The 55,062-nt window shown below is 68.8% G+C and carries 57 protein-coding genes (2 of these 57 running past the window's edge); 23 read left to right on the top strand and 34 right to left on the bottom strand.

The genetic code is table 11. The annotated features are described in order from the left end of the window. The 3 genes in view from CEG14_RS19210 to cysS are tightly spaced (at most 36 nt apart) and all read right to left on the bottom strand, a layout consistent with a single transcriptional unit that may run on beyond the window. Window positions 1-410, bottom strand: partial view of an acetyl-CoA carboxylase carboxyltransferase subunit alpha gene (locus CEG14_RS19210; protein ID WP_094827988.1) — the start only. Its footprint begins 556 nt before the window's first position; only the first 410 of its 966 coding nucleotides appear in the window; its start codon is at window positions 408-410; its stop codon lies off the left edge, out of view. Between the two features lie 36 nt (window positions 411-446). Then, complete coding sequence (locus tag CEG14_RS19215; protein WP_094828288.1) at window positions 447-1,091, bottom strand: DNA-3-methyladenine glycosylase family protein; 645 nt, start codon at window positions 1,089-1,091, stop codon at window positions 447-449. Window positions 1,092-1,108: 17 nt separating this feature from the next. Further along, window positions 1,109-2,566, bottom strand: coding sequence for a cysteine--tRNA ligase (gene cysS / locus CEG14_RS19220; RefSeq protein WP_094827989.1), 1,458 nt, complete (start codon window positions 2,564-2,566; stop codon window positions 1,109-1,111). Window positions 2,567-3,323: 757 nt separating this feature from the next. On the opposite strand from cysS, the gene CEG14_RS19225 reads away from it, so the two are divergent. Genes CEG14_RS19225 through CEG14_RS19235 form a run of 3 tightly spaced genes read left to right on the top strand, consistent with a single transcriptional unit; the run spans window position 3,324 to window position 5,339 of the window. Then, on the top strand, window positions 3,324-3,932 hold the full coding sequence (locus tag CEG14_RS19225; RefSeq protein WP_255032454.1) for a hypothetical protein: 609 nt from the start codon (window positions 3,324-3,326) through the stop codon (window positions 3,930-3,932). Beyond that, window positions 3,929-4,573 (top strand): peptidylprolyl isomerase, encoded by a 645-nt coding sequence (locus CEG14_RS19230; protein WP_176461531.1) that lies wholly within the window; start codon window positions 3,929-3,931, stop codon window positions 4,571-4,573. The genes CEG14_RS19225 and CEG14_RS19230 overlap by 4 nt, the downstream gene beginning before the upstream one ends. Beyond that, a complete protein-coding gene (locus CEG14_RS19235; protein ID WP_094827992.1) occupies window positions 4,566-5,339 on the top strand; it encodes a UDP-2,3-diacylglucosamine diphosphatase in 774 nt (257 codons plus the stop codon). Before CEG14_RS19230 ends, CEG14_RS19235 begins: the two co-directional genes overlap by 8 nt. A 75-nt stretch (window positions 5,340-5,414) precedes the next feature. Here the strand turns inward: CEG14_RS19235 and CEG14_RS19240 are convergent, their stop codons facing one another. From CEG14_RS19240 to CEG14_RS19285, 10 genes are all read right to left on the bottom strand, one after another. After that, the gene (locus tag CEG14_RS19240; protein ID WP_094827993.1) at window positions 5,415-6,350 is read right to left on the bottom strand and encodes a LysR family transcriptional regulator; all 936 of its coding nucleotides are present in this window, start codon (window positions 6,348-6,350) and stop codon (window positions 5,415-5,417) included. A gap of 68 nt (window positions 6,351-6,418) precedes the next feature. Next, window positions 6,419-7,156 carry an amino acid ABC transporter ATP-binding protein gene (locus CEG14_RS19245; protein WP_094827994.1) on the bottom strand — a complete coding sequence of 246 codons (738 nt, stop codon included), beginning with the start codon at window positions 7,154-7,156 and terminating at the stop codon, window positions 6,419-6,421. Window positions 7,157-7,175: 19 nt separating this feature from the next. Further along, window positions 7,176-7,868, bottom strand: a complete 693-nt coding sequence (locus tag CEG14_RS19250) for an amino acid ABC transporter permease (RefSeq protein ID WP_094827995.1) — start codon at window positions 7,866-7,868, stop codon at window positions 7,176-7,178. Next, window positions 7,861-8,550 carry an amino acid ABC transporter permease gene (locus tag CEG14_RS19255; protein ID WP_094827996.1) on the bottom strand — a complete coding sequence of 230 codons (690 nt, stop codon included), beginning with the start codon at window positions 8,548-8,550 and terminating at the stop codon, window positions 7,861-7,863. The genes CEG14_RS19250 and CEG14_RS19255 overlap by 8 nt, the downstream gene beginning before the upstream one ends. Window positions 8,551-8,626: 76 nt before the next feature. After that, window positions 8,627-9,442, bottom strand: coding sequence for an ABC transporter substrate-binding protein (locus tag CEG14_RS19260; RefSeq protein WP_094827997.1), 816 nt, complete (start codon window positions 9,440-9,442; stop codon window positions 8,627-8,629). Window positions 9,443-9,504: 62 nt separating this feature from the next. Further along, window positions 9,505-10,707, bottom strand: a complete 1,203-nt coding sequence (locus CEG14_RS19265) for an aminotransferase class I/II-fold pyridoxal phosphate-dependent enzyme (RefSeq protein WP_094827998.1) — start codon at window positions 10,705-10,707, stop codon at window positions 9,505-9,507. Further along, window positions 10,704-11,384 (bottom strand): RraA family protein, encoded by a 681-nt coding sequence (locus CEG14_RS19270; RefSeq protein WP_094827999.1) that lies wholly within the window; start codon window positions 11,382-11,384, stop codon window positions 10,704-10,706. Before CEG14_RS19270 ends, CEG14_RS19265 begins: the two co-directional genes overlap by 4 nt. Before the next feature lie 134 nt (window positions 11,385-11,518). Further along, window positions 11,519-12,385, bottom strand: a complete 867-nt coding sequence (locus tag CEG14_RS19275; protein ID WP_094828000.1) for an undecaprenyl-diphosphate phosphatase — start codon at window positions 12,383-12,385, stop codon at window positions 11,519-11,521. A 17-nt stretch (window positions 12,386-12,402) separates the two neighbouring features. Next, complete coding sequence (locus CEG14_RS19280) at window positions 12,403-13,986, bottom strand: TerC family protein (RefSeq protein ID WP_094828001.1); 1,584 nt, start codon at window positions 13,984-13,986, stop codon at window positions 12,403-12,405. Between the two features lie 280 nt (window positions 13,987-14,266). Next, complete coding sequence (locus CEG14_RS19285) at window positions 14,267-15,046, bottom strand: inositol monophosphatase family protein (RefSeq protein ID WP_094828002.1); 780 nt, start codon at window positions 15,044-15,046, stop codon at window positions 14,267-14,269. Window positions 15,047-15,289: 243 nt separating this feature from the next. On the opposite strand from CEG14_RS19285, the gene CEG14_RS19290 reads away from it, so the two are divergent. After that, on the top strand, window positions 15,290-16,081 hold the full coding sequence (locus tag CEG14_RS19290; RefSeq protein WP_094828003.1) for an RNA methyltransferase: 792 nt from the start codon (window positions 15,290-15,292) through the stop codon (window positions 16,079-16,081). A gap of 49 nt (window positions 16,082-16,130) precedes the next feature. On the opposite strand, the gene CEG14_RS19295 is transcribed toward CEG14_RS19290, so the two are convergent. Then, complete coding sequence (locus CEG14_RS19295) at window positions 16,131-17,126, bottom strand: Bug family tripartite tricarboxylate transporter substrate binding protein (RefSeq protein WP_094828004.1); 996 nt, start codon at window positions 17,124-17,126, stop codon at window positions 16,131-16,133. 160 nt (window positions 17,127-17,286) lie between these two features. Here CEG14_RS19295 and CEG14_RS19300 point away from each other — a divergent pair, with 160 nt between their 5' ends. Then, window positions 17,287-18,048, top strand: a complete 762-nt coding sequence (locus CEG14_RS19300) for an IclR family transcriptional regulator (protein WP_094828005.1) — start codon at window positions 17,287-17,289, stop codon at window positions 18,046-18,048. Between the two features lie 105 nt (window positions 18,049-18,153). Here the strand turns inward: CEG14_RS19300 and CEG14_RS19305 are convergent, their stop codons facing one another. The 8 genes from CEG14_RS19305 to CEG14_RS19340 all read right to left on the bottom strand — a co-directional run bounded on the left by CEG14_RS19305 (window position 18,154) and on the right by CEG14_RS19340 (window position 27,453). Beyond that, a complete protein-coding gene (locus tag CEG14_RS19305; RefSeq protein ID WP_094828006.1) occupies window positions 18,154-18,960 on the bottom strand; it encodes an aspartate dehydrogenase in 807 nt (268 codons plus the stop codon). Between the two features lie 55 nt (window positions 18,961-19,015). Then, window positions 19,016-20,044 carry a LysR substrate-binding domain-containing protein gene (locus CEG14_RS19310; protein WP_094828007.1) on the bottom strand — a complete coding sequence of 343 codons (1,029 nt, stop codon included), beginning with the start codon at window positions 20,042-20,044 and terminating at the stop codon, window positions 19,016-19,018. A 19-nt stretch (window positions 20,045-20,063) separates the two neighbouring features. Next, window positions 20,064-21,041 carry a Bug family tripartite tricarboxylate transporter substrate binding protein gene (locus tag CEG14_RS19315; protein ID WP_094828008.1) on the bottom strand — a complete coding sequence of 326 codons (978 nt, stop codon included), beginning with the start codon at window positions 21,039-21,041 and terminating at the stop codon, window positions 20,064-20,066. A gap of 395 nt (window positions 21,042-21,436) precedes the next feature. Next, entirely contained in the window at window positions 21,437-22,288 is an 852-nt protein-coding gene (locus tag CEG14_RS19320; protein ID WP_094828009.1) for a mechanosensitive ion channel family protein, read from the bottom strand. Window positions 22,289-22,424: 136 nt separating this feature from the next. Further along, window positions 22,425-23,525, bottom strand: a complete 1,101-nt coding sequence (locus CEG14_RS19325) for a DUF1513 domain-containing protein (protein WP_094828289.1) — start codon at window positions 23,523-23,525, stop codon at window positions 22,425-22,427. Next, window positions 23,515-24,588 carry an imelysin family protein gene (locus tag CEG14_RS19330; protein WP_094828010.1) on the bottom strand — a complete coding sequence of 358 codons (1,074 nt, stop codon included), beginning with the start codon at window positions 24,586-24,588 and terminating at the stop codon, window positions 23,515-23,517. Before CEG14_RS19330 ends, CEG14_RS19325 begins: the two co-directional genes overlap by 11 nt. 37 nt (window positions 24,589-24,625) lie before the next feature. Further along, window positions 24,626-25,978 carry a di-heme oxidoreductase family protein gene (locus CEG14_RS19335; protein WP_373454217.1) on the bottom strand — a complete coding sequence of 451 codons (1,353 nt, stop codon included), beginning with the start codon at window positions 25,976-25,978 and terminating at the stop codon, window positions 24,626-24,628. Between the two features lie 164 nt (window positions 25,979-26,142). Continuing rightward, a complete protein-coding gene (locus tag CEG14_RS19340) occupies window positions 26,143-27,453 on the bottom strand; it encodes an imelysin family protein (protein WP_094828012.1) in 1,311 nt (436 codons plus the stop codon). Window positions 27,454-27,800: 347 nt separating this feature from the next. Between CEG14_RS19340 and CEG14_RS19345 the strand changes: the two genes are divergently transcribed. The 6 genes from CEG14_RS19345 to CEG14_RS19370 are packed head-to-tail and all read left to right on the top strand — an operon-like array spanning window position 27,801 to window position 32,763. Beyond that, a complete protein-coding gene (locus tag CEG14_RS19345) occupies window positions 27,801-28,805 on the top strand; it encodes an ABC transporter substrate-binding protein (protein WP_094828013.1) in 1,005 nt (334 codons plus the stop codon). Between the two features lie 5 nt (window positions 28,806-28,810). Next, window positions 28,811-29,611: an ABC transporter permease gene (locus CEG14_RS19350; RefSeq protein ID WP_094828014.1), complete on the top strand. Its 801-nt coding sequence runs from the start codon at window positions 28,811-28,813 to the stop codon at window positions 29,609-29,611. Window positions 29,612-29,613: 2 nt separating this feature from the next. Beyond that, window positions 29,614-30,432 carry an ABC transporter ATP-binding protein gene (locus tag CEG14_RS19355; RefSeq protein ID WP_094828015.1) on the top strand — a complete coding sequence of 273 codons (819 nt, stop codon included), beginning with the start codon at window positions 29,614-29,616 and terminating at the stop codon, window positions 30,430-30,432. Between the two features lie 19 nt (window positions 30,433-30,451). Then, window positions 30,452-30,634 carry a DUF4089 domain-containing protein gene (locus tag CEG14_RS19360; protein ID WP_094828016.1) on the top strand — a complete coding sequence of 61 codons (183 nt, stop codon included), beginning with the start codon at window positions 30,452-30,454 and terminating at the stop codon, window positions 30,632-30,634. Next, entirely contained in the window at window positions 30,631-32,019 is a 1,389-nt protein-coding gene (locus CEG14_RS19365) for an AtzE family amidohydrolase (protein WP_094828017.1), read from the top strand. The genes CEG14_RS19360 and CEG14_RS19365 overlap by 4 nt, the downstream gene beginning before the upstream one ends. 18 nt (window positions 32,020-32,037) lie before the next feature. After that, the gene (locus tag CEG14_RS19370; protein ID WP_094828018.1) at window positions 32,038-32,763 is read left to right on the top strand and encodes a GntR family transcriptional regulator; all 726 of its coding nucleotides are present in this window, start codon (window positions 32,038-32,040) and stop codon (window positions 32,761-32,763) included. 5 nt (window positions 32,764-32,768) lie between these two features. Here CEG14_RS19370 and CEG14_RS19375 read toward each other — a convergent pair whose 3' ends face one another. Further along, window positions 32,769-33,344: an antibiotic biosynthesis monooxygenase gene (locus CEG14_RS19375; RefSeq protein ID WP_094828019.1), complete on the bottom strand. Its 576-nt coding sequence runs from the start codon at window positions 33,342-33,344 to the stop codon at window positions 32,769-32,771. A 224-nt stretch (window positions 33,345-33,568) separates the two neighbouring features. On the opposite strand from CEG14_RS19375, the gene hpxZ reads away from it, so the two are divergent. Both hpxZ and CEG14_RS19385 read left to right on the top strand, forming a co-directional pair. Continuing rightward, window positions 33,569-33,943 (top strand): oxalurate catabolism protein HpxZ, encoded by a 375-nt coding sequence (gene hpxZ / locus CEG14_RS19380; protein WP_094828290.1) that lies wholly within the window; start codon window positions 33,569-33,571, stop codon window positions 33,941-33,943. 75 nt (window positions 33,944-34,018) lie between these two features. Next, window positions 34,019-34,573: an NADPH-dependent FMN reductase gene (locus tag CEG14_RS19385; RefSeq protein WP_094828020.1), complete on the top strand. Its 555-nt coding sequence runs from the start codon at window positions 34,019-34,021 to the stop codon at window positions 34,571-34,573. Window positions 34,574-35,820: 1,247 nt separating this feature from the next. On the opposite strand, the gene CEG14_RS19390 is transcribed toward CEG14_RS19385, so the two are convergent. Both CEG14_RS19390 and CEG14_RS19395 read right to left on the bottom strand, forming a co-directional pair. Further along, window positions 35,821-36,042 carry a dodecin gene (locus CEG14_RS19390; RefSeq protein ID WP_094828021.1) on the bottom strand — a complete coding sequence of 74 codons (222 nt, stop codon included), beginning with the start codon at window positions 36,040-36,042 and terminating at the stop codon, window positions 35,821-35,823. A 144-nt stretch (window positions 36,043-36,186) separates the two neighbouring features. Continuing rightward, window positions 36,187-37,095: a LysR family transcriptional regulator gene (locus CEG14_RS19395; protein WP_094828022.1), complete on the bottom strand. Its 909-nt coding sequence runs from the start codon at window positions 37,093-37,095 to the stop codon at window positions 36,187-36,189. A 103-nt stretch (window positions 37,096-37,198) separates the two neighbouring features. Here CEG14_RS19395 and CEG14_RS19400 point away from each other — a divergent pair, with 103 nt between their 5' ends. Next, window positions 37,199-38,218 (top strand): zinc-binding alcohol dehydrogenase family protein, encoded by a 1,020-nt coding sequence (locus CEG14_RS19400; protein WP_094828023.1) that lies wholly within the window; start codon window positions 37,199-37,201, stop codon window positions 38,216-38,218. Between the two features lie 117 nt (window positions 38,219-38,335). Here the strand turns inward: CEG14_RS19400 and CEG14_RS19405 are convergent, their stop codons facing one another. The 3 genes from CEG14_RS19405 to CEG14_RS19415 form a co-directional block, all read right to left on the bottom strand. Further along, complete coding sequence (locus CEG14_RS19405; protein WP_094828024.1) at window positions 38,336-38,752, bottom strand: carboxymuconolactone decarboxylase family protein; 417 nt, start codon at window positions 38,750-38,752, stop codon at window positions 38,336-38,338. After that, window positions 38,706-39,155, bottom strand: coding sequence for a MerR family transcriptional regulator (locus CEG14_RS19410; protein ID WP_094828025.1), 450 nt, complete (start codon window positions 39,153-39,155; stop codon window positions 38,706-38,708). Before CEG14_RS19410 ends, CEG14_RS19405 begins: the two co-directional genes overlap by 47 nt. A 132-nt stretch (window positions 39,156-39,287) precedes the next feature. Further along, window positions 39,288-39,548, bottom strand: coding sequence for a hypothetical protein (locus tag CEG14_RS19415; protein WP_094828026.1), 261 nt, complete (start codon window positions 39,546-39,548; stop codon window positions 39,288-39,290). Between the two features lie 232 nt (window positions 39,549-39,780). Here CEG14_RS19415 and mutS point away from each other — a divergent pair, with 232 nt between their 5' ends. Then, complete coding sequence (mutS, locus tag CEG14_RS19420) at window positions 39,781-42,414, top strand: DNA mismatch repair protein MutS (protein WP_441299865.1); 2,634 nt, start codon at window positions 39,781-39,783, stop codon at window positions 42,412-42,414. Beyond that, on the top strand, window positions 42,411-43,598 hold the full coding sequence (locus tag CEG14_RS19425) for a cupin domain-containing protein (RefSeq protein WP_094828028.1): 1,188 nt from the start codon (window positions 42,411-42,413) through the stop codon (window positions 43,596-43,598). Before mutS ends, CEG14_RS19425 begins: the two co-directional genes overlap by 4 nt. A gap of 1,085 nt (window positions 43,599-44,683) precedes the next feature. On the opposite strand, the gene bamC is transcribed toward CEG14_RS19425, so the two are convergent. The 4 genes from bamC to CEG14_RS19450 form a co-directional block, all read right to left on the bottom strand. Next, window positions 44,684-45,802, bottom strand: a complete 1,119-nt coding sequence (gene bamC / locus CEG14_RS19435; RefSeq protein WP_179280642.1) for an outer membrane protein assembly factor BamC — start codon at window positions 45,800-45,802, stop codon at window positions 44,684-44,686. Window positions 45,803-45,816: 14 nt separating this feature from the next. Further along, the gene (dapA, locus tag CEG14_RS19440) at window positions 45,817-46,722 is read right to left on the bottom strand and encodes a 4-hydroxy-tetrahydrodipicolinate synthase (protein WP_094828031.1); all 906 of its coding nucleotides are present in this window, start codon (window positions 46,720-46,722) and stop codon (window positions 45,817-45,819) included. Window positions 46,723-46,810: 88 nt separating this feature from the next. After that, on the bottom strand, window positions 46,811-47,458 hold the full coding sequence (locus CEG14_RS19445) for a site-2 protease family protein (protein ID WP_094828032.1): 648 nt from the start codon (window positions 47,456-47,458) through the stop codon (window positions 46,811-46,813). Window positions 47,459-47,545: 87 nt separating this feature from the next. Beyond that, window positions 47,546-48,172, bottom strand: coding sequence for an L-threonylcarbamoyladenylate synthase (locus CEG14_RS19450; protein ID WP_094828033.1), 627 nt, complete (start codon window positions 48,170-48,172; stop codon window positions 47,546-47,548). A 61-nt stretch (window positions 48,173-48,233) separates the two neighbouring features. On the opposite strand from CEG14_RS19450, the gene ypfJ reads away from it, so the two are divergent. The 3 genes from ypfJ (at window position 48,234) to CEG14_RS19465 (ending at window position 50,536) form a co-directional block, all read left to right on the top strand. Continuing rightward, entirely contained in the window at window positions 48,234-49,082 is an 849-nt protein-coding gene (gene ypfJ, locus CEG14_RS19455) for a KPN_02809 family neutral zinc metallopeptidase (RefSeq protein WP_176461533.1), read from the top strand. 156 nt (window positions 49,083-49,238) lie between these two features. Beyond that, window positions 49,239-49,775 (top strand): hypothetical protein, encoded by a 537-nt coding sequence (locus CEG14_RS19460; protein ID WP_094828034.1) that lies wholly within the window; start codon window positions 49,239-49,241, stop codon window positions 49,773-49,775. Beyond that, entirely contained in the window at window positions 49,772-50,536 is a 765-nt protein-coding gene (locus CEG14_RS19465; protein ID WP_094828035.1) for a DUF1828 domain-containing protein, read from the top strand. The genes CEG14_RS19460 and CEG14_RS19465 overlap by 4 nt, the downstream gene beginning before the upstream one ends. 78 nt (window positions 50,537-50,614) lie before the next feature. On the opposite strand, the gene CEG14_RS19470 is transcribed toward CEG14_RS19465, so the two are convergent. Next, window positions 50,615-50,914 carry a hypothetical protein gene (locus CEG14_RS19470; RefSeq protein ID WP_094828036.1) on the bottom strand — a complete coding sequence of 100 codons (300 nt, stop codon included), beginning with the start codon at window positions 50,912-50,914 and terminating at the stop codon, window positions 50,615-50,617. A 125-nt stretch (window positions 50,915-51,039) separates the two neighbouring features. Then, window positions 51,040-51,738 carry an N-acetyltransferase gene (locus tag CEG14_RS19475; protein WP_306437039.1) on the bottom strand — a complete coding sequence of 233 codons (699 nt, stop codon included), beginning with the start codon at window positions 51,736-51,738 and terminating at the stop codon, window positions 51,040-51,042. Between the two features lie 430 nt (window positions 51,739-52,168). Between CEG14_RS19475 and CEG14_RS19480 the strand changes: the two genes are divergently transcribed. The 4 genes from CEG14_RS19480 to CEG14_RS19495 all read left to right on the top strand — a co-directional run. Next, entirely contained in the window at window positions 52,169-52,987 is an 819-nt protein-coding gene (locus CEG14_RS19480) for a MetQ/NlpA family ABC transporter substrate-binding protein (RefSeq protein WP_094828037.1), read from the top strand. 14 nt (window positions 52,988-53,001) lie between these two features. Beyond that, on the top strand, window positions 53,002-54,102 hold the full coding sequence (locus tag CEG14_RS19485) for a methionine ABC transporter ATP-binding protein (protein WP_094828038.1): 1,101 nt from the start codon (window positions 53,002-53,004) through the stop codon (window positions 54,100-54,102). Continuing rightward, window positions 54,083-54,739, top strand: coding sequence for a methionine ABC transporter permease (locus CEG14_RS19490; RefSeq protein ID WP_094828039.1), 657 nt, complete (start codon window positions 54,083-54,085; stop codon window positions 54,737-54,739). Before CEG14_RS19485 ends, CEG14_RS19490 begins: the two co-directional genes overlap by 20 nt. A 169-nt stretch (window positions 54,740-54,908) precedes the next feature. Continuing rightward, window positions 54,909-55,062 carry the 5' portion of a hypothetical protein gene (locus tag CEG14_RS19495; protein ID WP_094828040.1) on the top strand. 83 nt of this gene lie beyond the right edge of the window, so the window shows 154 of its 237 coding nt (coding positions 1-154); the start codon lies at window positions 54,909-54,911; its stop codon lies beyond the right edge, outside the window.

A 55,062-nucleotide genomic window follows, 5' to 3' on the forward strand; every position in this document is an offset into this window, starting at 1 on the left:
TAGCCCTCGGGACGCGGCATGCCGAAGTTGCGCGCGGCGCGCTCCTTGGTGTCGCGGCCCTTCTGGTGGCCGATGACCATGCAGGGCTGGCCGTTGAAGCGGGCCAGGCCGCCCACGATGGACTGGTCATCGGCGTACATGCGGTCGCCGTGCAGTTCGTGGAAGTCGGTGAACATCTCGCGCACGTAGTCGAGCGTGTACGGCCGCTGCGGGTGGCGCGCCACGAGGGCGGTCTGCCACGGCGTGAGCTTGCCGTAGATTTCCTTGGCGAGTGCCTGGCTTTTCTGCTGCAGACGGCCGATCTCGTCGGAGATGTCCACAGCGGAGTCGGCCTGCACGTAGCGCAGCTGCTCGATCTTGTTTTCAAGCTCGGCGAGCGGTTGTTCGAATTCCAGGAAAGTATTGCGCATGAAGTGTGGTTCCGTTGATGGGCGAGGCGCTGCGGATCAGTACTGGACCGGGGTCGGTTCCAGACTGCGCCACAGATACCAGGTCGCCACGGTACGCCAGGGCTGCCACGCCAACGAGACCTCACGGGCCTCGAAGCGCGAAACCGGCTCGCCGCTGAAATAGTGTAACGAGATTGCCTTGAGCAACCCAAGATCGTCCAGCGGCAGGATGTCCGGCCGCTGCAGATTGAAAATCAAAAACATCTCCGCCGTCCAGCGTCCGATGCCGCGGATCGCGACCAGCTCGGAAATGACGGCTTCGTCGTCCATCGTGGCCCAGCGCTCGGGATGCACCTTGCGCTGGCCGAAATGTTCCGCCAGATCCTGCACGTACTCGGCCTTGCGCTGCGACAGGCCGGCGGCGCGCAGGTTGGCCACGCCGGCCTTGAGCACGGTGGCGGGCGTGGGCCGCTTTCCGACGGTGTCGATGAAGCGGTTCCAGAGCGCCTCGGCGGCCTTGGTCGAGATCTGCTGGCCCACGATCGCGCGCGCCAGCGTCACGAACGGGGTGCCGCGCGACGACAGCCAGGTGTCGGCGTGCTGGGGAATGATCTTCTTGAGAATGCGGTCGCGGCGCATCAGGTGCGCGACGGCCTCCTCCCAGTAATCGGGCTTGACGAGTTCGAGTTCGGGGCTGGACATAAAGACGGGCTCGGCGATCAGGCGCGACGCCATTGGGTGACGCCACCCGGCTTGTCGTCGAGTTCGATGCCGGCGGCGCGCAGCTCGGCGCGGATCGCGTCGGCACGGGCGAAGTCGCGTCCCTGCTTGGCCTGGGCGCGTTCGGCGATCAGCGCCTCGACGCGTTCGGCAGCGAGCGCATCCGACGCGCCGCCCTGCTCGATCGCCGTGGCGGAATAGCGCGTGGGCGACTGGAAGTAGGCCACCGGATCCTGCTGCAGCAGGCCCATCAGCGCGGCGAGCGCCTTGAGCTGGCCCGCGGCGCGGGCGTCGCCGGCGCGGTTGGCCTGGCTGGCGAGCTCGAACAGGGCCGCGACCGCGCCCGAGCTGTTGAAGTCGTCGTCCATCGCGGCCTTGAAGGCCTGCGCCTGCGGCTCGTTCCAGTCGATGCCGGCGGCATCGGCCGCCACGTTCTGCAGCGTCTGGTAGAGCCGGTCGAGCGCGTTCTGCGCGTCGACCAGGTTGTCGGGCGTGTAGTTCTGCGGGCTGCGATAGTGGTTGCGCACGATGAAGAAGCGCAGCATCTCGGCTTCGCGCGGGTTGACGCGGTAGTCGGCCTCGGCATCGCCGGGCTGGCCGGCGGCGATGGTCTGGCGGATGGTGCGGAAGTTGCCCAGCGACTTCGACATCTTGTCGGAATCGACCATCAGCGGGCCGCAGTGCATCCAGACGTTGGCGAGCTGGCCGCCGAAGGCGCCTTCGGTCTGGGCGATCTCGTTCTCGTGGTGCGGGAATTTCAGGTCGGGGCCGCCGCCGTGGATGTCGAGCGGCAGGCCGAGCAGGCTCTTGCTCATGGCCGAGCACTCGATGTGCCAGCCCGGGCGGCCCATGCCGTAGGGCGACTCCCATTTGGTCTCGGGCGGCTCGTCGGCCTTGGCCGACTTCCACAGCACGAAGTCGAGCGGGTCGCGCTTGGCCGAGCCCACCGCGACGCGTTCGCCGGCGCGCAGGTCGTCGAGCGTCTTGCCCGACAGCTTGCCGTAGCCCGGGAAGCCGCGCACCGCGTAGTTCACGTCGCCGTCGTCGGCCTGGTAGGCCAGGCCGTTTTTCTCGAGCTGGCCGATGATGTCGAGCATCTCGCCCACGTATTGCGTGGCGCGCGGCTCGCGATCGGGCGTCTGCACGTTGAGCGCGCGCTCGTCGGCGTGCATCGCATCGATGTAGAACTCGGTCACGTCGCCGATGCGCCGGTTGGTCTCGACCGCGCGGCGGATGATCTTGTCGTCGATGTCGGTGATGTTGCGCACGTAGTCGACCTGGTAGCCGCTGGCGCGCAGCCAGCGCTGGATCAGGTCGAACGAGATCAGCATGCGGGCATGGCCCAGATGGCAGTAGTCGTAGACGGTCATGCCGCACACGTACATGCGCACCTGCCCGGCATGCACCGGCTTGAAGGGTTCCTTGGTACGCGACAGTGTGTTGTAGATATGCAGCATGACGATAGGGAAGCGGGTCGTGGAAATCGGCGGGGCCGACGAAGGCAACGGGAGGCGACGGCGCGGGGCATCCCCCGCAAGCCCCTGGGCCGCATCGGGGCGGCGCGCGGGGCGCTAGTGCCGGACAGGCCGGCCTGGCGGGCGACAACAACAGCGCGCGGCGACCAGGCCTCGAGCCGGCGCGCGCCGCACGGACAGGACCGACGGCGACGCCCGCAGGCCACGCGCGGCGCGATGCGCCGTCTGCGCGGCCACGGCGAGTGGCTCAATCCAATGCGATCCCATCATCGTGATCCTGTTGTTGCTGAATTTCCGTGCCTGCGGGAAATGCGCCCGCGGGCCACGGCCCTGTTACCTGTGCTGCCGACGCGGCGTCCGCGGCGGGCCGGGCCCGCGCCAGGCGCATCGATACTCGTGGCCGCGGCGGCCGGCGTGGCGACGACGCGGCGCGCCCGCAGCGACGTCACTGCCATGCCCTGCCTGCACTGCCACCAGCCATGCGGCATGCCGTATTGCCCGCGCCCCTGCCCTCGAAAGACCCCGCGGCCACCCATGAAACCGCCCATCGGGCAGACCGTCCGGCGCATCCGAGGCTAAAATGGCGGTCGTCAAGTATAACAAGCGGCCCGCCGGCGCGTGCAGTCCGGTCGCGCGCCCACCTTTTACGGATGCCCTCGTGACTTCCACGCGTCTTTGCATCACCGTGCTCGCCAGCGTCCTGGCCCTGCTGCCGGCCTCGGCCAGCCTGGCCCAGTCGATGGGCGGGGGCACCAGTTTCGACCGCAATCCCATGAACAGCCGCACCAAGCTCGACCCGATCCCGCCCGAAGGCGGCTGGGACGGCCTGGCCCGGCTGCTCGAGGCCGCCAAGCCCGGCGTCGACACCCGCCTCGACCCCTCCCCCTCGCAGATCACCGACCACATCGAGGGCCTGCTCAACAAGGGCAAGAACGAGGCCGCGCTCGAGATGATCGAGGCGCGCCTGGCCGAGAGCAAGAGCCGCCGCGGCGGCACCGACGTGCAGCTGATGTTCCAGCACGCGCGCGCCCTGCACGCCCTGGACCGCGACAACGAGGCGATCGACATTTACACCGAGATGACCACGCGCTTTCCGGAACTGCCGGAGCCGTGGAACAATCTGGCGGCGATCCGCGCCGACCGGGGCGAGCTCGACCTCGCGCAACAGGCGTTGCAGATGTCGCTGCGCGCCGATCCCAATTACGCCGCCGCACGGGCCAACCTGGCCGACGTGCAGCTGCTGATCGCACTGCGCACCTATCGCCAGGAAGCCGCCCGCGGCGTGCCCGGCATGGCGCAGCGCGCCAAAGAAATCGAGACCGTGATCAAGGAAAAGCAGAGCCGATGAACACCCGATACTCTCCGCTTAAACTGCTGCGCCTGACGGCGTGCACGTTCCTGCTGGCAGCCACGCTGCCCGCAGGCGCGCTGGCCCAATCCGCTGGCACCCCCTCCACCACCTCTAAAGGCAATACATCCATGAGCACCACTCCCCGCGTCAAGCTGCACACCAACCAAGGCGACCTGGTGATCACGCTCGATGCCGAAAAGGCCCCCAAGACCGTCGAAAACTTCCTGGGTTACGTGAAGGACGGCTTCTACAACGGCACCGTGTTCCATCGCGTGATCGACGGCTTCATGATCCAGGGCGGCGGCTTCGAAGCCGGCCTCAAGCAGAAGCCCACCAAGAGCCCGATCGAGAACGAGGCCAACAACGGCCTGAAGAACGACAAGTACACCGTGGCGATGGCCCGCACCAGCGACCCGCACTCGGCCACCGCCCAGTTCTTCATCAACGTCGGCGACAACGACTTCCTGAACTTCACCGCGCCCACGCCGAACGGCTGGGGCTATGCCGTGTTCGGCAAGGTCACCGAAGGCACCGACGTGGTCGACAAGATCAAGGGCGTGAAGACCGGCAACAACGGCTTCCACCAGAACGTGCCCAAGGAAGACGTGATCATCGAAAAGGCCGAGATCATTGAATAAGCTCGAGTTTGCGGGCCCGGTCTGGCTCGCGTCCGACCTGCACCTGGGGCCGGCCACGCCGGCCACTTCCGAGGCCTTCCGTGCGTTTCTCGACGCCGCGGCCGAGGAAGCGGCCGCGCTGCTGCTGCCGGGCGACATCTTCGACGCCTGGATCGGCGACGACGTCATCGCCGCGGCGCCGCCCTGGCTGGCCGAGGTGCTGCAGGCCGTGGCGCGCACGGCGGCGCGCATCCCCGTCTATCTGGGCCGCGGCAACCGCGACTTCCTGATGGGCGAGATGCTCGCCAACCGGGTCGGCGCGAAGATGCTGCCCGAGCCGGCGCTGCTGCAGACCGACTTCGGCACGATCCTGCTCACGCACGGCGATGAGTTCTGTACGGACGATGCGCCCTACCAGCAGTTCCGCGCCATGGTGCGCGATCCGCGCTGGCAGGCCGAGTTTCTCGGCAAGACCATCCCCGAGCGGCTGGCGCTGGCGCAGCAGGCCCGGGGCGAGAGCCAGGCGGCCAACCAGAGCAAGTCCATGGAGATCATGGACGTCAACGCGCAGGCCATCGAGACGGCGTTCCGCGACAGCGGCGTTCGTGTGATGGTGCACGGCCACACCCACCGGCCGGCGCGCCACGTGCTCGAGGTGGACGGCAAAAAGCGCGAGCGCTGGGTGCTGCCCGACTGGGATTGCGATCACGCCACCCCGCCGCGCGGCGGCTGGCTGGTGATCGACGCCGACGGCCTGACGTTCTTCGAACTCGGCGACGAGGACTGATCCGTCACGCCACGTCGGCAATGCGAAGGCCACCCTCGGGTGGCCTTTGCTTTGCCGCGGCGACCCGCGCGCGCCTCAGCCCTCGCCCGCCGCCGGCGGCAGCATGGGCAGGAAGGCGCCCTCGCGCTCGAAATCGCAGGCCTCGCGCGCGATGTCGATCACGGTGCGCACGACCGGACTGATCACGCTCTTCTTGAAGACCGCGTAGTAATTGATGGTGGGCAGGTCCGGTTGCACGCGCAACCGGCAGAGCGCGCCACGCGCCACCAGCGGCGCGAAGTACGAGCCCGGCAGGTAGCTGATGCCCAGGCCCAGCATGGTGAGCTGCGCCATCATGGCCAGGCTGTTGCAGGTCAGCACCCGCTTGACCGACAGCCCCTGCTGCGCGAACCAGGCATCGTAGAGATGCGACAGCGCCGAGTTGGACGGCTGGCTGATGACCGGGAACGGCCCCAGTTCGTGCGGCGTCAGGTCGCGGCGGTGATCCAGCGGCAGGCTGGGGCTGGCCATCCACACATTGACCACCGAACCCAGCGGCACGCAATCGTATTCGTAGCTCCAGAACGGGCCGGGCATGATGGCCAGGTCGAGCTCGTCGCGCTCCAGGCGCTGGTAGAGCGTGATGCCGCCGTCGATCTCGGGCAGCAGCTGCACCTTGGGGTAGCGCTGGTCGAGCAGGCTGATCATGCTGGCCAGCGAGGTGAGCGCCACCAGCTCGGTGACGCCCAGGCGCACGCTGCCCTCGAAGCGCGCCGCGTCGGCCATGTCGAGCACGATGCGGCTGTTGAGCTCCAGCATTTCACGTGCGCGCTCGAACAGCTTGCGGCCATGCTGGGTGAGCAGCAGCGACTTGGCGCGGCGCTCGAACAGCGGCGCCCCCGCGAACCCCTCGAGCTCCCCGACCCGCTTGGCGACCGCCGACTGGGTGGTGTGCAGCTTGCGCGACGAGGCGCTGAAGCTGCCCAGGGTGGCGCTCCAGTAGAACGCCTCGAGTTGCTTCAGGGTATACATGGCCGAATGGGAGGACGGGCGGGCGGAAAGCCCAACCTTACCACCGCCCTCCGGGCCGGGGGCGCCGTTCATGCGGGGTGGTGCGCGATGATGTCGGCCAGGAATCGTTGCGCGCGCGGATGCTTCGGCGTGCGGAAGAATTCCTCGGGCGGCGCCATTTCGAGGATCTGGCCGGCATCCATGAAGATCACGCGGTCGCTGACGTCGCGCGCGAAGCCCATTTCGTGGGTCACGCAGACCATGGTCATGCCGTCGCGCGCCAGCGACTTCATCACCTGCAGCACCTCGCCCACCATCTCGGGGTCGAGCGCGCTGGTGGGCTCGTCGAACAGCATGATGGGCGGCTTGAGCGCCAGCGCGCGGGCGATCGCCACGCGCTGCTGCTGGCCGCCCGAGAGCGAGCCCGGATAGGCGTCGATCTTGTGCCCCATGCCGACACGCTCGAGCAGCTGGCGCGCGAGCTGCTGCGCCTCGGCGCGCGGCATCTTCAGGATCTGCACCGGCGCGTACGTCACGTTGTCCAGCACGCTCATGTGCGGAAACAGATTGAACTGCTGGAACACGAAGCCGATGCCCCGGCGCAGGTGATTGATGTTCACGTCCTTGGCATGGATGTCCTTGCCGTCGATCAGGATGCGGCCATCGGTGATGCCCTCCAGCCGGTTGATGGTGCGGATCAGCGTGGACTTGCCGGACCCCGACGGGCCGCACACCACCAGCACCTCGCCGCGGGCGACGTCCAGGTCGACGTTGGTCAGCACCTGGTGGGTGCCGTAATGCTTGTTGACGCGTTCGAGCTTGATCATGATGCGATTCCCTTTGCCGTCACGCCGGCATGGCGCGGGTGCGGCGGACCCACTGGTCCAGCCAGGCGACGCTGCGGCTCAGGCTGAAACACACGAGGAAGTAAATGATGGCCAGGATGCCGAACACCTGCAGCGGCTGGGTCAGCACCAGGTTGTTGACCTGGTTGGCGGCGAAGGTGAGCTCGTTGACGCTGATCACGTAGCCCAGCGAGGTTTCCTTGATGGTGGAGACGAACTGGCTGGTCATGCTGGGCAGCACGTTGAACAGCGCCTGCGGCAGCACCACCTTGCGCATGGTGGTCCAGTAGCCCACGCCGAGCGAACGCGAGGCCTCGATCTGGCCCTTCGGGATCGCCTCGATGCCGGAGCGGATCACCTCGGAGAGATAGGCGCTCTCGTAGATCACCAGCGCGCAGATCAGCGTCCAGAAGCCGCTGACCGCCTCGCCGGTGAGCTTGGGCACCGCGAAGTAGGCCCAGAAGATCAGCATCAGCAGCGGCATGCCGCGCACCACGTTGACCAGGGCGCGCGAGCTCAGCGCGATCCAGCGGAAGGGGCTCACGCGCGCGATGGCGATGAGCAGCGCCAGCGGCAGCGACAGCGCCAGGCCGAGCGCGGCCAGGATCAGGGTCAGGGCCAGTCCGCCCAAGGGGCCGTTGGGGTATTGCCCCACCAGCAGCATGGGCCAGTATTCACGCAGGATATCAAGCACGGCGGCCTCCCTGCCCCAGGCTGTAGCGCGCATAGATGCGCGAACCGATGAACATCAACAGGAACGAGCCGAACAGGTACATCAGCGTCGCCAGGCCGAAGGTCGCGAACGTGCGGTAGGTTTCGTTCTCGATCTCGCGCGCCTGGTAGGTGAGCTCGATCACGCCGATGGCCATGGCCACGCTGGTGTTCTTGAACAGCAGCAGCGCGCGGCCCACCAGCGGCGGGATGGAGATGCGCAGCGCCTGCGGCACGATCACGTGGCGCATGCATTGCAGGTAGGAGGAGCCGAGCGCGCGCGCCGCCTCGAACTGCGTGAACGGGATGGCGCGCAGCCCGCTGCGGATGTCTTCGGCGATGTAGGCGGCGGAGCCCAGCCCGAGCGCGATCGCGGCGAGCGAGAGCTCGGCGTTGTGCTGGTAGAGCCAGGTGCGAAAGCCTTCGGGCAGCAGCTCGGGCATGCCAAAATACCAGAACAGCACCTGCACCAGCAGCGGCACGTTGCGGTGGTATTCGACGTAGGCGTCGACCAGCCAGCGGCACGGCGCCAGGTTGGTGGTGCGGATCACCACCAGCAGCACGGCCAGCGTGAACGCGATCACCCAGGCAATGAGAAAGAGCTGCACGGTGGTCAGCATGCCGCTGGCCATCTGATGCAGGTAAACGGTGTCTAGCGAGAACAAGGGTAGTACTCCGACAAACGGCGCGGCGCCCGCCGGGCGGGCGCCGTGAAGGCCGGGGCCGGGCCCCGGCCCGACCTCAGCCCGCGATGGGCGCGATCTTGAACGAGCGCTGCAGCTTGTACTGCGTGTCGGCGCCGAACCACTTCTCGAACAGCTTGGCCGCCTCGCCCGAGGTCTCGGCCTGGTCGAGGATCTGGTTCACCGCATCGATGAAGCGCGTCTCCGACTTGCGCATGCCCAGGCCCCACGATTCGTCGAACACCGACTTCTCGAGGATGGTCACCGGCGCGGTGGGCGGGCTTTGCAGCTGCAGGCGCACCAGCACCAGTTCGGAGGCGAACTGCGCGTCGACCTTCTTCTGCTGGAGCGCCAGGTAGGCGGCCGAGCTGTCGGTGTAGCCGATCACCTGCGACTTGCTCAGGATGCGCTTGATCTCGCGCTCCGAGCTCGAGCCCTTGGTGGCGGCGACGCGGCGGCCATCGACGGCGGCGGCGTCGGCCAGGCCGGAATCCTTGCGCACCATCAGCTTCTGCGGGCTGACGTAGTAGGCGCGGCTGAAGGCGATCTGTTCGGCGCGCTCGGGCGAATAGCCCAGGTTGGCGGCCAGGATGTCGACCCGGGCTTCGTTGAGCTCGGGCACGCGGGCGGCCACCGACAGCAGCTTGTAGCTGACCTTCACGCCGAGCTTGTCGGCCACCAGCTTGCACATGTCGACGTCGTAGCCCACCACGGTGCGGGTCGCCGCGTCCTGGAAGCTGAACGGCTGCGACGTGCCGAGCGTGCCGCAGATGAGTTCGCCGCGCTTCTTGACGTCGTCGAGCTGGTCGGCGTGCACCGTGCCGGCCAGTGCGAACAGGCCCATCGCGAAGGCTGCCAGCAGATTGCGTTTCATGGAATTCCCCTTGTCTGGTTGTGGAAGGTGCGACGGCCGCGCGGGCCGCCGCGCAGGTCGCTTCAGTTCAACTTCTCGCAGGCGGCGCGGATGGCCGCGCAGCCCTGTTCGATGTCCGCCAGCGAGGCGGCGAACGACAGCCGGAACGTGCCGGGCACGCCATAGGGCGTGCCGTCGATCACGGCCACGCCGGCCTCGCGCAGCAGGTAGTGCACGAAGTCGGTGTCGGTCTCGATCCGCTTGCCGTCGGCGGTGCGCTTGCCCAGCACGCCGTTGCAGTCCGGGAACACGTAGAACGCGCCCTCGGGCACCACCACCTTCAGGCCGGGCGCGCCGGTGAGCGCGGCCACCGCCGCGTCGCGGCGCGACTTGAAGATGCCGGCGAACTCGGCCACGCAGTCCTGCGGGCCCGCCAGCGCTTCGAGCGCGGCGGCCTGGCTGATCGAGCTGGCGCCCGAGGTGCTCTGCGACTGCAGGATGGCCATCGCCTTGATGAGCTCGTCCGGACCCGCGCCGTAGCCGATGCGCCAGCCGGTCATGGCATAGGCCTTGGACACGCCGTTGACCACCAGCGTGCGGCTGGCGAGCCCGGGCGCGATCTGCAGCGGGTGCACGGTCGGCGTGTCGGTGAAGTTCAGGCGGGCGTAGATGTCGTCCGTCATGAGCCACACGTGCGGGTGGCGCGCCAGCACCTCGGTGAGGCCGCGCCAGTCGTCGGCGGTGTAGATCGCGCCGGTGGGATTGCTCGGGGCGTTGAGCATCAGCCACTTGGTGCGCGGCGTGATGGCGGCCTCGAGCGCGGCGGGCGTCAGCTTGTACTGGGTCTCGGGCGTGGTGGCCACGGCCACCGGCACGCCGCCGTTGACCAGCACCATGTCCGGGTACGACACCCAATACGGCGCCGGGATGATGACCTCGTCACCGTCGTTGAGGGTCGCGGCCAGGCCGTTGTAGAGCACCTGCTTGGCGCCCGTGCCCACGATGATGCGCGACTCGGGATAGTCGACCCCGGTCTCTTCGAGCAGGCGCGCGCGCACCGCGCGGCGCAGCGCCAGGGTGCCCTGCGCGGGCGGGTACTTGGTCTGGCCCTGGCGCATCGCGGCCGCGGCGGCGTCGCAGATGTGCGCGGGGGTCGAGAAGTCGGGCTCGCCCACGGTCAGGTCGATGATGCGGCGGCCCTCTTCGCGCAGCTGCGCGACGATGGCGCGCGTCGCCACGCTGGGCGACAGCTTGATGCGCTTGATCTTTTCGGCGATGAAACTCACTTGGCGCCTCCGGTCTTTTCGGCGATGGTGCGATCGACCCAGGGCTTGGTGTAGGTGCCGGCGCGCAGCTTTTCCTTGGTCAGCTGCTCGTCGCTTTCCTTCTTGCGGGCGGCGGCCAGCACGTCGGCGGCCAGCGCCAGCGGCACCGCCACCACGCCGTCGGCATCGCCGATGATGACGTCGCCGGCGCAGATCACCTGGCCGCCGATGCTCACCGGCACGTTGATTTCGCCGGGGCCGTCCTTGTAGGGGCCCTTGTGCGACACGCCGCGCGCGAAGCAGCCGAAGTCGCCCTGCTGGAACACGTCGAGGTCGCGCACCGCGCCGTCGATCACGAAGGCCACGATGCCGCGCGACTGGGCGTCCATCGCCATCAGCTCGCCGACCAGCGCGTTGGTGAGCTGGCCCGCGCCGTCGACCACGATCACGTCGCCGGGGCCGGCGAGCGCGATCGCCTTGTGGATCATCAGGTTGTCGCCCGGACGGGTCTTGACCGTGACCGCGCGCCCGACGATGCGGGCGGCGTTGCGGTGCAGGGCGTCGAGGCCCTGGGCGCCGTAGAGGCGGCCCATGCAGTCACTGATCTGGGCCGTGCCGATGTCGGCAAAGCCGGCCACGATGTCGTCGGCGACGCGCGACTCGGGCTGGGGAAGAATTCGAAAACCGAAGGAGCTCATGGAAGGGAACACATGCCGGGTGGGAACAGGCATGCATTACAAGCCCGCAGGCTGCCTTCCTCAAAACGATATAAATTCGGGGCGATCCACGAATTTTTTTCGTGGATCGCCCCGCTCAGGGTATTCCCTTATTCTTAGGCCTTGGTCAGCAGCCACACCGCGACGACGATGCCGAGCGCGATCCGGTACCACGCGAAGCCGCGATAGGTGTGGTTGGCGACGAAGCGCAGCACCGCCCGCACCACCAGCAGCGCGCTCAGGAAGGCCGCGACGAATCCCATGGCGATGCCGGAGAGGTCGTGGCTGGTGAGCACGTCGAAGTTGCGATACAGGTCGTACACGGCCGCGCCCAGCATGGTGGGCATGGCCAGGAAGAACGAGAACTCGGTCGCAGTCTTGCGCTGGATGCCGGCGATCATGCCGCCGATGATGGTGGCGCCCGAGCGCGAGGTGCCGGGGATCATGGCCAGACATTGCGCCACGCCCACGCCCAGCGCCTGCTTCCAGCTGATCTGCTCGAGCGTGTGCGCGGTGGCGCGTTCATCCGAGGCGGTGTCGTCGGAGGCGCCCGGCCGGTCGCCCGGGGTGTGGTGGGTGCGGCGCTCCACGTACAGCATGATGAGGCCGCCCAGCACCAGCGTGACCGCCACCACGCCGGGGTGATAGAACACCGACTTGATGGTCTTGATGAAGATCGCGCCGATCACCGCCGCCGGCAGGAAGGCCAGCAGCAGGTTGCGGGTGAACAGCACCTCCTGGCGCACCCCGGTCAGGGTGCCGTGGATCAACTGCCACAGCCGCGCGCGGAAGATCCACATCACGGCCAGGATCGCGCCGAGCTGGATCACGACCTCGAACACCTTGCCGGTGCCCGATTCGAAATTGATCAGGTCGCCGATCAGGATCAGGTGGCCCGTGGAGGACACCGGAATGAATTCGGTCAGCCCCTCGATGATGCCGAGGAAAAATGCCTTGATGAGATACAGGGTGCTTTCGGTCATGGATCAGTGGGTTGGGATCAATCTTGATCGGTGGTGTCGGAGTCTTCGACCGGGCCGAGATAGTGGCGTTCCACCTTCACCGAGGCGATGCGGCGGCCGTCCATCTGCAGCACCTCGAAGCGGAAGCGGTAGTAGTGGGTCTCGAATTCGCAGACGTCGCCGGGCTTGGGCAGGTGGCCGAAGCGGCCGAGCAGGTAGCCGGCCAGCGTGGAGTAATCCTGCGACTCGTCGATCAGGCCTTCGGTGTCGAGCACCTGCTCGACGTGGCGCAGGTCGGCGGCGCCATCGATCTGCCAGACGTCGTCGCCCACGGCGAGAATGTCGGGCAGCTCGTCTTCATCGGGGAACTCGCCGGCGATCGCCTCGAACACGTCGATCGGCGTGACCAGCCCTTCGATCGCGCCGAACTCATCGGCCACCAGCACCAGCTGGCCGCGCGAGCGCTTGAGGGTGTCCATCAGGCGCAGGATGCCGATCGACTCGTGCACGATGATCGGATCGCGCAGGCGATTGCGGCGGATGCGGCCCTCGGTGATGAGGTCGGCGACCAGGTCCTTGGCGCGGCCGATGCCCAGCACCTCGTCGAGCGAGCCGCGGCACACCGGGAAGAAGCTGTGGGGCGCGCTCATCAGCTGCTGCTTTATCTGCTCGGGATCGTCGTCGATGTTGACCCACGACAGGTCGGTGCGCGGCGTCATGATGGAGCGGATCGAGCGCTCGGCCAGTGTCAGCACGCCGCTCACCATGTTGCGCTCCTCCACGCCGAAGGCCGGCATGGCGGGCGCGTTGGCGCTGGGTTCGGAGGGTTCTTCGCTCTGCGGGCGCTTGCCCAGCATGCGCAGCACGGCCACGGCGGTGCGGTCGCGCATGGGGCGGCGCGCATCGAACTTGAGCACGTTGCGGCGCGCGATCTGGTTGAGCGCCTCGATCATCACCGAGAAGCCGATGGCCGCGTACAGGTAGCCCTTGGGCACCTTGAAGCCGAACGCCTCGGCCACCAGCGAGAAGCCGATCATCAGCAGGAAGCACAGGCACAGCACCACCACGGTGGGGTGGGCGTTGACGAAGCGCGTGAGCGGCTTGGAGGCGGCCAGCATGATGCCGATGGCGATCACGACGGCCACCATCATGATGGCGAGGTGGTCGACCATGCCGACGGCGGTGATCACCGAGTCGAGCGAGAACACGGCGTCGAGCACCACGATCTGCGTGACCGTGACCCAGAAGCTGGGATAGGAGCGCGACCCGCCCTGCTCTTCGCCATGGCCGCCGTCGATGCGCTCGTGCAGCTCCATCGTGCCCTTGAAGAGCAGGAAGAAGCCGCCGATGCCGAGGATCAGGTCGCGGCCGGAGAAGGCGAACGGGCCCACCGAGAAGAGCGGCTCGGTCAGGGTGACCAGCCAGGACATGACGGAGAGCAGACCCAGTCTCATCACGAGGGCCAGCGACAGGCCCACGATGCGCGCGCGGTCACGCTGCGAGGGAGGCAGCTTGTCCGCCAGGATGGCGATGAAGATGAGGTTGTCGATCCCGAGGACGATTTCAAGGACGACAAGGGTAAGCAGGCCGACCCACGCAGCGGGGTCCAGCAGCCACTCCATCAGGTGCTCCAACAGTTACAAGACCGGTAATCGTACATGGAATCCCGGTGACACGCCGGTGACAAACCTTTGCCGAACGAGGCGCGGCGCGCCTCGGGCACAGGCAGGTCCCGGCAGGAAAATGGCCCCGGACGATAGCCGCGCGCGCCTGACGCCGGCATGAAAGCGGGCCGGATCGAACGGCGGGGTCCGGAGCACGCGGCGCAAGATCCGCGCCCGCGGCCGCAACGAAAAACCGGCCTTGCGGCCGGCTTCGGATCGCGCTTGCGGGCGGTGCCGCTCAGGCGGCGTCGCGCGGCTGCAGCGAGGTCAGCATCTGGGTGAAGACCTTGGGCGTGCCGGCCAGGACGTTGCCCGAATCGAGCCAGCCCTGTTCGCCGTCGAAGTCGGCCACCAGGCCGCCGGCCTCGAGCACCAACAGGCTGCCGGCGGCGAGGTCCCAGGGCTTGAGCTTGACGCCGCAGAAGCCGTCGAGGCGGCCGCTGGCGACGTAGGCCAGGTCGAGCACCGTCGAGCCCATGCGGCGCACGCCGGCGCAGCCGTCGGCCATGTCGCGGAAGCGATCCGACTTGGCGTCGGCGCCATTGGGCCAGTGGGCGCCCAGCAGCGCGTCGTGGTAGCGGATGCGGCCCGAGACGCGCACGCGGCGGTCGTTCAGGAAGGTGCCGCTGCCCCGGCTGGCGGTGAAGAGCTCGTTGCGGGCCGGATCGTAGACCACCGCCTGGGTGACCTGGCCGCGCTGGGTCAGGGCGATCGACACGGCGTAGTTGGGCAGGCCGTGGATGTAGTTGGTGGTGCCGTCGAGCGGATCGATGATCCACTGGAACTCGGCCTGGTCGGGGCCCTGCAGGCCGTATTCCTCGCCCAGCACGGCGTGGTCGGGATACGCGGTGCGCAGCACTTCGACAATGGCCTCTTCCGAGGCGCGATCCACTTCCGTGACATAATCGCGCGGCCCCTTGCGGGCCACGCTGAGCTTGTCGAGGTCCATGCTGGCACGATTGATGATGGTGCCGGCACGGCGAGCCGCCTTGATGGCGATGTTGAGCATCGGATGCATAGAATTCCGTACGAATGCGGTGTGGTGGCGGTGTACTGACGGTGTCCGGGGCCCCGTCGCGGGGCCGATCCCGAGGTCGGGCCGATCGCGCGGATCACGCTCGCCGCCCCAGCCGGTACGATACCAGCGTTGCGTCTTGCGGCGGCGCCGGCCGGTCTCCAGACCCGGGCTGCACAAGACATGGCGGCTCGGCAAAATCAACCCGAAACCAGGAAAGCACGTAAGCCAAACGGGCTATTTTAAATGACTCAAGGATTTTCACGCGTAAGGTTCATCATGGTCCAGCCCAGCCACCCCGGAAACGTGGGTTCGGCGGCACGGGCAATCAAGACCATGGGCTTTGCCGACCTGGTGCTGGTCGAGCCCAAATTGCCCGACATGACGGCCCATCCGGACGCGATCGCGCTGGCCAGCGGCGCCAGCGACGTGCTCGAGCAGGCGCGCATTTACGCCACCCTCGAAGAGGCGCTGGCGCCGGTCACCCTGGCCTTCGCCCTCACCGCGCGGGTGCGCGACCTGGGCCCGCCGCCCTGCGACATCCGCGAGGCCGCCACGCTGGCGCGCGCCCATCTCGACGAAACCGCCGACGGCGTGGTCGCCATCGTGCTGGGCACCGAGCGCGCGGGGCTGACCAACGCGCAGATCGGGCTCTGTCACCGTATTTGCCACATCCCGGCCAATCCGGAGTACAGCTCTTTGAACGTGGCGCAGGCGCTACAGCTGGCCGCCTGGGAGGTGCGTTACGCCCTGCTCGCCGCCAGCGGCGCGCCGATGCTGCCCGCCTCCACCGCCCAGCAGCCCGACCCGGGCGCCGAGCCGGCCAGCGGCGCGGCCGTGCACGCCCTGCTCGCCCACTGGGAAGAGGCGCTGGTCGCGGTCGAGTTCCTCGATCCGGCCCATCCCAAGAAGCTGGTGCCGCGCATGCGCCACCTGTTCGGCAAGAGCGCCCTCACCAAAGACGAGGTCGACATGCTGCGCGGGGTCTGCACCGCGATGATCGGCACCGCCAGGCGCGCCACGCCGCGCGGCAAGTGAAAAAGAAAAGCCCCGCCGCAGCGGGGCTTTTCACTGGGGCGACGCGGGGTCAGTCGACCTTGGCGCCGGAGGCCTTGACCACCGGGGCCCAGCCGTCGACCTCGGCCTTGATGAAGGCGCCGAACTCGGCCGGCGTGGTCTTCTGGCCGACTGCACCCAGGCTCTCGTAGGCCTTGATGACCTCGGGATTGTCGAGCGCCTTGACCATGGCGGCGTTCAGCTTCTCGACCACCTCGGGCGGCGTGCCCTTCGGGGCGATCATGCCGAACCACGACGACACGTCGAAGTTGGCGAAGCCCGATTCCTGCATGGTGGGCAGGTCGGGGGCGCTCTTGGAGCGCTCCTTGGTGGTGACGGCGAGCGCGCGCAGCTTGCCGTTCTGCACGTGCGGCCACGACGAGGGCATGTTGTCGAACATGAACTGCACCTGGCCGCCGATCAGGTCGGTGATGGCCGGGGCGCTGCCCTTGTAGGGCACGTGCAGCACGTCGATGCCGGCGGTCTGCTTGAACAGCTCGCCCGCCATGTGGATGGAGGTGCCGCTGCCCGACGAGGCGAACGCCAGCTTGCCCGGATTCTTCTTGGCGTAGTCGACCAATTCCTTGACCGACTTGACCGGCACCTGCGGGTTCACGACCAGCACGTTCGGCACCTTGGCGCCGAGCGCCACCGGGGTGAAGTCCTTCACCAGGTCGAAGTTGACGTTTTTGTAGAGCGTCTGGTTGATGGCGCTGGTGACGGCCACGAACAGCACGGTGTAGCCATCGGGCGTGGCGCGCGCCACGTAGTCGGTGGCGATGTTGCTGCCGCCGCCCGGCTTGTTTTCGACCACGAACGACTGGCCCAGCTGCTGCGTGAGCTCCTTGGCCATGATGCGCGCGATCACGTCGGTGGTGCCGCCCGCCGAGAAGCCGACCACGATGCGCACGGGCTTGTCCGGATAACCGGCGGCCTGGGCAGGGGCGCTGAGGGCAAAGGCGCTGATGACGCCGGCGGCAACGCCGGAAAGCATGCGCGACAGACGAGGCTTGTGAGCCTGGGTCATGGTGTCTCTCTCCATAATCTGTCCAGTGTATGGACGTATAAAAATTATTCGCAGCCAATGATGCGCTATACACGGAGACGCCATCAAGGTAAAGTCCACTGGACGGACAATGGTTTTCCCGGTATTTCCTTGTGAAATGCCGTAAGTAGAAGAGATATCCATGCAAGAGAGCGAGACAGCGGCCGCCGGGCCGCGCACCCTGCGCCGCGGGCTGACCGTGCTGGCGGCGCTGCGGGACCATGGCAATGCCGGTTTGAGCGTGACCGACATCGCCCGCCAGACCGGTATTCAACGCCCCACCATCTATCGGCTGCTGGCCGCCCTGCTCGACGCGGGCCTGGTCAGCGCCATCCAGGGCACGAAGAAGTATCGCGCCCAGCTTGCCCCCGATTTCGATGCCGGCTCGCCCGATCCGCGCGTGCGCCAGATGCTGCCCGTGTTGCGGCGCCTGGCCGAACGCACGGGCGACGCGGTGTTCCTGGTGGTGCGCGAAGGCGACGAATCCATCAGCCTGCACCGCGAGATCGGCAGCTATCCCGTGCAGATCCTGGCCACCTACGCCGGCAAGCGTCAGCCGCTCGGCGTGGGCTCGGGCGGCATGGCGCTGCTGGCCGCCCTGCCCGATCCGGTGGCCCATGGCATCGTGGCGCGCAACTCCGGCCTGCTCGACGAGTACGGCGGCATGACGCCCAACGAGATGTACCGCCTGATCGAGAACACCCGCTCGCGCGGCTATTCGGTGGTCGGCAACCATGCGGTGCGCGGCGCGCTCGGCGTGGGCTGCGCGCTGCTCGATGCGCAGGGCGCACCCCTGCTCGCGGTGAGCGTGACGGCCATCATCGATCGCATGCCGGCGCAGCGCCAGCGCGAGATCGCCGGCTGGATCAAGGCCGAGCTGGCGCGCCTGAGCGTCAAGACCTGAGGCTCGCCCGGGCCTGCGCACAGGCAGCCGGCGAGGCGCGACCGGACGGCCGCGGGGCGCAAAAAAGGCGGGCCGCGGCCCGCCTTTCGCATGACACGGCCGGACTCAGGTGCCCACGCGCAGCGGGCTGCCGAGCTTGCGCAGCGCCGCGATCACGCTGAGCGCGGTGATGCGGCCGGTCTTGGGATTTTCCGACGGCACGTTCTGGATCTCGACCGCGAAACTCGCCGAGTCGGCATCGACTTCGACGCGGTGGATGTTGCGCGTCACGGCCGGGTCGGCCCAGATCTCCAGCGTGGTGCGATCCGGGCCGATGCCCGCCAGCGACACGCTCACCGCCACGTTGAGGTTGGCCGGAAAGCCCACCGCCGCCTCGCGCGGCGAGCCACGGAAGATGCGGGTGGCCTCGGTGATGCCGTCCACGTCGATGTCGTGCGCTTCGAGATACGGCGCGCCCTTCAGGCCGCGCGGCGGCTTGCGCGTGATCATCGTGACCGAGCGGATCTCGCCCTCGGCGGCAGCCGTGATCGCGTCCAGCCCGAGGATGGCGCCGGACGGCACAATGATCTGCGCGCCGCGCTCGCCCGCCGCCGCGATCAGGTCTTCATTGGCCAGCAGCGCGCCGGAGCTCAGCACGACGAGCTTCTTGCCCGCGGCGATCACCGGCTCGGCCAGCGTGCGGAACACCGCCGCCGGCGCGCACTCGACCACCACGTCGCAATGCGCGGCGAGCTCGGCCAGCGTGGCGTACACGGGCGGCTTGCCGCGCCAGGCCACCGCCTGCGAGGGCTGCTGCGGATCGCGCACGCCGACGGCGGCGAGCGTGAGGCCGGGAATGCCCGCGTCCAGCGCGCGCGCCACGGCCTGGCCGATGGCGCCGAAACCCGCGATGCCGACTCGATAACTGTTCATACTGCGTCTCTTCCTGTCGATGATGAGGTGGGGCGCCGCTGCGCCCGCCCCGATGCTAGGCCACGGACCCGGCCGCGGCAAACGATTCGTTCTGGCCCTGCCCATGAGCGCCGCTCATGACGAAGGCGCGCGTGGCCTGGGCCTCGCGCAGCACCCAGTCGCGGAACGTGGCGACGGCCTCGCGCTCGCTCCACGCGCCATGGGTCAGCAGGTAGTACTCGCCGGCGCTCCTGAGCGCAGTCGCGGGCCGCCACGGCACCGCCAGCTCGCTGGCGCCGGGGTAGCCTTCGAGCAGCACCTCCGGGATCAACGCGACGCCCTTGTGCTCCTGCGCCGCGCGCAGCGCGATGTAGAAGTGGCCGTAGTCGAGCCCGCTGGCCTGCGCGGGCGGCGCGGTTCCTTGCGCACGCAACCAGTCGCGCCAGGCGTGCGGCCGGCTGGCGGTATGGATCAGCGGGAAGGTCAGCAGCTCGTCCAGCGAGTCGATCGGGCCGCCCTGCGCCAGCAGGCGGCGCGACATCACCGGCACCAGCACGTCGTCGAACAGATGGTCGGCGCAGACGCCGTCCCAGCGCTGCACCAGCGTGAGGTCGATGCCGGGCTGCTGGCGCGCATAGCGCCGGCCGGCGAGCGGGCCGACGCGGATCGCAACGTCCACGCCGTCGGCCTGCATGTCGAGCGGCCGGATGTCGGAGACCACCCGCACCTCGATGTGGCGATGCGCCGTGGTGAACGCGGCCAGCCGCGGCATCAGCCAGAGCTGGCCGATGGTGGGCAGCGTGTTGACGATCAGCACCTCGCCGCGGTCGCGGCGCATCAGGCGGCTGGTGGCGTGTTCGAGCTCGGCCAGCAGGCGGCGGCAGGCCTCGTAGTACTGCATGCCGGCCGGCGTGAGCTCCACCTTGCGCGCCAGCCGCACGAACAGCTTCTTGCCCAGGAAGGCCTCGAGCTTGCGCACCTGCAGGCTGATGGCGCCCTGCGTGACGGCGAGCTCCTGCGCGGCCAGGGTGAACGAGCGATGGCGCGCGGCTGCCTCGAACGAGCGGACCGACAACAACGGCGGCAGGTTGCGCGTGGCAGCCATGGGGCGCGACTCCGGCGGGTTATTGCACCTCGATGCGGGCCTGCTTGATGACGCCCGCCCAGGTGGCGTTCTCGGATTGCACGTAGGTTTCGAAGGCCTGGCGCGCCAGCGGCAGCGTGTCGATGCCGCGCGCGCGGAAGTCGGCGGCGAGCGCCGGATCGGCCAGCGCCGCCTGCAGCGCCTCGGGCAGCCTGGCCACCGCCTGCGGCGGCGTGCCGGCCGGCACGAACAGGCCGAACCACGTGCTGGCATTGTAGTCGACCCCCAGCTCCTTCAGCGTGGGCACGTCGGGCAGCAAGGGCGAGCGCGCCTCGGTGGTGATGGCGAGCGGCCGCACGCGCTGGCCCTGCACGCCGGCCAGCGTGGTCGGCAGCGGATCGACCATCAGGTCGATCTGGCCGCCGATCAGGTCGGTCATCGCGGGCGCGCCGCCCCGGTACGGCACGTGCATGAAGCGCGTGCCGGCGCGGATGTTGAGCAGCTCGGCCTGCACGTGATGGCTGGTGCCGGCGCCGGCCGAGCCGTAGGTCAGCGCGCCGGGCCGGGCGCGGTCGGCCGCGGCCAGGTCGGCCCAGGTCTTGTAGGGCGACTGGCTCGACACGATGAGCACGCTGGGCACCGAGGCGATGCCGCCGACGGCGATCAGGTCGCGCGCCACGTCGTAGCCCACGTTGCGATAGAGGTTGGGTGCGACCGCGATGGTGCTGGCCGCGCCGAGCAGCACGGTGTAGCCGTCGGGCGCGCTGGTGGCCGCGGACTGGGTGCCGATGGTGCCGCCGGCGCCGGGCTTGTTCTCGACCACGACGGTGGTGCCGAGCTTGTCGGAGAGCGTCTTGAACAGCAGGCGCCCGATGGTGTCATTGATGCCGCCGGCGGGAAACGGCACCACCGCGCGCACCTGGCGGGCGGGATAGTTTTCCTGGGCCATCGCCCACGACGGGACGACGGCGCAGCACAGGGTGGCAAACGTGAGGGCGAGGCGGCGTGACAGGCGCATGGCGCGGCTCCAGGAGCGACGGAACGATGCCCAACGGGCAGGAAGTTCCGGCGAGTCTGGAGCGCGGCGCCCGCGCGCGCAAACGATTAATTGTGGCCCACGGATTAGCCAGACTCATGCATCGGCATGGCTCGCGCGCACCATGGCGGCGCACGACGGGCAGGCATCGCCCGGCGCCCGGCAGGCCCGCCGGTCGCGCGCGGGTGGCCGGCCTCTGCGACGCCGGGCCGCGGCGCGCGGCGCGCGGCGCGCGGCGAGCGGCGAGCGCCGGGCGCCTGCCCCATGTTGGGGCCGACCCGGGCCGGACGTATCGCGACGGCGTCGCGCAGACGCGACGCCCTAGCCGCGCGCGGCGGGGCCCGAAGCATGGGCCGGACTCGCCGCGCCAGCCGGCTTCAGTCGGCGTGATGGCCGGCCGGGCCGGCGCTGCCGTCCTTGGCCTGGATCTCGCGCACCGGGATCGGCGGGCGGAAGCCGGCCTCGGACAGCATCAGGCGGATGCGATGGAACAGGTCCCAGCGCAGGTCCCAGAAGTTGGCGGCCTGGGCCCAGGCCCGCACCGTGACCAGCGTGCCGTTGTCGCGGTACTCGGTGGCCATGATCATCGGCGCCGGATCCTGGTTCACGAGCGGATGTTCGGCCATCAGCTTCTTCAGGCGCTCGATGGCGTCGCCCACGTCGTCGCCATACTGGATGACGACGGGGATGTCCATGCGGCGCGTGGTGTTGCGGCTGTAGTTGGTGATGGTGGCGTTCCAGACGGTGCTGTTGGGCAGCGACACGTTGATGCCGTCGCCCTGCACCAGCCGGGTCAGGAACAGGCCGACCTCGCTCACCGTGCCCTCGGTGCCCGACGACAGCGCGACGTATTCGCCGGTGCGGATCGGGCGCAGGATCAGCAGCATGATGCCGGCCGAGATGTTCTGCAGCGTGCCCTGCAGGGCCAGGCCGATGGCCAGGCCGGCGGCGCCGAGCACCGCGATCAGGCTGGCGGTCTGGACGCCGAAGCGGGCCAGCACGGCGATCAGGGTGAAGATGCGGACCGACCAGACCACCGCCGCCTGGAACATCGGCACGATGGTGGGATCGATGCGCGGCGAGCGCGACGCCGCGCGACGCACCCAGCGGCCCAGGATGGCGGACACCCACCAGCCGATGATGAGGGTGATCAGCGCGACGACCAGGTTCAGCCCCAGGTCGAAGAAGCGCGGGAACATTCCGGCGAAGCCGTCGTAAGCCTCTTGCATAGCGTCTCCAGCAATGAACGAAAAAAGCCCCGCGCTTGCGCGCGAGGGATGCTCGAACTCTAGCAGAAGCAAGCGCTGCGCCCGGGGCGGGCGCGCGGCCGATGCGTCAAAGTTTGTAAACGCGCCGGCGCGCGGCTCAGAGACGGCGGAAGTGGTTGTCCCAGGCCTGGCCGCCCGGCGCGATCAGCGCCTCGGGGGCGCCGGCGGGCGCCGCCACGTGCACCATCGCCCCCAGGCCGCTGGAGAGCAGGAAGCCGCCGGCGCGGTGCGGCGCCACGCCGCAGCCGTCGGCGAGCCGGGTCAGGCCGAGCTGGCGGCCGCTGTCGGCGTCCCAGTAGAGCACCTGGCCGCCGACCGGGCTGGAGGTGGCGATGATGCGGCCCGCGGGATCGGCCGAGACCGAGCCCACATAGTTGCGCATGTCGCGCAATACCTCGGCGGGCCCCGCGAACAGCGTGGGCGCCTCGCCGCGCACATGGCGCCCGACCAGGGCCGGGCGTTCGCCGGCCGGCCCCATGTGCTGGCAGCCGAACCAGACCCGTCCGCGCGCGTCGAGCGCCAGGTGGCGGATCGAGAGCCGGTGCCAGCGCGGATCGAGCGTGACCTGCTCGAGCAGCTCGCCGCTCCTCGCGTCGACATAGGCCAGCGACGGCGCCATGGTGTCGAGATTGAGCTCGAGCTTGCCGTAGTCGGGATGCGTGAGGATGCCGCCGTTGGCCACGCACAGCGTGCGCCCGTCGGGCATCAGCACCACTTCGTGCGGGCCGATGCCGGCGCAGTCGAATTCGCCCACGCGCTTGTAGTTTCCGCCGCGCGAGACATCGTAGATGCCCAGCACGCCGCGGCCGCCCTCGTAGTCGTTCTCGGTGGCGAGCATGAGCTGGCCGCCCGGCAGATAGACGCCATGGCCGAAGAAATGGCGGCCCTCGGCCGCCTCGATCACCTGCGGCGCGGCCCGGCCCTGCACGTCGAAGGCCATGGCGAAGAAGCCGGGCTGGCGGCCAAACACCGTGACGCGGCCGCCCCCGGCGTCGAGCGCGAAGCTGTGGCCGCGATCCGGCATCACGTGCACCTGGCGGTCGCGCCCCTGCTCGTCGATCAGCACGACTTCGTTGCGGCCCTCGCGCTGGCGCGCGGTGGCGTAGAGCGGACTGTCGGACGGGCCGGCCAGGAGGCGCCCCGGCGCCAGCACCGCGGCGGCACCGAGCGCCATGAAGGCGCGCCGGTCAATCGCCATCGAGCGCATTGAAGCCGATCGTCACGCCCAGCGCGGGCGCGACGTTCTGGTCGACCACGTCCTTCAGATTCTTCAGCACCATCACGGCCAGCGCGAGCTGCTGGCGCGGCTCGGGCTGCGTCACCGCGGCGTCGGTGCCGGCCGGCAGGCCGGCCACCAGGCCGATCACGGTGTCGAGCTCGCTGCGCAGCGAGGCGTCCAGGCCCTGTTCGCCCTTGCCGAGGTCGAAGTTGCCGGCCTGGTAGAACGCGCGGATGCCGCGCAGGTTCGAGACCAGCGAATTGAAGCTCTGGTTGCTGCGCCAGAAGATGGCGCGCTTGGGCCGCGCCGCCTCGGCGCCGTCTCCCAGCACCGGCACCAGCTTCACGTCACGCGCGAACTGCAGGCCGGTGGAGATGGCCTTGATGGCCTCGGCGGCGACTTCCTGCTCGCTGCGATAGAGGTCGTTGGCGGGCGCCGGCCGGGTGAACTGGCGGCCGAAATCGCCCTCGGCGCTCCAGGCCCGGTTCACCTCGGTTGCGACCGCAACGATGTTGGCGGCGACCGCCTGGGCATAGCCGCAGGCAAACTCGCGCGCCTTGGGATCGCCCTGCCTGAGCAGCTCGGGCTCGCCGTAGAGCATGTATTCGAGCGCCGGCAGCCCCTGCACGGCCACGCTGCGCGAGGCCAGCGCCCCCGGCTTGAGCACGTTGGGATCGGCATCCTTCAACAGCGCCTGCACCTGGCGCGGCATCACGCCGCGCGTGTCGGGCCAGAACGCCATGCGCTCGAAGCGGTTGGCCTCGACCAGCGGGCCGAAGCGCAGGAACTCGACCAGGCCCCAGGCCTCGACCAGCTCGCCCCAGCGCTGCGTCACGCGGTCCGCGCCGCCCGTGCCGGCTGCGCCGCAGAACGACACCAGCGCCTGGTTCATCATCACGGCCTGCTGCTGCAGGTGACTGACGGCAGGACGGACATGGGAATTGGCCAGGCTGGCACCCAGGCCCGCCGGCACCGCGGCCTGGGCCGCGCCGGTGGCGAGGGTCAGCGTGGCGGCCACGCAGAAGGATCGGAATGCTGCCATCGTGTCTCGCCGCGGGCGCCAGGGCCCGCGGTCTGCCTCAAAGGGATTCAAGAAAGCGGATCAGGTCGACCCGCTCTTCGGGAGTCATGGCCACGACGCGATCGCGCGCGGCCTGTGCCTCGCCACCATGCCACAGAATGGCTTCGAGCAAGGTGCGGGCACGGCCATCGTGCAGGTAGGTCGCGTTCGGATTGACCGTGGCGGTCAGGCCGATGCCCCACAGCGGCGGCGTGCGCCATTCGCGGCCGGTCGCGTCGTGCTCCTGCACGCCGTCGGCCAGCCCGTCGCCCATGTCGTGCAGCAGCATGTCGGTGTACGGCCAGATCAGCTGGAACTGGTGCTCCGGCTGGGTGGCGTTGCGGCTGGTCACGTACTTGGGCGTGTGACAGCCGATGCAGTTCGATTCATAGAACAGCTTCTTGCCCGCCAGCACGCGCGCATCGTCCACGTCGCGCCGCTGCGGCACGGCGAGGTTGGTGGAATACGCCGTCACGAAGTCCATCAGCCGCGCCGGCACCTCATGCTCGCCGAGGTGCGGCTGCGCCCCGTGCGGCATGTCGAAACAGGCGCCCTGGCCCGGCTTGCGGCAGTCGCCGTAATGATCGGGGAACAGCGGCGAGGACAGGCCCATGTCGTTGGAGAACGCGGCGGCGCTCTGCTGCTCGACCGTGGGCTGGCTGGCCTTCCAGTTGAAGCGGCCGAGCACCTTCTTGCCGGCGCGGATGTCGTAGACCCAGTTGGGCTTGCCCTTGATGCCGTCGCCGTGGTCGGCGGCCGCATTGGCCAGGATGTCGGCCTCGGCGATCGATTCCAGCAGGCCCAGCCCGATCATGGGCTGCGCCAGGCGCGGCGAGACCTGCACGTCCTTGCGCATCGGGCCGTAGCCCAGGTCGGAGATGCGGTAGGTCGGCTTCATCAGCGTGACCGTCTCGCCGCCGGCGAGCTCGACCACGACGGGCTCGTAGCTGATTTCCATGCGGCCTTCGGTCGGCAGGCCGGCCACCGAGAAGTTCTGCAGTTGCACGCCGTAGGTCGGTTCGGGCAGGAAGGCCACCGCGTCTTCGGCGAGCTTCTTGCGATCCTCGTCGGTGACGGGCGGCACGGACAGGCGCAGCAGCAGCGCCACCGCGTCGAACTGCTCGAGCGGATCGAAGCCCGGAACGGTGCCGCGACCGTCCTTCACATGACAGGCCTGGCAGGAGCGCGCGTTGAACAGCGGCCCGAGGCCGTCGGAGGCCTGCGTCGACGAGGGCGACGAGACCCAGTCCTTGCGGAACAGGCCGTTGCCAACGAGGAAGCGCTGGCGCCCCTCGAACGACAGGTTGGCCGACGGGTGCGAAAAGATGTCGGCGTTGAGCAGCTTCTTGATCGTGGTCGCGCCGGCCTGCATCGTCTCGAACGGCTCGGCCGCCGAAAAATCGGCGGCCGGCGCGGTGATGCTGGTGACGCGCGCCAGGTCCTCGGGGCTCAGGTCACTGCGCCCCGGGGCCGGACCGGCGGCGCCGGCTGGCTGAGCCAGCAGCGCCGCCCATACTGCAAAGAGCGGTACGGCTTTCACTTGAATACGGCATCCGGCTGGTCGAGGCTGTCGGAACCCTCGATCTGGACGTCGCCCAGTTCGAGCACCGCGATCACGCGTTCGAGGCTGCGGGTCTGGTCGATCAGGCGATCGATGGCGGCCTGCACCACGGCGTTACCTTCCTTGTTGCCCTCGGCGATCATCTGGTCGTAGGTCTCGACCTTCTCGGCGCGATCGCGCATGGCCTGCATCGCGGCGACGGTGGCGTCGAGCTTGGCGCGGACCTCGGCGTCCAGCTTGGCATCCTTGGCCTTGACCAGGTCGGACACGCTGGCGCCCTGGGTGGTCTTGCCGTCCGGACCGGTGTAGCTGCCCAGGTAGACGTTGCGGATGCCCAGCTGGTTGTAATAGTGCGAGTTGTGGGTGTTGTCGGAGAAGCAGTCGTGCTCTTCCTCGGGATCGTGCAGCATCAGGCCGAGCTTCATGCGCTCGCCGGCCAGTTCGCCGTACGAGAGGCTGCCCAGGCCGGTCAGCATGGCGATCAGGCCCGCCTTGGGATCCTCTTCCACCGACTTGCGCGCGGCGCCGTTGGCTTCCCAGTTGCCGACCATCTCCTTCAGGTCATCGACCAGGAGCGTCGTGACCGCGCGCAGGAACTCGATGCGGCGCTCGCAGTTGCCGCCGGTGCAGTTCTTCGGATCGAAGTCGGTGTACGGACGGTTGCCCGCGTGGCGCTCCTGCGGCGTGCCGGTGCGGTCCTTGGGCGCCGGGCCCGAGCCGTTCAGGTCCTGGCCCCACAGCAGGAATTCGATCGCGTGATAGCCGGTGGCCACGTTGGCCTCGTTGCCGTCGGCCTCGTGCAGCACTTCGGACAGCAGCTCGGGCGTGATCTTGCTCGCGTCGATGGTCTTGCCGCCGACGGAGATCTTGGAATTGGCGATGACGTTGACGGTGTAGAACGCGTTCTCGTCGTTCTCGGTGCCGTAGGAGGCATCGACGTAGTCGATCAGGCCTTCATCCAGCGGCCAGGCGTTCACGCGGCCTTCCCAGTCGTCGACGATGGGGTTGCCGAAACGGAAGGCTTCGGTCTGCTGGTAGGGCACGCGCGCGGCCAGCCAGGCCTCGCGGGCGGTCTTCAGCGTCTCGGCGCTGGGCTTGGCGATCAGGGCGTCGATGGCCTTCTGCAGTTTTTCGGCGCCGGTCAGCGCGTCTTTGTAGCCCGCATGCGCCAGATCGGAATAGGTCTTCACGACGGCCTTCGGCTCGGTCGCCGCCTGGGCCACGCCACCGAAAATCCCACCCGCCAACATCGCCGACAGAACGGCGCCACGCAACACCTTACGCATCAAATACTCCCGTATCAGCGAGGGGCGCTCCCGCTGGCTTGCCCCTCTCGTTCGCTCTTTATGTGCGAGCGCAAGTGTAAACAATTTTCGTTTGGGTTTCAGCGCTGCGTCAGTTTTTGCTCAGGATGGCGTCATGTTGCGCTCAGGTTCGCGTCAACTCGGACGCAGGGCGCCGGGCACCAACCCAGGGGCCGCGCGCACCACGCTGGTGCGATCCGACCCCGCTTCGGTGCCTCGCGCAGGCCGTCGCCCGGGGGCGCCCCGTGCCAAAAAGTTGGCACGGGTTTTGCGTGAGGGACATGTATACAAGCTTGTCCTCAAGCGCCCACCCGCACCGGAGTTAGTCCATGACCCAGCGTTCCGCCCTCAACGTTTCCCGCCGCCGCCTGCTGCAATCCGCGCTGGGCGCCGCCGCCACCACGGCCCTGGGCGTGCCCGGCCTGGCGCTGGCGCAGAGCGGCCCGACGATCCGCATCGGCTTCTGGCCGGTCGCCGCCGGCCTGCCGTTCTACGCGGCCGTCGAGAAGGGCTACTTCAAGGAGGCGGGCCTGAACGTGGAGCCGCAGAAATTCGCCGGCGCGCAACAGGTGATGGAAGCCATGCTGGCCGGCCGCTCCGACGGCAGCGCCAACGGCACCGGCTCGGCCAACCTGGCCATCGGCGAGATCGCGTCGCCCGGCCTGTTCAAGATCTTCGCGTCCAACCCGAGCAACGCCAAGTTCGTCCTCGACGAGTTCATCGTCGCCAAGGACAGCCCCATCAAATCCATCGCAGACCTCAAGGGGAAAAAGGTCGGTTCTGGTCCCGGCATCCAGAATTCCACGCTGGCCAAGACAGTCCTGGAGCGCGCCGGCGCAACCGGAGCGACCGTGGTCGAGCTGGCGATCAGCCAGCACGTGGCCGCGGTCGCCGCCGGCCAGCTCGACGCGTGCTACACGCTCGAACCCACCGGCACGGTCGGCCGGCTCAACGGCACCACCCGCGTGCTCGAAGCCGGCGTGATCGCCAAGTATGTGCTGGGCGATCCGATGGCGCCGTGGTTCGGCGGCTCGGCCTCGCTCACCACGGCCTTCCTGAAGAAGCATCCCGAGGAAGCCAAGCGCTACATCGCCGCCTACGCGCGCGGCATCGAGCTGGTGCGCAAGTCGCCCGACGAGGCGCGCCAGTTCATGAAGGGCTACACCGCCATCGAAGGCCCGATGACGCAGGAGGTGCCGCTGGCCGCCTACACGCTGCACAACGAGTTCACCGAGAGCGACGTGCAGTACTTCCAGAAGTTCTTCGACCTCTTCACCGAAAAGGGCATCTTCGCCCAGAAGGTGGACGTGGCCGGCATGCTGTACAAGGGCTGAGCACGATGAACACCGCCGTTTCAACCGCCAAGCCCGGCAGCGCGCCGGCGCGACGCGACTACTCGCGCTGGCTGCCGCTGATCGGGCCCGTCGCGCTGTTCGTGGTGTGGGATCTGGTCGTGCGGCTCGGGCTGGTCAGCCCGGTGCTGCTGCCCACGCCCTGGGCCACGCTGGTCGCCCTCTTCAACGGCATGAGCGGCGGGCCGCTGCTGACCGACTTCATCGCCTCGGTGAGCCGCACGCTGCAGGCCTTCGTGATCGCCGCCGTGGTGGGCGTGCCGCTGGGCGTGCTGCTGGGCAGCAACGAAAAGCTCTACCGCAGCGTCGAGTTCCTGATCGATTTCTTCCGCTCCACGCCCTCTTCCGCGCTGATTCCGCTGTTCCTGATGATCTTCGGCGTGACCGACATGAACAAGGTCGCCATCGCCGCCTTCGCCGCGGTGCTGGTGATCCTGTTCAACAGCGCCTATGGCGTGATCAACGCCCGCAAGCAGCGGGTGATGGCCGCGCGCGTGATGGGCGCCAACCGCTGGCAGATCTTCAAGGACGTGCTGATCTGGGAAAGCCTGCAGCCCACCTTCGTGGGCCTGCGCAGCGGCGTGTCGATGGCACTGGTGATCGTGATCGTGGCCGAGATGTTCATCGGCGCCGAAACCGGCCTGGGCAATCGCATCATCAACGCGCAGCAGGTGTTGAACGTGCGCGACATGTATGCCGCCATCCTGGCCTCCGGCGCGCTGGGCTACGTGCTCAACGTGCTGTTCCTGGTGATCGAAAAACGCGTGGTGCACTGGAGCGGCCGCTGATCATGAGTACTGTCCTGAATCCCGTCATCGCGCCCGAACCCGTGGCGCCGTTCCAGCCCGGCCCGCTCGGCACCCACATCACCATTCGCGGGCTGACCAAGTATTTCGCCGGCTGGCCGCTGTACGAAAACTTCAACCTCGACATCCCCAAGGGCAAGATCGTGTCGGTGTTCGGGCCGAACGGCTGCGGCAAGTCGACGCTGATCAACATGATCGCCGGCCTGATCCCGATCGACGCGGGCGAGATCCTGTTCGACGGCAAGTCGCTGGCGCAGACCAAGATCGGCTACGTGTTCCAGAACTACCGCGAGGCCATGTTCCCGTGGCTGCGCACGATCGACAACATCGCCTATCCGCTGCGGCTCGAGGGCCAGAGCAAGGGCGAGGTCGAGGCGCGCGTCGACGAGCTGGTGGCGTCGTTCGACGTGAAGTTCGACCTGAATCGCTATCCGTACGAGCTGTCGGGCGGACAGCAACAGACCGCCTCGATCATGCGGGCGCTGGCGCCGCGGCCGGAGGTGCTGTTTCTCGACGAGCCGTTTTCCGCGCTCGATTTCGAGATGACGCTGTTCATCCGCGAGAAGCTGCAGGAGGTCTTCATCCAGACCGGCACCACCATGCTGCTGGTGTCGCACGATCTCGAGGAGGCGGTGTACCTGGCCGACCAGATCCTGCTGCTCACCAAGCGCCCCACGCGGGTGGCCGAGATCCTCGACTACGGCGATGCACGGCCGCGCACGGTCGAGACGCTGAGCGAGCCCGGCTTCATTCGCATGAAGAAACAGAGCCTGGAAATCTTCCAGCGCGAAGTCCGCAAGTAACCCCATCCGCGAGGCCCTCATGACCCAAGACACCATCGACCAGTACGTGCGCAGCGCGCTGCTGCTGCAAGGATTCCGCCTGTCGGAGGGCGCCACCCAGGAGGTGATCGGCCAGTTCGCGCGCATCGACGCGATCGCGCGCAGCGTGGCCGACGAGGTCCTGCCGCTGGAGCTCGAACCCGCGCCGGTGTTCCGTCCATGAGCGGCGGCGCCCGCGAGATCGCCCGCCGCATCGCCACCGGCGAACGCACGGCGGCGGCCGAGGTCGACGCCACGCTGGCCCGCATCCGCGCGCACGACGGCGAGATCAACAGCTTCGTCGCGCTCACCGAGGCGCGGGCGCGCCGCCAGGCGCAGGCCGTCGACGCGCAGCGTGCCGCGGGCGCGGCGCTGCCGCCCCTGGCCGGCGTGCCGTTCGCCGTGAAGAACCTGTTCGACGTGGCGGGTCTGGCCACGCTGGCGGGCGGCAAGGTCAACGAGTCGGCCGCGCCCGCCGCCGCCGACGCGCCCCTGGTGCGCCGGCTGGAAGCGGCCGGCGCGGTGCTGGTCGGCACGCTCAACATGGACGAGCACGCCTACGGTTTCACCACCGAGAACACCCATTACGGCGTCACCCGCAACCCCCACGATCCCGCGCGCATCGCGGGCGGTTCGTCGGGCGGCAGCGCGGCCGCGGTGGCGGCGGGACTGGTGCCGCTCACGCTCGGCTCCGACACCAACGGCTCGATCCGCGTGCCGGCCTCGCTGTGCGGCATCTTCGGGCTCAAGCCCACCTATGGCCGGCTGCCGCGCAACGGCAGCTTTCCCTTCGTCTACAGTCTCGACCACCTCGGCCCGTTCGCCGCCAACGCGGCCGATCTGGCGCTGGCCTACGACCTGATGCAGGGTCCCGAGCCCGCCGACGCCGCGTGTGCGCAACGCGCCTGCGAGCCCGCCGCCGCAGCGCTCGACGACGCGCTCACGGGCGCCCGCGTGGGCGTGCTCGGCGGATACTTCGACGCCTACGCCGGCGCGCAGGCGCGCCGCAGCGTGGCGGCGGCCGCCGACATTTTGGATGCGCGCGCAACCGTCGAGCTGCCCGGCGCCGAACAGGCGCGCGCCGCGGCCTTCATCATCACGGCCGCGGAAGGCGGGGCGCTGCATCGCCAGCGCCTGGTCACGCATTACGACGCCTACGAACCCTATTCGCGCGACCGGCTGGTGGCGGGCGCGCTGGTGCCCGCCGCATGGGTCCAGCAGGCGCAGCGCGTGCGCCGACGCTTTCTCGAGCAGGCGCTCGCGCTGTTCAGCCAGTTCGACCTGCTGATCGCGCCGGCCACGCCGGTGGCCGCGCCGCTGATCGGCACCGAGGTGCTGCACCTGAACGGCCAGGACCTGCCCGCGCGCGCCAGCCTGGGCATGCTGACGCAGCCGATCTCCTGCATCGGCTTGCCGGTGGCGGTGGCGCCGCTGTGGCAAGGGCGCGGCGACACCGCGCACCTGCCGCTGGGCGTGCAGCTGATCGCCGCGCCCTGGCGCGAAGACCTCTGCCTCGCGGCGGCGCGCGCGCTCGAGCGCGCCGGCCTCGCCCACCCCCGCCAGCCCTGAGCCGCACCAGGAGGCCGCATGGACCAGCCGCTCCCCCCTGCCGATGCCGCGCCGCGTTCGCGGGCGGACTCGGTCTACCAGGCCGTCAAGCAGGACATCCTCGATTACCGCCTGGCGCCAGGCGAGCGTTTCACCGAAACCGAAGTGGCCGAGCGCCTGCGCGTGAGCCGCACGCCCGTGCGCGAGGCGCTGTTCCGGCTGGAGCGCGAGGGCTATCTGGAGGTGCGGCATCGCAACGGCTGGCTGGTGCGGCCGCTCGATTTCGACACGCTCGACCACTTCTACGATCTGCGCCTGGTGCTGGAGCAGACCGCCGTGCGCCGGCTGTGCGCGCGCGAACCGGCGCGCACCGCAGACGGCCGCAATCCGCTGTCGGCATTGAGCGCGATCTGGTTCACGCCGCCGGCCGAGCGCCTGGCCGACGGCGAGCACGTGGCCCGGCTCGACGAGAGCTTCCACATCGATCTGGTGGCGGCCGCCGGCAATCCCGAGATGGCGCGCGTGCACCGCGCGGCCACCGAACGCATCCGCATCGTGCGGCGCCTAGACTTCACGCTGGCCGACCGGATCGACACGACCTACCAGGAGCACGGCGACATTCTGCGCGCCATCCTGGCCCGCGATGCCGCCCAGGCCTGCGCGCTGCTGCGCGCCCACATCGAGGCGAGCCAGGCGCAGGTGCGCAAGATCACGCTGCACCGGCTCTACTCGGCACGGCGGGTGGCCGCCGCGCCGGCGCTGTGAGGGCCTCAGCCGCGCAGGGCGCGCACGCGGCGCGGCGCGCCCGGATGCAGCCAGAAGTGCAGCACGCGCGTGATCACGGGGATGCACACGAACGACAGCACCGGCGTCATCGACAGCGTGGTGACGAGCACGCGCCAGAACAGCGGCAGCGCGCTCAACTGCTCGTTGAGCAGATAGGAGAACAGCAGCAGCATCGGGAAGTAGGCGATCCAGATGCTGATGGCCTGCTTCCAGCGCGGCGGCGCACTCTTTTGCGGGCCGAACCAGCTGTCGATGCCGCTGACCCGGCGCACGTGGCTGTGATGCACGAGCGCGGCGCCGCGTTCGAGCCACATGCGGCGCGGCAGCGACTTCTCCCAGCGGTTCAGGCTGTCCTCGTCGGTGAAGCGCAGCACGATCTGGTATTCGTCGCCGCCTTCGGGCGGCTGCAGCACGCCCGAGCCGAGAAAGCCGGGGAAGCCGGCGGCGAGGATTTCCCCCTGTCGCATCCAGGCCAGAAAATCACCATAGTTCTCGGGCGCGATCTTGCGCGTCACGAGCATGTTGACGGGGGCGGGAGCGAGCGGGAGGGCGGCGGACATGTTTCTACTCCTGTGCAGCGGGTCGGCCTGGGTAGCCAAAGAGGGCTAGTACTTACCCTAGCAAACCCCATGCCAGCTTTGCAGCGCAACATTTGCCCTCTGAGAGACTGCTGTTCGACGATCGCGCCGATTTACCTTGCACCGCAACAAACACCATCCTGGTGATTACCCTAGTTCAATGCACCATGATGGTGCCACCCTTTTCCGGACCTTCGATGACCGATCTGCCCATCAATCTGCCCGACGTGCTGGCCGAAGTCAGTGCCCAGTTTGCCCGCTACGAACAGGCGCTCGTCGCCAACGACGTGGCCGTGCTCGACGAACTGTTCTGGAACAGCCCGCACACGCTGCGCTACGGCGCCACGGAGAATCTGTACGGCTACGACGAGATCCAGGCGTTTCGCGCCCAGCGTCCGGCCCAGGGGCTGGCACGCACTGTGACGCGCAGCGCGATCACCACTTACGGCCACGACTTCGCCACCACCCACATCGAGTTCGCGCGCGAGGGCTCGAGCCGGGTCGGCCGCCAGAGCCAGACCTGGATGCGCACGGCGCAGGGCTGGCGGGTGGTCGCCGCGCACGTCAGCCTGATGGCCTGAGCGGCCACGCGCCGCATTGAGCCTGACACGGGCCGGGTCTACACTGGCCCTTCCCTCACCGCCGGAGCAAGCCCCATGAGTAACGTCAAGATCGCCGTCTTCGTCGGCAGCCTGCGCGCCGCCTCGATCAACCTGCAACTGGCGCGCGCCCTCGAAAAGCTGGTGCCGGCCAATGTGAAGTTCGAGTACGTGAGCCTGGGCGACATTCCGCTGTTCAACCAGGACATCGAAAACGACATGCCGGCGCCCGCCGCCAAGATGAAGCAGCAGATCGTCGACGCGCAGGGCGTGCTGTTCGTCACGCCCGAACACAACCGCTCGATCCCCGCCGCCCTGAAAAACGCCATCGACTGGGGCACGCGCCCGTGGGGCAAGAACGTCTGGCTCGGCAAGGCCGGCGGCATCGTCGGCACCTCGCCCTCGGCGGCCGGCAGCGCCATGGCGCAACAGCACCTGCGCAACATCCTCGCCGCGGAAGGCGTGAACGTGCTGACCACGCCCGAAGTCTTTCTGCAGATGAAGGAAGGCCTGATCGACGGCCAGCACAACATCACCAACGAAGACACCCGCAAGTTCCTGCAGGGCTGGGTCGACCGCTACGTCGCCTGGGTGCAGCAGCTCGCCAAGTAAGTGGCGCTTCGCATTTCCCACCGCCCCGGCAGCACGCCGGGGTTTTTCTTTGGGCGGCCCGACTTATCCCCCTCCGGTGTGGAAAAGAATGAGGAAAGCCTGAGGGCAGCCCGATTTTGTGCAATGGGATCAGGCACTTGCGCGCGCTGCGCAGCAACTGCCCAGGCTGCGCCGGGTTGTCCCCAGCCGATGTGGACAAGCATCTGTACAGCTTGCGCATGACTCGGAAAAGCGCCGTGCGATCAGGCACTTGCGCGCGGCGCGCAGTTATTGACCAGCCGATCGCACTGCACGAGGGCGAGACGCGGCGGGCATGCCGACTGGCATGAGCCGACGCGATGGCCGCCAGGGCGACGGCCATGGCAGCGGCGCTCGCGCGCTTGCCCGGGTTATCCCCGTCAAATGTGGACAAGCCACTGGACAGCATGTTGAGCGACGCGATTAGATGTTGCAGTTCAATGACTTGCGCGCTTGGGTCAAACATTGCGCACTTGACAGCGCCCGCGCCAGGGCGGGGGCCTCGCTCGCGCGGCCCTCACCCACCCCGCGCCCGGGCTCACGGCAGAATTCGCCATGGCATCAATGACTTGCATGTGGGCGGCGGCGGCGCCACCCGCCGCGCGGCGCAGGCCCGCGCCAGCGGCGCCGCAGCGCGCCCGGCCAGCGCGGCGCGAACCGACGGTTTATCCCCAGCGTATGTGGAAAAGGGGCGGGACAGCTTCGGCACAAGGCAAAAATCCCGCGTCGTGACAGGCACTTGCGCGCGCTGGGCAATGTTTGCGCAACAGGCGTGCGGCGGGTCGTATCCGGCCAGCGCCCCCGTGTTCAGGCGGGCGACGAGGATTTATCCCCGGCTTGTGTGGACAAGACCCGGGACTGCGCCCGCACAACTCCGAAATCGCGTTGCACATCAAGCAGTTCCACCGGCTGCGCAAACAATGCGCAGGGCTTTCCAAGGGCGCATGCGGGGGCCGGGGGCCCGGCGCGAGAGCGGGCGGGCGGATTTATCCCCGCGAAATGTGGACAAACCCTTGAACAGTGCGCTGACAAGCCGGAAAAAGCCTTGGGCGGCAGCGACTTACGCGCGCCGCGCAAAGATTGCGCAGGCGCATCCGGCCGGGCCTCGCGGCAGGCGCCGCGAGCTTATCCCCGGCCGATGTGGACAAGGCGCTGGACAGGTGGCTGAGAAGCCGGAATAGCGCCGTCCGATCAAGCACTTGCGCGCGCTGCGCAAGTTTTGCTCAGGCTCAGCCGGCGTCGCCCTCTTCCAGGCGGATGCCCAGCTTGAGGCCGACCTGCCAATGCGCGACCTTGCCGTCCTTGATGTGGCCGCGCACCTCGGTGACCTCGAACCAGTCGAGGTTGCGCAACGTGGACGAGGCCCGTTCGATGGCGCGTTTGATGGCATCGTCGCTCGAGACTTCCGACGACCCGACCAGCTCGATCTGTTTATAGACATGACCCGACATGGCGCACCTCCTGGCGTTATGGGCAGGCTCCGCACCACGGCATGCGGTGCGGCAGCCCTCCAGACCATTGAATCATGCAAGCCTGCGGGCGGCCACCCGTCGGCGGGGGCGGCTTGTTACCGCATCCTTCGCCCCGCACCGCACTCAGACCGCGTCGAACTCCGCGAAACGCGCCTGGAGAAAGTCGCGCAGCCGGCGTACGGCCGGCGACAGGCTCGCGCGATGCACGAGCAACAGATACACCGGGGAGGACTCCGTCACAAGATCGGTGAGCAAGGGCACGAGCCGGCCTGCGCGCAGATCGGCGGCCACGTCGTAGCGCGACTTGTAGGCGATGCCATGGCCCTCGACGGCCCAGCGCCGCACCAGCTCGCCGTCGTCGGCGGCCCGGTCGCCCGCGACCGTCACCACCACGCGCCGGCCGTCGGCCTCGAAGTTCCAGCGGTCGTGCACCACGTCGCCCAGCATGAAGGTGAGGCAGTTGTGCTCGCGCAGGGCCTGCGGCGTGGCCGGATCGCCGTGACGCGCGAGATAGGCCGGCGCGGCGCACAGCACGCGTCGATTCTGCGGCGCCAGGCTGAGCGCGACCATGCTGGAGTCGTCGGGTACGCCGTAGCGGATGGCCAGGTCCACCGGCTGTCGATACAGATCGGCGAGGCGGTCGCTGATGTAGAGCCGCAGCCGCACCTGCGGGTGTTCGGCCTGGAAGGCGTCGAGCCACGGCCGCAGCACGTTGCGCCCCAGGTCGGAGGGCATCGACAGCGACAGCGTGCCGGTCACGCCGCCCTGCTCGTGTTCGACCGACTGTCGCGCCCGCGTCAGCAGGTCGAGCGCCTGGCGCACCTGGTCGCAGTAGCGTTCGCCGTCGCTGGTGAGGCGCAGGCTGCGGGTGGAGCGCGCGAACAGGCGCACGCCCAGGCTCTGCTCGAGCCGCTTGATCGCGGCGCTGGCGACGGCGGGCGTGATGTCCAGTTCGCGTGCCGCGGCGGAGAAGCTGCCGGCATCGGCGGCGGCCACGAGCAGGCGCAGGTCTTCGAGGCGTTCTCCGTTCATTTTCAAAATCCTTTTGAAACTGAGTGCGATGCTACCCTCTTTTTCAATGCACCCACCCGGGTGAACATGGCACATCGTCTTTTTTTCTCGGAATCCCCACACCATGAAAGCCATTGCCTATACCCACAATCTGCCCGCCACCGACGCCGCCTCGCTGCAGGACATCACCCTGCCCGCCCCCACGCCGGGCCCGCGCGACCTGCTGGTGCGGGTGCACGCCATCTCGGTCAACCCCGTGGACGTGAAGATCCGCGCCAACCGCAAGCCGCAGGAAGGCCGGCCCGAGGTGCTGGGCTGGGATGCCGCCGGCGTGGTCGAGGCCGTGGGCGCGCAGGTCAGCCTGTTCCAGCCCGGCGACCGCGTGTTCTATGCGGGCGCGCTGAACCGGCCGGGCGCCAACAGCGAGCTGCACGTGGTGGATGAGCGCATCGTGGGCGCCATGCCCGAGAGCCTGGATTTCGCCCAGGCCGCGGCGCTGCCGCTCACCGCCATCACGGCGTGGGAGCTGCTGTTCGACCGCCTGCGCGTGCTGGCCAACGCGGCGCCGAGCGGGCGCACGCTGCTGGTGATCGGCGCGGCCGGCGGCGTGGGTTCGATCCTGGTGCAACTGGCGCGCCAGCTCACCGGGCTCACCGTGATCGGTACCGCGTCGCGGCCCGAGACCCGCGACTGGGTGCTGCAGGCCGGCGCCCATCACGTGATCGACCACACCCGCCCGCTCGCCGACGAACTGGCGCGGATCGGGATTCCGCAAGTCGACTACATCGCGGGCCTGACCAACACCGACCAGCACTTCGACGCGATGACGCAGATCATCGCGCCGCAAGGCGCGATCGCCCTGATCGATGATCCGGCCGAGATCGACGTGCGCAAGCTCAAGGGCAAGTCGGCCTCGCTGCATTGGGAGTTCATGTTCGCCCGCTCGATGCACCAGACCGCCGACATGCAGGCCCAGCACGACCTGCTCACCCGGGTGGCGCAGCTGGTCGACGCCGGCCGCCTGCGCACCACGCTGGGCGAGCACTACGGCACGATCGACGCCGCCAACCTGCGCCGCGCCCACGCCTTCATCGAGAGCGGCCGCGCGCGCGGCAAGATCGTGCTCGAGGGGTTCGGCGGCTGAAGCCGGCGACCCCGGCAGCCCGGCGCCGGTGCCGGTGACGGGCCGGGCGCCTCAGCCCCGCCCGGCGTGCGCACCCGGGGCCCGCTGCGCTGTCCAGCCCGGCGCGGCGCGCCCGGCTCAGGCAGCCGCGGCCTGGGCGCCGTGTTCCAGGGTCGGGTTCGCATGCGCCGCGAACACCTCGCGCGCGGCGAACAACCCGTTGAGCGCGGCCGGGAAGCCGGCATAGACCGCCATCTGCATGATGGTCTCCACCACCTCCTCGCGGCTCACGCCCACGTTGAGCGCGGCGTGGATGTGCACCTTGAGCTGCGGCGCCGCGTTGCCCAGCGCGGTCAGCGCGGCCACGACCGCGATCTCGCGCCGCTGCAGGTCCAGGCCCGGCCGGGAATAGATGTCGCCAAAGGGAAATTCGATCAGGTAGCGCGCGAAGTCGGGCGCGATGTCCGCCAGGCTCGCCACCACGTTTTCGCCGGCCTGGCCGTCGATCTCACGCAGCCTCGCCAGGCCGCGTTCGTAGCGTTCGTTCGTTTGCATCAGGGTGTCCTCTGTCGTCGGGAAGTGACGGCGCCAGGGACTGTTCGAGCGCGCGATAGTGCTCGATCTTTTCCTGCAGAGCCTGCGCGGACTGCTGCATCGCCGAGATGCCGGCGCGGACCTCGTCGAGGTGCGCCTCCAGCATTTCCCGGCGTTGCGTCACGGTCCCGTCTCCGGCGCCTCGCAAGGCCGCGAACGTCTGCATCGTGCCGATGGGCATGTGCGTGGTCCGCAGCCGCAACAGGAATTCGATCCAGGCCATGTCGCGCGCGGCGTAGCGCCGCTGGCCGCCGCTGGCACGGGCGACCGGCGCGATCAGCCCGATGCGCTCGTAATAGCGCAGGGTGTGCGCCGTCAGGCCCGTGTGCCTGGCGACCTGTTCGATGGTCAGAAACGATTCCATGGAAGCGATCCTAGAAGTTTGAGCGCGCTCTAAGTCAAACACTTTAGCGCGCCGCGCGTACGAGGGACGGGCGCGCCGGGCAACCGGGCGCCGCGCCGGCGGCGTCCGGCCGGCGGCTCGCCGGTGCCGCGCTCAGCGCGGCGGACGGGCGCGGAACACGCGCGCGAGGATCAGCGCGGTGAGCGCCGGCAGGCCGAACACGCCCGCGTGCACGGCCAGCTCCTGCTGGAAGCCGAAGGCCGCCACCCGCGTGGCGTAGGTGAAATGGGCCACGCACAGCGCCAGCCAGGCGGCGATGAAGCCATAGCAGGCCACGCGCCGGCTGGCACGGCCGAGCAGGATGAAGATGGCCAGCATCGCAAAGCCGGCAACGAGCGCGATCAGGGGAGGCATGCGCAGTCCTCCAGGGACGACACGGACGACGATCCCAAGATACGGGCAAAGTCCGAGCCCGGCAACCGGCCGGCACCTTGCGTCTACAATGGCGGCCGACTCCAGCGCGCGCATGCCGCGCGCTCACGCACCGCCGGGCCCGGCTCGCGGTGCGTTGCCTTTTTCGACCTCTTTGCGTGCCGCGTCCGGCCCTGTCGCGCGCGGGCCGTGGCACCGATAAGTGTTATCCGACATGACGCAAGCCGTTGAATCCCAACACACTCCCATGATGCAGCAGTACCTGCGACTCAAGGCGGAAGCCGGGCCGTTGCTGCTGTTCTATCGCATGGGCGATTTCTACGAGATGTTCTACGAAGACGCCGAACGCGGCGCGCGTCTGCTGAACCTCACCCTGACCAAGCGCGGCAGCTCGAACGGCTCGCCGATCCCCATGGCCGGCATTCCGGTGCACGCCATGGAGCAATACCTGGCGCGCCTGGTGGCGCAGGGCGAATCGGTGGCGATCTGCGAACAGATCGGCGATCCCGCCACCACCAAGGGGCCGGTCGAGCGCCGCATCGTGCGCATCGTCACGCCCGGCACCCTGACCGACGACGCGCTGCTGCCGGCCAAGGCCGATCGCGCGCTGGCCGCCGTCTACGTCGCCGGCAAGGCGCGCGAGCCGCGCGCCGGCCTGGCCTGGCTCAATCTCGCGAGCGGCGAGTTCCACGTCACCGAGTGCAGCCCGGCCCAGCTCGAATCCGAGCTGCACCGCATCGCGCCCGCCGAGGTCATCTACGCCGACAGCGCCGAGCTGCAACTCGCGTTCGACGGCGCGCGCACCCGCGTGCCCGACTGGCACTTCGAGGCCGACGGCGCGCGCGGCCATCTGCTGGCCCACTTCAAGACCGACAGCCTGGCCGGCTTCGACGTCGAGGACATGCCGGTGGCGGTCTGCGCGGCCGGCGCCCTGTTGCGCTATGCCGCGCGCACCCAGTCGCACGCGCTGGCCCACGTGCAGACCATCTCCGCCGAACGGGCCGGCCTGTATGTGCTGATGGACCCGGTGACCCGGCGCAATCTCGAGCTCACGCTCACGCTCTCGGGCGAAGACGCGCCCACGCTGTTTTCGCTGCTCGACGGCTGCCGCACGCCGATGGGCAGCCGGCTGCTGCGCCGTTGGCTGCACCACCCGCTGCGCGACAACGCGCCGGTGCTGGCGCGCCAGCAGGCGATCACCGCGCTGATGTCGGCCCGCCTCGACATGGACCAGACCTTCGGCGCGGCCGGCCTGCTGGAATCGCTGCGCACCGCGCTGCAGGTGTTTCCCGACATCGAGCGCATCGCCGCGCGCCTCGCGCTGCGCTCGGTGCGCCCGCGCGAGCTCGCCAGCCTGCGCGACGCGCTCGCCACGCTGCCGCAGCTGCACGCCCTGCTGGCCCCGGCCGCCGAGGCGCCGCGCGTGGCCGAGCTGGCGCGCCACCTCACGCTCGACCCGGCCATCGCCGACCTGCTCTATCGCGCCATCGCGCAGGAGCCCGCCGTGGCGATCCGCGACGGCGGCGTGATCGCCACCGGCTTCGATGCCGATCTCGACGAGCTGCGCGTGCTCGCCGCCGACAGCGGCGAGTTCCTGGTGCAGCTCGAGGCGCGCGAGCGCGAACGCACCGGCATCAACAACCTGCGCGTCGAGTTCAATCGCGTGCACGGCTTCTATATCGAGGTCACCAAGGGCCAGACCGACAAGGTGCCCGACGACTATCGCCGCCGCCAGACGCTCAAGAACGCCGAACGCTACATCACGCCCGAGCTCAAGAGCTGGGAAGACAAGGTGCTGTCGGCCCAGGACCGGGCGCTGGCGCGTGAGAAGTGGCTGTTCGAGCAGGTGCTCGAAACGCTGGCCACCTACGTGCGCCCGCTGTCCGACTGCGCCGCCGCGCTGGCCGAGCTCGACACGCTGGCCGCGCTGGCCGAGCACGCGCGCCGCCACGACTGGAGCGCGCCCGAGCTGTCGGAGCAGGCCGAGATCGAGATCGACGCTGGCCGCCATCCGGTGGTCGAAAACGCGATCGAGCGCTTCACGCCCAACGGCTGCCGCCTCGACCCCACCCGCCGCATGCTGCTCATCACCGGCCCCAACATGGGCGGTAAGTCGACCTACATGCGGCAGGTGGCGCTGATCGTGCTGCTGGCGCGCACCGGCAGCTTCGTGCCCGCGACGCGGGCGCGCATCGGCCGTATCGACCGCATCTTCACCCGCATCGGCGCCGCCGACGACCTGGCCGGCGGCCGCTCGACCTTCATGATGGAAATGACCGAGGCCGCCGCCATCCTGGCGGCGAGCACGGCCAACAGCCTGGTGCTGATGGACGAGATCGGCCGCGGCACCTCCACCTACGACGGCCTGGCGCTGGCCTGGGCGATCGCGCAGCGGCTGCTCACGCACAACCGCGCGCTGACCCTGTTCGCCACGCACTACTTCGAGCTCACGCGCCTGCCCTCCGAGCAGCCGACCTCGGCCAACGTGCATCTGGCCGCGGCCGAGTCGGCCGGCGGCATCGTGTTCCTGCACGAGGTGCGCGAGGGCCCGGCCAGCCGCAGCTACGGGATCCAGGTGGCGCAGCGCGCCGGCGTGCCGGCGGCCGTGATCCGCCAGGCCTCGCGCGAGCTGGAGCGCCTCGAAGCCCAGGGCGCGCCCACGCCGCAGCTCGGCCTGTTCGCCGCCGCCATCGACGCGGAGGCCCAGACCCAGGCCGCCGCCGACCGCGACGAAGAGCTCGACGCGCTGGCCGCCATGCGCGCCGAACTCGCCAGCATCGACCCCGACAGCCTGACCCCGCGCGAGGCCCTCGACGCGCTGTACCGACTCAAAGCCCATCTCGCATGAAAACCGACCTCCCCCTCGCCCTGCTCGGCGGCCTGTCCGCCGACGACTTCATGCGCCGCTACTGGCAGCGCAAGCCGCTGTTGATCCGCGGCGCCATCCCGGGCATGCGGCCGCCCGAAAGCATTGCCGCGCTCAAGAAAATGGCGCGCCGCGACGACGTGGAATCGCGCCTGATCTGGCGCGAGCAGGGCGAATGGAACATGGAGAACGGCCCGTTCGCCCGGCTGCCCAAGGTCAACGAGCCCGACTGGACCCTGCTGGTGCAGAGCGTGGACCTCCACAGCGACGCCGCCGCCGCGCTGATGCAGCAGTTCCGCTTCGTGCCCGATGCGCGCCTGGACGACGTGATGATCAGCATCGCCTCGACCGGGGGCGGCGTGGGTCCGCACTTCGACAGCTACGACGTGTTCCTGCTGCAGGGCCAGGGCCGGCGCAAGTGGCGCTGGGGCCGCCAGAAAGACCTCTCCCTCGAGCCCGGCCTGCCGTGCAAGATCCTGTCCCACTTCGAGCCCGAGGAAGAGGCCATCCTCGAGCCGGGCGACATGCTCTACCTGCCGCCCCAGGCCGCGCACGACGGCGTGGCGCTCGACGATGACTGCATGACGATCTCGATCGGCTTCCGCGCCCCGACCCAGGCCAACCTGGCCCGCGGCCTGCTGGAGGCGGCCGCCGACCAGGCCATGGCCCGCGTCGGCCTGCTGGGCGGCCCCTACGGCGAGCCGGCCCTGCCGGGCGCGCGCCTGGACGGCATCTACCGCGACGCCGGCCAGCCCGCCACGGCCCAGCCGGCGGCCCTGCCCGACGCGCTGGTCGAGGCCACGCTGGCGACGCTGGCCAAGATCAAGTTCGACGACGCGCTCGCCGCCCGCTTCCTGGGCTGCTGGCTGACCGAGCCGAGCCAGCTCAGCGTGTTCGACAGCCCGGAAGACCCGGTCGACCTCGAAGACAGCTGGCCCGCCGCGGGCCGGCTGGTGCTGGATCGCCGCAGCCGCATGCTGTATCGCCAGCGCCAGCTCTTCATCAACGGCGAGACGGCGATGGTGCCGGCCGACGCCGCGCTGCGCGCCCTGGCCGACGAGCGCGCGCTCGATTGCGCCGATCCGCGCTGCCGCAGGCTCAGCGACGAGGCGCGCGCCTGCCTGGCCGACTGGCTCGACTCGGGCTGGCTGCACTACCGGGACTGAGCCACGGCGCTACGCCGCGTTCACACACGACAACGCCCCGGCCTCGGCCGGGGCGTTGCGTTTTGCGGCCACGCTCGGACATGATCCGCGTTGTTTGCTCATGCCGCGCGGCGTCATCGCGGCGTCAGGGATTGCGCGAATCGTGCAGAGAATGCGGAATTCGCGGGCTTGCGAGGGTGGGTTTCGTACGATCTGGATACCCAATCGTGTCCAACCCCCACAGAACGCTAAGGACCATTTTTCCGCGGTGACATTCGGACAAGCAGTACACAAAGCAGTAAGAATTGTTGCACTTGGGATGCCTCCTCTTTAATTTCCACACGCCAGCGGCTGAATGATTCCTGTAGCCTGGATTCTGGTTTCCCCTAGGTCGCACCGTAGAACCCCCTGCGGCGCCGCTCAAGGGCCCCTGGTTTCCCCTTCCACGGGACCACGACATTTTTTCAACAGGAGTCTCGACATGATGAGCAAAACCCTGATTGTGGCTTCGGTTCTGGCCGTTGCCCTGACTGCTTGCAATAAGAAGGAAGAAACCGCGGCACCCGCTGGCGGCTCCACCCCCTCGACCTCGTCGCCCGCCCCGAGCTCTACGGCTCCGGCTCCGGCGCCCACCCCGTCGCCCGCCCCGGCCCCGAGCACCACCCCCGAGTCGGGCACGACCCCGCCGGCTGGCGGCGCCCCGAGCGGCGGTTCGACCACGCCTTCGTCGTAATACCGGCAGGCGCCGGATCCCGACTGGCGCCGCCCCCTTCATCCCGGATCTGCGAGGGAGCCCCACCAGAGCAGATCAGGGTCCCGGCAAAGCCGGCAGGTGCAAACCTGCCGGCTTGCTTTTTTTGGGCGCCTGCAGGGGCGCTTGCAAGGGGCGATTGCACGGGGCGCCCGCAGGACACACCCGCAGGAGGCGCCCGCAGGAGGCGCCCGCAGGAGGCGCCCGCAGGAGGCGCAGGCAATAGGCGCCCGCAGTGCCGCAATCAAGAGGCGCCCCCGCGCGCCGCGCCCCTCAGACGCCAAGAAAAAAGCCAGACCCCGCGAGGGATCTGGCTTTCTGCTGCCTGGGCGGCAGGGCCGCCCGGACGGGGGTATTACATCTTGTCCTTCAGCACGCTCAGCATGCGCTGGGCGGTGGCGCTGCTGTCGCGCTGGCCGTTGGCGTCGAGCACCGTGACCTGCGTGGCATCGTCCGCCGCCGCAACGTGGATGCGGTACTGGGTGGCGGACGCCTTCTTGTCGCCACCGAACAGACGGCTGAAGAAGCCCGGCTCTTCGTTCTTGGCGCCGGTGTCGGAGTCGACGTAGCGGACGTAGTAGTCGCCGGCCGAGCGGTCGCGATCGTCCACCGCGAAGCCGCCGGAATCCAGCGCCACGCCGACACGACGCCAGGCGCGGTCGTAGGACTCGCTCACGACCAGCATGGCACCTTCGGCGCGCACGGACTGTTGCACCGCCGGACGCTGCGGCTGGTTCTCGGCCTGCTGCACGAGCTTGCGGGCGGCGTCCACGTCGGTGCCGAGGTAGACCATCAGGCGCGCGAGCATGGCGGCGTTCAGACCGGGGTCTTCCTTGCCGTTTTCCCATTGCACCTGGCCGTTGTCCGGACCCGTGCGCTTCTCGAGCATCTGGTTGTGGCTGATGTAGATCTCGGTGTGGCCGTTCACGCGCTCGACGCGGGTGCGGAATTTCTCGCGCTCGCCGCTATCCCAGGCCGTTTCCAGCACCGAGCCCAGCACCTGGCGCAGCCAGCTTTCGGGGATCTTGGCGCGGTTTTCGGCCCAGTCGGTCTCGATCAGGCCCGCCTGCGGCGAGTTGGTCTTGACGGTGAAGCCGGTGTCGGTCCAGAAGTCGACGACCTTGGGGAAGATCTCCTCGGGCGGACGCTGCACCACCAGCCAGCGCAGGTTGCCGTCGCGCTCGACCTTCATGTCGGCGCGCTCGGGCAGCACGTTGGTGTTTTGCGGCTGGGCCACGGCTTGCGCGCCCTGCTGCTGGTATTGCGAATACGTGGTCGTGCCGGAGGCCGGCGCGCGGTAGCGCGGATCGGCGTTGGCCTGGGTCAGGTCGGGAGGAATGCTCAGCGGCTCACCGCGACGCGTGCTCTTGTAATCGACCGATTCTTCATTGCCCAGCAGCTGGTTGACGTCGGAACAACCAGACAGCAAAGCCAGGGCCATCAATACCGAAACACCGGCATGACGAGTTTTCATACGCGTCCTCATAATCAAAGCAGACCCGTCTCGGTCAGGGCGCGGCGCACGGTGTCGTGGTGAGCCTCGCTGAGTTCGACGAGCGGCAGGCGGTAGCCCAGCGCGGTACGCCCCATCTGGGCAAGCGCCCATTTGACGGGGATGGGATTGGCTTCGACAAACAAAGCCTTGTTCAGACGCGCGAGCTTGGCGTTAAGTTCACGCACGCGGGGCACATCGCCCGCGTACGCGGCGGCACAGAGGTCCGCCATCAGGCGGGGCGCCACGTTGGCGGTGACCGAGATATTGCCGCGCGCACCCAGCAGGATGAGGGCCGCGGCGGTGGGGTCGTCACCGCTGAACACCTGGAACGACTCGGGGGCCTCGCGCAGCAGCAGCGCGCCACGACCGATGTCGCCGGTGGCATCCTTGATGCCGATGATGCCGGGCACCTGCGCCAGGCGCAGCACCGTCTCGTTGCTCATGTCGGCAACCGTGCGGCCGGGCACGTTGTAGAGCACGGTGGGCAGGTCGACCGCTTCCTGGACGGCGCGGAAATGGCGGTAGATGCCTTCCTGGGAGGGCTTGTTGTAGTAGGGCACGACCGACAGGCCGGCCTGCGCGCCGACCGCCTTGGCGTGGCGCGCGAGATGGATGCACTCGTCGGTGGAGTTGGCGCCCACGCCGGCGATCACCGGAATGCGGCCCGCGGCGTGCTCGACGGCGACACGGATCAGCTCCGCGTGCTCCTCCATCGAGACGGTGGGCGACTCGCCGGTGGTGCCGACCACCACGAGCGCGCCCGTACCCTGCTCCACATGCCAATCGATCAGGCCGCGGTAGGCCGCGTAATCGAGGCTGCCATCGGGCTGCATCGGGGTGACCAATGCCACCATGCTGCCCTGAAAAGTGATGTCTGCGGTCGGTGCAGAGGATGCCATAGTAAGTGGAGGCTCCAGGGCCCGCCGCACCATTGCAGCGGACCAGATTCGATCAAACGAGCGAGTTTAACGGATATTGCCGGAATTCCTAGAGGAACCAGCTCACGATTTGCGCCCCCAGCGCCAGGAAAGGCTGCATGAAAAATTGCAGGGTGCCCGTCACCAATAAGACGATGACGATCACCATCCCATAAGGCTCCATTTTCGAGTACTGCCAGGCCAGGCGCTGGGGCAGCAGGGAAAACAGGACACGCCCGCCGTCGAGCGGCAGCAGCGGCAGCAGATTCAGTGCCATCAGGACCAGGTTCACCATCACGCCGGCCTGGGCCATTTCGTACCAGAAGCCCTCCTGGACGCCGGTGGCGAAGTAGATCCGGATCGCCAGCACCCAGAGGATGGCCATCAGCAGGTTCGACATCGGGCCGGCCAGGGCCACCCAGAGCATGTCGCGCTTGGGACGGCGCAGCCGGCCGAAATCCACCGGCACCGGCTTGGCCCAGCCGAACAACAGGCCGGCGCCGCCGGTCAGCTTGGAGATCAGCAGGATGGCCGCGGGCACCAGCAGCGTGCCGACCGGATCGATGTGGCTGATCGGGTTGAGCGTGACGCGGCCGGCCTGCCAGGCGGTGGGGTCGCCGAACATGCGCGCGACGAAGCCGTGGGCCGCCTCGTGCAGGGTGATGGCGAAGATGACGGGTATCGCGTAGACCGCGATCGTCTGGATCAGATCATTCATGGCGAGGCATTGTAGCGGCTGACACAGGTGGGACCGCGACGCGGCGCACAGGTTCAGCGCCGCCCGCCCCTTAGGCGCGGGCGCGGCCTACGACAGCCCGAGCCGGGCGGGGTCGCCGCTGCCGAGCCGCAGGACCTCGGGCGTGCCGCCGGTGAGGTCGATCACGGTGGTGGGCGCCAGCGGGCAGGCGCCCGCGTCGATCACGGCCGCCAGGTCGTGGGCGTAGCGCGCCACGATCTCCTCGGGATCGTTGAGGGCCTCGTCTTCGTCTTTCGGGATCAGCGTGGTGGACAGCAGCGGCGCGCCGAACTGCTCGAGCAGGGCCAGCGTGACGCCGTGGTCGGGCACGCGGATCCCGATGGTCTTGCGCGACGGGTGCGAGACCCGCCGCGGCACCTCGCGGGTGGCCTCCAGGATGAACGTGTACGGTCCCGGCGTGGCCAGCTTGAGCAGCCGGTACTGCTGGTTGTCGACCCGGGCGAAGTGGCCGATCTCGGCCAGGTCGCGGCACAGCAGGGTCAGGTGATGCCGCTCGTCGAGGCCGCGCAGCCGCCGCAGGTGCTCGGCGGCGTCCTTGTCGTCGAGGCGCGCCACCACGGCGTAGCTCGAATCGGTGGGAATGGCGAGCAGCCCGCCGTCGGCCAGCCACTGGGCGGCCTGCTTGAGCAGGCGCGGCTGCGGATTGGCGGGATGGATGGAGAGAAGAAGAGCCATGGGATTATCCTAGCATTAGTATCAGGAACAACGCGCCGACCCCGGCGCCAGGAGATCCGCCATGCGCATGAACGACTCGCGCGAAAGCAGCAATATCGAAGACCGTCGCAGCCAGGGCCCGCGCCTGGGGCGCGGCTCCATCGGCCTGGGCACCATCGTGCTGGCGCTGGTGGCCATGTACTTCGGCGTCGATCCCTCGGTCGTGCTGCAGATGGCCGAGGGCCCCGCGCCGCAGTCGCAGCAGGCGCCGTCGCAGCCGCCCGTGCACGACGAGCAGTCGCGCTTCGTGGCCAAGGTGCTCGGGGAAACCGAAGACACCTGGGGCCCCATCTTCAAGCAGCAGCTCAACCGTTCGTACCAGGCGCCCACGCTGGTGCTGTTCCGCGGGGCCACGCCCACCGCGTGCGGCACCGGCCAGTCGGCCATGGGGCCGTTTTACTGCCCCGCCGACCAGAAGGTCTACCTGGACATGAGCTTTTTCGACGAAATGGAGCGCAAACTGAACGCGCCCGGCGATTTCGCCCGGGCCTACGTCATCGCCCATGAGGTCGGCCACCACGTGCAGAATCTCCTGGGCGTGGCCGACCAGGTCGACGCCGCGCGGCGCCGCAATCCCGGCCAGGCCAACGCCCTGTCGGTGCGCATGGAGCTGCAGGCCGACTGCTTTGCCGGCCTGTGGGCGCGCAACGCGGACCAGGCGCGCAACATCCTCGAGGCGGGCGACATCGAGGAAGGCCTGAACGCGGCCAGCGCCATCGGCGACGACACCCTGCAGCGCAAGTCGCAGGGCTATGTGGTGCCCGACGCCTTCACGCACGGCAGCTCGGCGCAGCGGGTGCGCTGGTTCAAGCGCGGCTTCGATTCCGGCGAGCTGCGCCAGTGCGACACCTTCTCGGCATCGAGCCTCTGAGCCCGGCAGCGGGCGCGGCGGCCTCCCCTGGCGCACGCCGCGCCGCCGCCCGCCCGGCGATCTTGTAAACTTATGCCCCTTCGCGGCCTGTACGCCGCCTCGCGCGCCCGACGCCTGCCGGCCGGCGCGCCGCTTTCGTTTTCGCTTGCTTCCCCCATGGCCAACAAAGTCGAGCCCTTAATCACACCGGATGAGGTCCAGGAAATCCTGGCCGCGCCCAAAGAAACCGTGAAAGCCATTGCCTGGTCGGGCAGACCGGTGGGCGGCCCGGCGCAGTGGATGGAGTTCTCCTGTGCCTGCAAGGTCGCGGGCGAAGTGCGCGAAGACGTGACCTTCCGCGTGATCTTCCGCGCGGCGCGCACCGACGTCTACGGCCAGGCGGCCGTGATGGTGGCCGAGGCCTTCTCGGCCAGCCTGTTCGTGGGCCCGCACCGGGTGCTGGGCGTGGACACCGACGATTCGTTCCACACCAGCGTGGTGGGCAGCCACCTGCCGCACTTCCGCAAGCCGCTCACCGAGCGCTCGCACCGCCACGTCTGGGTCGAGGAAGGCGAAGGCTATGCCGAACCCGTGACCCCCGCGCTCGACACCATCGGCGCGTTGATGGAGGACTTCCTGCCGCGCGCCAACCTGACGCTGACCGGCGGGTTCGCCCATCCGTACAAGGGCCGCCAAATCGAGCTGATCCTATGACCCAATTCCTGGAAGCCTCGGGCTGGACCGTGCGCGCCGCCGGCGAGGGCGCGATCCGCGCCATCGCCCCCATGACGCTGGGCCTCGACGGCCAGCACGCCGCCTTCTACATCGCCTATCCCGGCGACGCGACGTTCCACCTGACCGACGCGGCCGAGACCGCGATGCACGCCGCCACCTATGGCATCGAACTGCCGGCCAAGCGCATCGAACTGCTGAACCAGACGCCCGGCGTGAGCCTGGCGCACTTCGACGAGAGCGGCGCGATCGTGGCCAGCGGCCCGATCGATCAGCTGCAGGAAGCGCTCTGGGATGCGGTCAAGCTGGCGATGGCGCTGTCGTTCTCGTGCGCCAAGTGGATGCCGAAATTCAGCCGCCTGCGTTTTCGCGCGCAGGTGGGCCGCACCCTGGTCGAGGCGCTCGGCATGCCGCGCATCGTCAAGGGCGCCCGCACCCGCGGCAGCAGCGGCCATGCGGCCGACTTCGCCTTCGGCGTGCGCGCCGAGCAGTCGAACGCGCTCACGTTCATCGAACCGATCGCGCTGAAGGCGGGCAAGAAGGTCGACTGGACGCAGGTCTACCAGACCCACGGCAAGATGTCGGATGTGAAGATGGCCGACGCGCGCAATGCGCGTCTGGTGATACTCGAAGACGGCGCCTCGGCCGAGGAGTTCAAGAAGGCGGTCGCGATCCTGGAGCAATCGGCCACGGTGCGCACGCTCAACAAGACGCGCGACTGGCCGGCGCTGTTCGCGGGCTGAACGCCCGGCGCGTGCGCGGCGCCGACGGCGCAGCCGCCACGGCGCGGTGGCAACTGCTGCGGGCCCTGCCGTCAGCCGTCAGGCCGACGCGCCCTGCAATCCATCGACGATCTCCCTGCCATGCGTGATGGCGGCATGCACCGCCTCGCGTGGACTGAAGACATGGCCGCCGTGCGCGAAGCACGGCACCGGATATTCGTCGCCTGTATCGTGAATGGTATCTGCCTGCACAACCACGACGGTGGCCGTGAACTGCGGCCCGGAGGCCGCGGCCAGCGCCACGCTGGCACTTGCCCGCGCGACTTTGGCTGTGAGGCGATATCCCTTGTAAACGGTGTTGTTTTGAAGCACTGGGACGCCCTCTCTGCGAATCAGCATACCCCGCTGATATGACAGTCACGCGAGATATTTTGTAACGCCCCCGACGAAATAGACACAGGTCGCCGGCCGACAGGCGCCTGAATGCGTGCGCGGTGCGGCCGGCGTCAGAGGGGAATTACGGGTTAGCCCGGAGGGCGACGCGCTGTTGCACTTGAGCATGGCGGATACGCAACACTCGCCCCAAAGCGGTGCGCGGCGCGCGCATCCTCCGCCTCGCCGCCAGGGCCTGCCGGCATGCCCACCGCGCGGCACAGCGCGTCCATGGTCCAGCCGCTGCCCGCCATCATCAGGCGCGTGTGCAGGTCGGCGCGCAGCGTCTCGTCGACCTGGCTGCCGAGCAGCGTGAGCGTCTTGCGGCGCAGCGCGACGTAGGTGCAGGGATAGTCGCGCGCCAGCGCGCCCCACAGCGCATGCGCGCCCGGCGACTGGCGCGCGCCGCTCAGCAGGCACAGGCCGCCGTCGAGCGCCCAGCGATACACGAGGCTGGCGATGCCGCGGCGCTGATAGGCCGGCGCATAGCGCGAATGCGGTGCGCGCAGATGGCGATCCGCCTGGCGCGACACCTCGATCAGGCGATTGAACACCGTGTAGCCCGCGAGGCAGCCGCGGGCCCGGTCTTCGACATAGACATAGTATTCGCCGTCCGCGCTGCGCCAGCGCAGCACCAGCCCAGGGTGGGCGGTACGGACCTCCGGCATCTCGAACAGGCGATCGGCGGGATCGCGCATGCGTCCGTACAGGACATCCAGTTCATCGCCCGGCTTCCAGATGCCGGGGTCTACATCGATGCGCAGCTCCATCGTGGGAAAACGAAATGGCATGACTGCGACTTGCGCCAACGCGGGCACGGCAAACCTCCAGGGGTCAAGGGTCGTCGAAGACGGCGATCCGGTTGATCCGGCCGCCGCGAAAGAAATCGTGTCTGTGCGTCATGGACGCTCCAATGGACAGACGCCGCACGGGCCGGGATCGGCCACGCGCGGCGTGGGAATGAGCAGTGATCGCGCGGCTTCGCGGGCCGCGTCCAGCCCGAACCATAGCACCGAACGCGAAGCCCTGCCGCGCGCATCCGGTGAGGGTGGGATCGTTGCGCACACAACGGCGCGCCACGATGAGGCGGCGGCGCTTGGAAGAAAAGACGCGGCGGTAATAAGGACACGCAGTAATAACGCGCCGACCAACAAATCGTAGGGATCGGGTAGGCCGCTCCCTAGAATCGCCTCACCGATTCCCATCCCAACGAGGCGCTGCATGAAGATTTCCCGTTATCTCTCCCGTGTCCTGGTCCTGACGCTCGGCGCAGCCGCCGTGGCCGCCAGCGGCGCGGCCTTCGCCGCCGACAAACCCTTGAAGGTGGGCGTGCGCGGCGGCGTCGACGAGCAGATCTGGGAGGTGGTGACGAAGGTCGCGCAGAAGGACGGCCTGGCCGTCGAGCCCGTGGTCATCACCGGCACCGCCAGCCCGAACGAAGCGCTCAACAACGGCGACCTCGACGCCAATTCGTTCCAGCACATTCCGTTTCTGCGCGACCAGATCAAACAGCGCGGCTACAAGATCGTGTCGGTGGGCAACACGCTGATCTCGCCGATCGCCTTCTACTCGAAGAACTACAAGTCGCTCGCCGCGCTGCCCAAGGGCGCGAAGGTCGGCATTCCGAACGACCCGAGCAACCAGACCCGCGCGCTGGTGATCCTGCGCGACGCCGGCCTCATCACGCTGAAGGCGGGCTTCGATCCCTACACCGGCACCGCCACGCTGGCCGACGTCACCGCCAATCCGAACCAGCTCGAATTCGTCGAGAGCACCTCGGTCGTGCTGGCGCGCTCGCTGCCCGACGTGGATACCGCGGCCATCGTGAACAGCTTCGCCTACCAGGCCGGCCTGATCGCCACGCGCGACGGCATCGCGGTGGAGAAGAAGGAAAACAATCCCTACGTGAACATCATCGCGGTGCGTGAGCAGGACAAGGACAAGCCCTGGGTGCCGCGCCTCGTGAAGGCCTACCATTCCGAGGAAGTGCGCAAGTTCATCGAGACCAAGTTCGAGGGCTCGGTCATCCCGGTCTTCTGACGCGCACGGTGTCCATGCAATACGAAGCGCCCTTCGAGGCGGCCGCCCGCGAGGGCGCGGCCGCCTCGCCGCACATCGTCTTCTCCGGCGTCGGCAAGCGGTACGACGGCGCGCCCGCCGCCGCGCCCGCACTGGCGGATATCTCGTTCTCGATCGGCCGCGGCGAAGTGTTCGGCATCATCGGCCGCAGCGGCGCGGGCAAGTCCACGCTGCTGCGCTCGATCAACATGCTGGAGCGGCCCACGGCGGGCCAGGTCCTGATCGATGGCGCCGACGCCGGCACGCTCGACGAAGACGGCCTGGTGCGGCTGCGCCGCCGCATCGGCATGATTTTCCAGCACTTCAATCTGCTGTCGTCCAAGACGGTGTCCGGCAACGTCGCGCTGCCGCTGCGGGTGGCCGGGGTGCAGCCCGCCGAGGCCCGCCGGCGCGTGCAGGAGCTGCTCGAACTGGTGGGCCTCGCCGACAAGGCCGACGTGTATCCGGCCAAGCTCTCGGGCGGGCAGAAGCAGCGCGTCGGCATCGCCCGCGCGCTGGTGCACGAGCCCGAGATCCTGCTGTGCGACGAGGCCACCTCGGCGCTCGATCCCGAAACCACGCAATCGATCCTGGAGCTGCTGCAGGACATCAACCGCAAGCTGGGCCTGACCGTGGTGCTGATCACGCACGACATGGCGGTGATCCGCGCCGTGTGCCAGCGCCTGGTGGTGCTGGACCGGGGCCGCGCCGTCGAACAGGGCGAGGTCTGGCGCGTGTTCGGCGATCCGCGGGCCGACGCCACGCGCGCCCTGCTCAAGCCGCTGCAGCACGACCTGCCGCCCGACATCGCCCGCGCGTTGCGCGCGCAACCGGTCGAGGGCGGCGACGTGGTGCTGGCCCTGCACTACGCCGGCCGGCGCGATGCCGCCGGCCTGCCGCTGGCCACGCTGGCCGCGCTCGGCCCCGAAGCCCGCCTGCTGCACGGCGGGCTGGACCGCATCGGCGGCCACGCCCAGGGGCGTCTGCTGGTGGCGCTGCCGCTGGCGGCGGATTTCCATCACGGCCGCGACGCGCTGGGCGCCACGCTGTCGGCCGAACGCATCGAGGTATTGGGCTATGTCGCCAAGCACGCTTGACCGCTATCTGCGCGCGTTCCTGGAAACGCTGACCATGGTCGGCATCTCGGCGCTCATCGCCATCCTGAGCGGGCTGGCGCTGGCGCTGGTGCTCACCGTGACCGCGCCCAGCAGCCTGTATCCGCGGCCGCGCCTGAACAAGGCGCTGTCGATCACGGTGAACACCTTCCGCGCCATCCCCTTCATCATTCTGCTGGTGGCGATGTTGCCGGTCACGCGCTGGATCGTGGGCACCACGCTCGGCACCTGGGCCGCCATCGTGCCGCTGTCGGCCAACCTGATCCCCTTCTTTGCCCGCATCGCGCAGGTCAGCCTCAACGACGTGGACCCCGGCCTCATCGAAGCCGCGCGCGCCATGGGCTGCCGGCGCCGCCACATCGTGCGCCACGTGCTGCTGCCCGAGGCCCTGCCCGGCATCATCGGCGGCATGACGGTGAGCGTGATCGCGATGATCAACGCCTCGGCCATGGCCGGCGCCGTCGGCGCGGGCGGCCTGGGCGACCTGGCGATCCGCTATGGCTACGAGCGCTACGAGACGCGCGTGATGTTCGAGGTGATCGTGATCCTGATCGCGCTGGTGTCGGTGGTGCAGTTCACCGGCGAGTGGCTGGCGCGCCGCGCCGACCACAAGCGCTGAGGGCGCAGGCTGCGATAGCTGGGGACCCGCGCCTCATGCCGTCTGCCACCAGCCGCACCCGCTCGACGAGAAAGCCAGGACCATTCTCTTCGATACCTACTGGAAGGGCGGGTGGATCCCGGCGCCGCAGACCGATCCCGCCGATCTGGCCTACGCGCAGGCGCAGGGCATGATGTTCGCGCCGGTCACGCGCTCGCACGATGAATGCCTGTCGCAGCGGCTCGAATGCCGCGACCGCCTGCCCGCACGCACGGCCGGCCGCGCCTTCGTCGCCAGCCTGGCGTACGCAGGCGTGCTGCGCGCCGCCGACCTCGACCGCCCCG

Source organism: Bordetella genomosp. 1 (assembly GCF_002261335.1).
In the GTDB taxonomy this organism is placed as follows: Bacteria; Pseudomonadota; Gammaproteobacteria; order Burkholderiales; family Burkholderiaceae_B; genus Bordetella.

Coding starts and splice junctions, on each gene's coding strand:
- CEG14_RS19215 (WP_094828288.1), bottom strand. CDS start 1,091: ATGTCCAGCCCCGAACTCGAACTCGTCAAGCCCGATTACTGGGAGGAG.
- cysS (WP_094827989.1), bottom strand. CDS start 2,566: ATGCTGCATATCTACAACACACTGTCGCGTACCAAGGAACCCTTCAAG.
- CEG14_RS19225 (WP_255032454.1), top strand. CDS start 3,324: ATGGGCGGGGGCACCAGTTTCGACCGCAATCCCATGAACAGCCGCACC.
- CEG14_RS19230 (WP_176461531.1), top strand. CDS start 3,929: ATGAACACCCGATACTCTCCGCTTAAACTGCTGCGCCTGACGGCGTGC.
- CEG14_RS19240 (WP_094827993.1), bottom strand. CDS start 6,350: ATGTATACCCTGAAGCAACTCGAGGCGTTCTACTGGAGCGCCACCCTG.
- CEG14_RS19245 (WP_094827994.1), bottom strand. CDS start 7,156: ATGATCAAGCTCGAACGCGTCAACAAGCATTACGGCACCCACCAGGTG.
- CEG14_RS19260 (WP_094827997.1), bottom strand. CDS start 9,442: ATGAAACGCAATCTGCTGGCAGCCTTCGCGATGGGCCTGTTCGCACTG.
- CEG14_RS19270 (WP_094827999.1), bottom strand. CDS start 11,384: ATGAGCTCCTTCGGTTTTCGAATTCTTCCCCAGCCCGAGTCGCGCGTC.
- CEG14_RS19275 (WP_094828000.1), bottom strand. CDS start 12,385: ATGACCGAAAGCACCCTGTATCTCATCAAGGCATTTTTCCTCGGCATC.
- CEG14_RS19280 (WP_094828001.1), bottom strand. CDS start 13,986: ATGGAGTGGCTGCTGGACCCCGCTGCGTGGGTCGGCCTGCTTACCCTT.
- CEG14_RS19285 (WP_094828002.1), bottom strand. CDS start 15,046: ATGCATCCGATGCTCAACATCGCCATCAAGGCGGCTCGCCGTGCCGGC.
- CEG14_RS19290 (WP_094828003.1), top strand. CDS start 15,290: ATGACTCAAGGATTTTCACGCGTAAGGTTCATCATGGTCCAGCCCAGC.
- CEG14_RS19295 (WP_094828004.1), bottom strand. CDS start 17,126: ATGACCCAGGCTCACAAGCCTCGTCTGTCGCGCATGCTTTCCGGCGTT.
- CEG14_RS19300 (WP_094828005.1), top strand. CDS start 17,287: ATGCAAGAGAGCGAGACAGCGGCCGCCGGGCCGCGCACCCTGCGCCGC.
- CEG14_RS19305 (WP_094828006.1), bottom strand. CDS start 18,960: ATGAACAGTTATCGAGTCGGCATCGCGGGTTTCGGCGCCATCGGCCAG.
- CEG14_RS19310 (WP_094828007.1), bottom strand. CDS start 20,044: ATGGCTGCCACGCGCAACCTGCCGCCGTTGTTGTCGGTCCGCTCGTTC.
- CEG14_RS19315 (WP_094828008.1), bottom strand. CDS start 21,041: ATGCGCCTGTCACGCCGCCTCGCCCTCACGTTTGCCACCCTGTGCTGC.
- CEG14_RS19320 (WP_094828009.1), bottom strand. CDS start 22,288: ATGCAAGAGGCTTACGACGGCTTCGCCGGAATGTTCCCGCGCTTCTTC.
- CEG14_RS19325 (WP_094828289.1), bottom strand. CDS start 23,525: ATGGCGATTGACCGGCGCGCCTTCATGGCGCTCGGTGCCGCCGCGGTG.
- CEG14_RS19330 (WP_094828010.1), bottom strand. CDS start 24,588: ATGGCAGCATTCCGATCCTTCTGCGTGGCCGCCACGCTGACCCTCGCC.
- CEG14_RS19335 (WP_373454217.1), bottom strand. CDS start 25,978: ATGCAGGCCGGCGCGACCACGATCAAGAAGCTGCTCAACGCCGACATC.
- CEG14_RS19340 (WP_094828012.1), bottom strand. CDS start 27,453: ATGCGTAAGGTGTTGCGTGGCGCCGTTCTGTCGGCGATGTTGGCGGGT.
- CEG14_RS19345 (WP_094828013.1), top strand. CDS start 27,801: ATGACCCAGCGTTCCGCCCTCAACGTTTCCCGCCGCCGCCTGCTGCAA.
- CEG14_RS19350 (WP_094828014.1), top strand. CDS start 28,811: ATGAACACCGCCGTTTCAACCGCCAAGCCCGGCAGCGCGCCGGCGCGA.
- CEG14_RS19355 (WP_094828015.1), top strand. CDS start 29,614: ATGAGTACTGTCCTGAATCCCGTCATCGCGCCCGAACCCGTGGCGCCG.
- CEG14_RS19360 (WP_094828016.1), top strand. CDS start 30,452: ATGACCCAAGACACCATCGACCAGTACGTGCGCAGCGCGCTGCTGCTG.
- CEG14_RS19365 (WP_094828017.1), top strand. CDS start 30,631: ATGAGCGGCGGCGCCCGCGAGATCGCCCGCCGCATCGCCACCGGCGAA.
- CEG14_RS19370 (WP_094828018.1), top strand. CDS start 32,038: ATGGACCAGCCGCTCCCCCCTGCCGATGCCGCGCCGCGTTCGCGGGCG.
- CEG14_RS19375 (WP_094828019.1), bottom strand. CDS start 33,344: ATGTCCGCCGCCCTCCCGCTCGCTCCCGCCCCCGTCAACATGCTCGTG.
- CEG14_RS19385 (WP_094828020.1), top strand. CDS start 34,019: ATGAGTAACGTCAAGATCGCCGTCTTCGTCGGCAGCCTGCGCGCCGCC.
- CEG14_RS19390 (WP_094828021.1), bottom strand. CDS start 36,042: ATGTCGGGTCATGTCTATAAACAGATCGAGCTGGTCGGGTCGTCGGAA.
- CEG14_RS19395 (WP_094828022.1), bottom strand. CDS start 37,095: ATGAACGGAGAACGCCTCGAAGACCTGCGCCTGCTCGTGGCCGCCGCC.
- CEG14_RS19400 (WP_094828023.1), top strand. CDS start 37,199: ATGAAAGCCATTGCCTATACCCACAATCTGCCCGCCACCGACGCCGCC.
- CEG14_RS19405 (WP_094828024.1), bottom strand. CDS start 38,752: ATGCAAACGAACGAACGCTACGAACGCGGCCTGGCGAGGCTGCGTGAG.
- CEG14_RS19410 (WP_094828025.1), bottom strand. CDS start 39,155: ATGGAATCGTTTCTGACCATCGAACAGGTCGCCAGGCACACGGGCCTG.
- CEG14_RS19415 (WP_094828026.1), bottom strand. CDS start 39,548: ATGCCTCCCCTGATCGCGCTCGTTGCCGGCTTTGCGATGCTGGCCATC.
- mutS (WP_441299865.1), top strand. CDS start 39,781: ATGACGCAAGCCGTTGAATCCCAACACACTCCCATGATGCAGCAGTAC.
- CEG14_RS19425 (WP_094828028.1), top strand. CDS start 42,411: ATGAAAACCGACCTCCCCCTCGCCCTGCTCGGCGGCCTGTCCGCCGAC.
- bamC (WP_179280642.1), bottom strand. CDS start 45,802: ATGAAAACTCGTCATGCCGGTGTTTCGGTATTGATGGCCCTGGCTTTG.
- dapA (WP_094828031.1), bottom strand. CDS start 46,722: ATGGCATCCTCTGCACCGACCGCAGACATCACTTTTCAGGGCAGCATG.
- CEG14_RS19445 (WP_094828032.1), bottom strand. CDS start 47,458: ATGAATGATCTGATCCAGACGATCGCGGTCTACGCGATACCCGTCATC.
- CEG14_RS19450 (WP_094828033.1), bottom strand. CDS start 48,172: ATGGCTCTTCTTCTCTCCATCCATCCCGCCAATCCGCAGCCGCGCCTG.
- ypfJ (WP_176461533.1), top strand. CDS start 48,234: ATGCGCATGAACGACTCGCGCGAAAGCAGCAATATCGAAGACCGTCGC.
- CEG14_RS19460 (WP_094828034.1), top strand. CDS start 49,239: ATGGCCAACAAAGTCGAGCCCTTAATCACACCGGATGAGGTCCAGGAA.
- CEG14_RS19465 (WP_094828035.1), top strand. CDS start 49,772: ATGACCCAATTCCTGGAAGCCTCGGGCTGGACCGTGCGCGCCGCCGGC.
- CEG14_RS19470 (WP_094828036.1), bottom strand. CDS start 50,914: ATGCTGATTCGCAGAGAGGGCGTCCCAGTGCTTCAAAACAACACCGTT.
- CEG14_RS19475 (WP_306437039.1), bottom strand. CDS start 51,738: ATGCCATTTCGTTTTCCCACGATGGAGCTGCGCATCGATGTAGACCCC.
- CEG14_RS19480 (WP_094828037.1), top strand. CDS start 52,169: ATGAAGATTTCCCGTTATCTCTCCCGTGTCCTGGTCCTGACGCTCGGC.
- CEG14_RS19485 (WP_094828038.1), top strand. CDS start 53,002: ATGCAATACGAAGCGCCCTTCGAGGCGGCCGCCCGCGAGGGCGCGGCC.
- CEG14_RS19490 (WP_094828039.1), top strand. CDS start 54,083: ATGTCGCCAAGCACGCTTGACCGCTATCTGCGCGCGTTCCTGGAAACG.